The sequence below is a fragment of the Mesorhizobium sp. M0778 genome (assembly GCF_040320105.1).
Taxonomy (GTDB): domain Bacteria; phylum Pseudomonadota; class Alphaproteobacteria; order Rhizobiales; family Rhizobiaceae; genus Mesorhizobium.
In genome coordinates, this window is record NZ_JAMYPA010000001.1 from 277082 (window position 1) to 334752 (window position 57671).

Below are 57671 nucleotides of genomic sequence, written 5' to 3' on the forward strand. Positions count from 1 at the left end.
GCCTCCGACTTTACGCAATGTTCTGCCCAAACTCCGCTGCTCCGTCTGATTTCTTTCTGATTTGTACGTCGGCGGGACAGCGCCCCCCTCTGGCCTGCCGGCCATCTCCCCGCAAGGGACCCGCAAGGGGGGAGATCAGCAGCTTCGCCGCCGAGCGGTCCAGCCTTCCCGCTTGTTGATGTCAGAAAACCTTCATCGTTTCGAAATGTGCCTGAAACATTGAAGCTGGAGCTTGGCGGCGACGTTCAACGCCATCCAGGAGACAGCCATGGACAAGATTTCAATGACGCGGCGCGCTTTCGTCACGTCGGCCAGCGCCGTTGGCCTGGTCGGCGCCTCGGGTCTCGCCCTTCCCTATTACTCGCGCGCCAATCAGCGCCCGGCCTTCACCCATGGCATTCAGTCCGGCGATGTCGACGCGACCAGCGGCATGGTCTGGACGCGCACGGACCGGCCGTCGCGCGTCATGTTCGAAGTGTCGTCGACGGAAAATTTCGCCAATGCCGTCCGCCTGGCGCCGCTCGATACGTCGCCGGCCAGCGACTATACGGTGAAGCGGCTGCTTACCGATCTCGCCTCCGACCAGGACATTTTCTACCGCATGGTCGCGGCCGATCTTGCCGACATCAACGCCGTTTCGGAGCCGATCGTCGGCCGCTTCCGCACGGCACCTGCCTCGAAGCGCGACATTCGTTTCGCCTGGTCGGGCGACACCGCCGGCCAAGGCTGGGGCATCGACGAGACCGGCATGAAGACCTACGCCACGATCGCCAAGCACACGCCCGACTTCTTCCTGCATTCGGGCGATACGGTCTATGCCGATGGTGCGATGAAGGACGAGGTCGACCTGCCCAATGGCGACAAGTGGAAAAACACAGTGCTGATCGACGAAAAGCGCAAGGTTGCCGAGACGCTGGACGAATACCGGGCGCAGTGGAAATACAACATGATGGACAAGAACGTTCTTGCGCTCAGTGCCATCTGCCCGACTTTCTATCAGTGGGACGACCATGAGGTGCTTAACAACTGGTCGGACTCGAAGGACCTGACCGCCGACGACCGCTACACCGAAAAATCGATCCATGTGCTGGCGGCACGTGCTGCGCGCGCCTTCCACGAGATGACGACGATCCGCTACGAACTGTCGGAGCCGGGCCGCGTCTACCGCAAGATCGCTTATGGGCCGCTGCTCGATGTGTTCTTCCTCGACATGCGTTCCTACCGCGGCCCCAACGGCCCGGATATGCAGGAGACGATGACGCCGCAATCGCGCATCCTCGGCGAACAGCAGATTAAGTGGTTGAAGCGTGAGCTGGCAAATTCCAACGCGACGTGGAAAATCATCGCCGCCGACATGCCGCTCGGCCTCGTGGTCTGGAATGACGGTACCAAGAAGGTCGGGGCCGAGGCAGTCAGCAATGGCGACAATGGCCCGGCCAAGGGGCGCGAGCTGGAAATTGCCGACCTTCTTCGCTATATAAAGAACGCGGGCATCAGCAATACCGTTTGGCTCACCGCAGACGTGCATTACACGGCCGCGCATTACTACAATCCGGACAAGGCGCAGTTCCAGGACTTCAATGCGTTCTGGGAATTCGTTTCGGGTCCGATCCATTCAGGCACGTTCGGACCGAATGGTTTCGACATGACGTTCGGCCCGGAGCTGAAGTTCATCAAGGCACCGACTGCCGAGCAGGGTCAGAACCTGCCGCCGTTGGCCGGCCTGCAGTTCTTCGGACTTGTCGATATCGATGGCGCTACAGAGCAGCTGACGGTGCGGCTGATGGATCGCGACGACAGCGAACTCTACAAGGTCACGCTCGATCCGGTGCGGTCGGCGTGAGCGACTGCACCATTATCCTCGGGCCAGCCCGAGGGTAGGACGTGTATCAATCGGGATAGCAGACGACGGGAATGTTGGGCCAGACGGCGCCGTCGCATCCGGCATTTTGCTGCCTTTGCTTGAAGGCGGCGCTGACTGGCCCGGTCACCACCGGGTCGACGCCATCGGGAGCATCGGCAAAAAGCTGCTCCGCCGACCGCTTGTCGGACGGCAGCGCAGTCCGCGTCTCCTTGAACGACGCGGCCGACTGCGCCGCGCCTGCCGCGAGGAGGACGGCGAGTGCGCTACATGCCAAAATCGGCCGGAGTCTGCTGCCTGCGTCGATCATGAAATTCGAACTGCCCGGACCATGAAAGGTTCCGCCTTGGTTAATAATTCCACTTCACACCAAGACATTTAAGATTTGGTGACTTTATTTGGTGACTCGCCTCCTCTTTCGCAATTGCGAAAAACCCTGTATGAGCCGCCCAACCGAATGAGGCAGCGCCTTTTGGCCTGCTGCCTGCAACGCTCCCGAGACCAAAACATGAAAATCCGCAATATCGCGATCATCGCGCACGTCGACCATGGAAAAACCACCCTCGTCGATCAGCTCCTGAAACAGTCCGGCTCGTTCCGCGACAACCAGCGCGTCGCCGAGCGCGCCATGGATTCGAACGATCTCGAAAAGGAACGCGGCATCACCATCCTGGCCAAGGCGACCTCGGTCGACTGGAAGGGCACCCGCATCAACATCGTCGACACGCCCGGCCACGCCGACTTCGGCGGTGAGGTCGAGCGCATCCTGTCGATGGTGGATTCGGCCATCGTGCTGGTCGACGCCGCCGAGGGGCCGATGCCGCAGACCAAATTCGTCGTCGGCAAGGCGCTCAAGGTCGGACTGAAGCCGATCGTCGTCATCAACAAGATCGACCGGCCGGATGCTCGCCACGTCGAGGTGGTCAACGAGGTGTTCGACCTGTTTGCCGCGCTTGACGCGACCGACGAGCAGCTCGACTTCCCGATCCTTTACGGTTCGGGCCGTGACGGCTGGGTCTCCGAAAACCCCGAAGGTCCGAAGGACCAGGCTCTGGCGCCGCTGTTCGACCTCGTCATCAAGCACGTGCCGGCGCCGACCGTTCATCCTGGCCCGTTCCGCATGATCGGCACCATTCTGGAAGCCAATCCGTTCCTCGGCCGCATCATCACCGGCCGTATCGAATCCGGCACGCTGAAATCCAACCAGGCGGTCAAGGTGCTGCACCATGATGGCACCCAGGTCGAAACCGGCCGCATCTCGAAGATCCTTGCTTTTCGCGGGCTCGAGCGCCAGCCCATCGACGAAGCGCAGGCAGGCGACATCGTCGCCATCGCCGGCTTGTCGAAAGGCACCGTCGCCGACACGTTCTGCGACCTGTCGGTGACCGAGCCGCTGCACGCGCAGCCTATCGATCCGCCGACGGTGACGATGTCGTTCCTGGTCAACGATTCACCGCTGGCGGGCACCGAAGGCGACAAGGTGACCAGCCGCGTCATCCGGGACCGCCTGCTGCGCGAGGCCGAAGGCAATGTCGCGCTGAAGATCGAGGAATCGCCGGACAAGGATTCGTTCTTCGTCTCCGGACGCGGCGAATTGCAGCTGGCCGTGCTGATCGAGACGATGCGCCGCGAAGGTTTTGAGATCGCCGTGTCGCGGCCGCGCGTCGTCATGCAGAAGGGCGAGAACGGCGAATTGCTGGAGCCGGTCGAGGAAGTCGTCATCGACGTTGACGAGGAGCATGCCGGCGTCGTCGTGCAAAAAATGTCGGAGCGCAAGGCCGAGATGGTCGAGCTGCGCCCTTCGGGCGGCAATCGCCAGCGCATCGTCTTCCACGCGCCGACGCGCGGCCTGATCGGCTACCAGTCGGAACTGCTGACCGACACGCGCGGCACCGCCGTGATGAACCGGCTGTTCCATGCCTATGAGCCTTACAAGGGTGAGCTGCCGGGCCGCACCAACGGCGTGCTGATCTCCAACGAACAGGGGGAATCGGTGGCCTATGCCATGTGGAACCTGGAAGACCGCGGCCCGATGGTCATCGACCCAGGCGTCAAGGTCTATCAGGGCATGATCATCGGTATCCATTCCAGGGACAACGACCTCGAAGTCAATGTGCTCAAGGGCAAGAAGCTGACCAATATCCGCGCCGCCGGCAAGGACGAGGCGGTAAAACTGACGCCGCCGATCCGCATGACGCTGGAACGCGCGCTGGCCTGGATCCAGGACGACGAGCTGGTCGAGGTGACGCCGAAGACCATCCGCCTGCGCAAGCTCTATCTCGACCCGAACGAGCGCAAGCGTTTCGAGAAGTCGGCGAAAGTGGTCGGCGCGGCGTAAGCCACTTTTCTCAGCCACTATGAGGGAGGGAGCACGTGCGTGCTTCCTCCCTTTATCCTACCCGCCGGCCGCCGCGATAATGCCGTCCCGGTCTGGATCGCTAGACAGGTCGACGCGGATCGCCGTTCCCGCCCGGGCCGGCCTGCGCAAGGCTTTGGCCCCATCCGGACCAACCACCAGCAATCGCTTCTCTTCCCAAACCTGAAGCCGCGATCGCGAGACACCGAGTTCGTTGGCGAGCAACCGGTCGAGCCGCAGCGCTGTCGGCATTTCGAGCTCGAGCTGGAGTTCGAGGGCGGCGGTGTTTTCCGGCCTGTCCCCGAGCACCTGCTTATGAACGGCGGCTTCAGGAAACTCCTCGACGCGCCCGATCCTGCTTCGCAGTGCGGCAATATCGAAAGCATGGCGCCGCGCCAGGACCGGGTCGTTGCGTTCGAGCGCCTGCAATATTGCCGGTTCGATATCGCGGCGACTGCATCGCTCCAGAATGCCGAAATTCCAGGAATTGTCGCAATCGATGCAGCGGTAGATCAACCAGGCATCAATGCGTTTGCCATTGGCATTGACCCGGAATTTGCCGCTGCAGCGATAGGCTTTCAGACCGCCGCAGCGATTGCAGTTGAGGTGAGGTCGCGGTGCGGTCTTGGGCGCGATCGTCCAGCGGATACGCAGTATCGAAGGCATGCCGAAAAGCCCTTCCCGTCGGGAAGTTCGTCAGATCGGCGATGTCGAGATGCCCCTGCGGGCACGGCGTGGCGAGAGACTGCGGCAGTTGGAAATCAGGTGTCGCGGGTTATGCGCGACAGCGGTTCAGCAGTGCCAAACCGGTCTCGAACCGCCACCCTGAAGAACAGATGATGTGAAAACAGGCACCGCGACTGCGACGCCCTGCTCTGTGTCGGGGAGTTGGCGAGACCGGCGGTTACGCAGGCAAAGTGAAGCTCGGAAAGGATTTCGAGACGACACTTCTAGCCGCGAGGTGCCTGGCCGACAAGCCTTCTTTCGGTGGACGCTACCGTCGCCGGAACAGTTGGGTTATGTTGAAGCGTCCAAAAATTTCTAACGAGATCCGCGTCATGCATTTCACGTCGCTTCTGATTTTTGCCGGCGCCCTGCTTGTTGCCGCCGGCTCGCCGGGCCCGTCGATTGCCGCACTTGTGGCGCGGGTCATCGCAAAAGGGTTTCGCGACGTGTTTCCGTTCCTGCTTGCCATGTGGATCGGCGAAGCGATCTGGCTATCACTGGCGGTGTTTGGCCTCGCCGTGGTGGCGCAGACGTTCCACTTCGCCTTTGTCGTCGTGAAATGGGTTGGCGTCGTCTATCTCGCCTGGCTTGCCTGGAAGATGTGGACCGCACCGGTCGAGGCAAAAGAAGGTTCGCTGCCGCGCGAAGATTCGCCCGTCAGACTGTTCTTTGCCGGCATGGCGGTAACGCTCGGCAACCCCAAGATCATGATGTTCTATCTGGCGCTGCTGCCGACCATCATCGATCTCGGTTCAGTCAGCGTGATCGGCTGGGTCGAGCTGACGGCGACCATGGCCGTGGTGCTGGTCGCCATCGATTTGACCTGGGTGCTCGCCGCATCGCAGGCGCGCAAGCTCTTGAGGAGCAAACGGGCGATGAAGATCGCCAACCGCGTCAGCGCCGGCACCATGGCCGGCGCTGCGGCGGCGATCGCGGCGCGGTCTTGAGCCGCCGCGTCAACCCATTTCGATTATCGGTGCGATCTCGACGCTGAAACCCGGGTCCGTCAGGATAGGACAATCCTTGGCTTTGCGGACGGCATCGTCGATGTCTTTCGCTTCGATGATGGTGTAACCGGCGGTCGGATTGCTGCCGCCATTGTTCTCGACCTTGCCGCCGGGCAGCAGGGTCTTCGACATGCCGACTGGATTGCCACCGTCGACCACGGCTGAGCCAAGCTTGCCGTACCAGCCGTTCCAGGCATCCATCGCTGCCTTCCGTTCGGCCTCCTCGGTCGGCATCTTGCCCGAGCCGTGATAGACGTAGAGAAATTTCGCCATGTTCTCCTCCTTTGATCGGCGGCATCGAACCGGCATGCGGTCATGCCGCATGCCGATCATCGGACCAAACCGGCAAACAAGCAACGAGAATGCGATGCAGCTAATATATACGACCGCGGTGCCCTATCGCGCCATCGCGTGATATTCATCGTTCGGCCGCATATCGATCGCCGATGCCAGCCGGTTCGACATGTTGAAGAACGCGGCAGTCGAGGCGATATCCCAGATGTCGCGGTCGGAAAAGCCCACTTGCCGCAGCGCCGCCCGGTCGGCTGCGACGATCTTTGCCGGCTGCTCGGTCAGCTTCACCGCGAATTCGAGCATGGCGCGCTGCCTGTCTGACAGCTCGGCGGCGCGAAAATTCATCACCATCATCTCGCCGAAGGCCGGGTCGCCGGAAAGCTGGCGCACGGCCGCGCCATGTGCAACCAGGCAATAATAGCAATGGTTGACCGATGAGACGACCACCGCGATCATCTCTCGCTCCAGCTTCGACAGGCCGGATTCACCCAGCATCAAATCATTGTACATGTCGGTGAAAGCGCGCAGCTTCTTCTCGTCGAAGGCGTAGGCGAGCAGCACATTGGGAACGAGGCCGAGCTTCTCCCGGCATTTGGCGAAATAGGCGTTGGTCGCTTCGCTCAGCTCCGCCGGTGCGAGGTCAAGCGCGGTGATTTTGTCTGTCATAGGGGATTTCTCCTCGTTTTCCGCCAGGCTGCCGGTGAATTCCGACATTTCGTCGCAAGCCGTCAAACCTTTGTCGCCAAATACCCGTCATCTGCTACGATAGTTGTAAAAACATGACGGGAGGGAATTAGCTCATGGCCGGCCTGAAATCCGCAAGCCAGTTGAAAAAGATGAGTCCGGCCAAGGGCAGCGAAAAGCCCGGCAGGCTTGCCGACTACTTGCTGGCCCGAGCTCCGGCCGAAGATGTCGCCGCCTACGACGTCATCGATCTCGAACGCGCTGCCGAACTCGCCGGCCGCGCTGTCGCCCGGCACAAGAAGGACGACTGCGTCGTTGCCATAGACGTCGATTCCGGTGTCGTCCGCCAAGGCCGGCCGATGACGGTGATCACCGTCGTCAACGACAACATGCCGTTCCTGTTCGATTCCGTCCTCGGTGAGATTACAGAGAGCGCCGGCGAGCCGCTGCTGGTTACCCACCCGGTCATCGTGGTCAGGCACGGCAAGAACGGCGTCGAGGAAATCCTCGGCGATGGCGGTTATGCCAAGGGCGAGCACAGCCATGACCGGCTGAGCGTCATCCATGTCCATATCGGCCGCCTTTCGGCCGAGCAGGCCGAAGGCCTTTCCGCACGCCTGACGAAGCTGCTCGGTCAGGTGCGCGCCGCCGTCATCGACTGGAAGCCGATGCTTGCCCGCCTCGACCAGGCGATCTCGGAATTCCGCTACTCGCCGGTGCCGCTCGACAAGGCCCATGTCACCGAGGCGATCGCCTTCCTCGAATGGCTGCGCGACGACAATTTCACCTTTCTAGGCATGCGTGAATTCAAATACACCGGCGGCGAGAAGAGCGGCATGCTCGAGCGTGCCGAAAAGCCCGGCCTCGGCATCCTTTCCGATCCCGACGTGCTGGTGCTCAGGCGTGGCACCGAAGCGGTGAGCACGACGCCGGAAATCCGCGCCTTCCTGCATGGGCCGGAACCGCTGATCGTCACCAAGGCCAACGCCAAGTCATCGGTGCACCGCCGCATCTACCTCGACTACATCGGCGTCAAGACCTACACCGGCAAAGGCGTGCTTTCGGGCGAGCTGCGCATCGTCGGACTGTTCACCTCGACTGCTTATACGCGCTCGGTGATGAAAATCCCCTATCTGCGCTCGAAGGCCGAAACCGTCATTGCCAAATCCGGCTTCAATCCCGGCGACCACTCCGGCAAGGCATTGATCAACGTGCTGGAGAGCTATCCGCGCGACGAGTTGTTCCAGGTTCCGGTGCCGATCCTGCGCAAGCATGCCGAAGCCATACTGGGATTGATCGAGCGGCCGCGCGTCAGGGCATTGGTGCGTGTCGACCAGTTCGACCGCTTCGTCTCCGTGCTCGTCTTCGTGCCGCGCGACCGCTACGACAGCGTCGTGCGCGAGAAGATCGGCACCTATCTGAAGACCGTCTTCGAAGGCCGGCTGTCGGCCTATTATCCGGCCTTCCCGGAAGGCGGGCTGGCGCGCGTCCACTTCATCATCGGCCGCTCCGGCGGCAAGACGCCGAAGGTCGAGCAGGCGACGATCGAGGCGGCGATTCGCGACATCGTACGGACCTGGGACGATGCACTGCGCGAGACCGCGACCGAGACCGGGGCCGACGCGAAGCTAACGGCCATCGCCTCGCGCTTTTCGGAAAGTTATCGCGACAGTTTCCCGCCGGCCGTGGCGCTGGCCGATGCCGGGCGCATCGCCAGGCTCGATGCGTCAAATCCGATCGCCATCGACTATTACCGTCACGCCGACCAGAAGCCGCATCAGGCGGCGCTGAAAATCTATCACCATGGCAGCCCGGTGGCGCTGTCGCGGCGCGTGCCCGTGCTGGAAAACATCGGTTTCCGCGTCATCAGCGAGCGTACTTTCGAGGTCGGCGACAATCAATCCGGCATGGTCTTCATCCACGACATGGAACTTGAGAACAGCTACGGCAGGCCGATCGACCTCGGCAATGGCGGCGCGCTGTTCGAGGACGCGTTCCTTTCCGTCTGGCGCGGCAATGTCGACAATGACGGCTATAACGGCCTCGCCCAGACCGCAGGCCTGTGGTCGGGCGAGATCACCGTCCTGCGCGCCTATGGCCGCTATCTGCAGCAGGCCGGTATCCCGCAGAGCCAGGATTTCATCGCCGCCGCACTCAACCGCTATCCCGAGATCGCCCGCGGACTGCATGCGCTGTTCGTCGCCCGCCTCGGCCCGACGGATGAGACGGAAGGCGTCGTTCAGGCCAAACATCTGAAGGCCAAGATCACGGATGCGCTGGAAGACGTTCCCAACATCGACGACGACACCATCATCCGACGTTATCTGAACCTGATCGAAGCCTCGCTGCGCACCAATCATTTCGTTGCCGATACGAAAGAGAAGGGCCAATCACTGGCGATCAAGCTCGATTCGCAATCGGTCGACGGGCTGCCGGCGCCGCGGCCATGGCGCGAGATCTTCGTCTATGGCTCCGAGGTCGAGGGCGTGCATCTGCGCTTCGGCCCGGTCGCGCGCGGCGGCCTGCGCTGGTCGGACCGTGCGCAGGACTATCGCACCGAGGTGCTTGGCCTGGTCAAGGCACAGCAGGTCAAGAATGCGGTGATCGTGCCGGTTGGCGCCAAGGGCGGCTTCTACCCGAAAAAGCTGCCGATGAGCGCCGGGCGCGACGCCATTTTCGAGGCCGGCACGGCCGCCTACAAGAATTACGTTTCCAGCCTGTTGTCGATCACCGACAATATCGGCCTGGACGGCGTCATCCCGCCAGCCGGCGTGGTGCGGCGCGATCAGGATGATCCGTATTTCGTCGTCGCCGCGGACAAGGGAACGGCGACCTTCTCGGACACCGCCAACGCCATAAGCGAAAGGCACGGCTTCTGGCTCGACGACGCTTTCGCCAGCGGCGGTTCGGCCGGATACGACCACAAGAAGATGGGCATCACCGCGAAGGGCGCCTGGGAAGCAGTCAAGCGGCATTTCCGCGAGATGAACCGCGACATCCAAACCACGCCGTTCACTGTCGTCGGCGTCGGCGACATGTCGGGCGACGTGTTCGGCAACGGCATGCTGCTGTCGGAGCAGACCCGGCTGATCGCCGCCTTTGATCATCGCGACATCTTCATCGATCCCGATCCCGACATGGCGGCTTCGATGGCCGAGCGCCGGCGTATGTTCGCTCTCGCCCGTTCAAGCTGGCAGGATTACGACAAGACGAAGCTGTCGGAGGGCGGCATCATCGTCTCGCGCAGCCAGAAGTCGATCACCTTGCCGGCGCCCGCGGCTGCGGCGATCGGCCTCGGCAAGACAACGGCCACGCCAGTCGAGATCATGAGTGCCATTCTCAAGGCGCCGGCAGACCTTTTGTGGTTTGGCGGCATCGGCACCTATGTCAGGGCATCGGGCGAGACCAACCAGGACGTCGGCGACCGTGCCAATGACGCGATCCGCATCACCGCGCTCGACCTGCGTGCCAAGGTCATCGGTGAGGGGGCCAATCTCGGCGTCACGCAGCGGGCGCGCATCGAATTCGGATTGAATGGCGGCCGCTGCAACTCAGATGCGATCGACAATTCGGGCGGCGTGAATTGCTCCGACGTCGAGGTCAACATCAAGATCGCGCTGGCTTCCGCCATGCGCAAGGGATCGCTGACCCGGCCGGCGCGCAACAAATTGCTGGCCGAGATGACCGATGAGGTCAGCGCCCTGGTGCTGTCCAACAATTACCAGCAGACGCTGGCGCTGTCCCTTGCCCGTAAGCGCGGGCTCGCCGACATCGCCCATCAGAGCCGCTTCATGGCGGCGCTGGAGGCGCGCGGACTGCTCGACCGTGCCGTCGAGGCGCTGCCGTCGCCGGCGGCCTTTGCCGAGCGCGAGACGCGCGGTGAGCCGCTGACCCGGGCCGAGCTCGGCGTGCTGCTCGCCTATGCCAAGATCGTGCTGTTTTCCGATATCGTCGCCAGCGACGTGCCGGACGATCCGCATTTCGACCGTGATCTGATGGGCTATTTCCCCGATCGCATGGCGAAGAAATATGCGGGAGAAATCCACGGCCATCGGCTGCGCCGCGAGATCATCGCCCGTGTCGTCGCCAATGATCTGGTCAATCGCGGCGGCCCGTCCTTCGTCAACAGGCTGCAGGAAGCGACTGGCCGCAGTGCCGCCGATGTCGTGCGCACCTTCGCCGTGGTGCGGGATGGCTTTGCGCTGCCGGCGCTCTACCGGCAGATCGACGCGCTCGACAACCAGATCGACGGACAGATCCAGCTCGACCTCTATCAGGCGGTCAGCCGGCTGATCTATGTGACCAGCGGCTGGTACCTGAAGAACGATGCCGGCACCGCGCCGCTCGGGCAGCGGATCACCGAATTGCAGGATGCGCGCAAGGCGTTGGAGCCGAAGCTCGTGTCGCTGCTGCCGGCCTTCTCTCGCGAGCGGATCGAGGAGCGGCGGCACGGCCTGTCGAAGGGCGGCGCGCCGGAGAGTCTTGCCGAACAGCTGGCGCTGACCGACGTGGCGGAACTCATCCCCGACATCGCGCTGACGGCGCGGACGGCGAGTGCCGGCATCGTCGCTGCCGCCAAGGCGTTCTTTGCAGTCAGCGATGTCTTCCGCATCCCGCGCGTCGAGGACGCGGCGCGCTCGATCACGCCCTCGGATTATTACGATCAGCTGGCCCTTTCCCGCGCCACCGACACGATTGGGGCGGCCAGGCGCGGCATCGCCGTGGCGGCACTCACCGGCCATGCCGAGGCGGCGGATCCGGTGACTGGATGGTTGGAGTCCGGCGGCGAACGGGTCGGACGCATCCGCGAGCGGCTGCAGGCGCTGACCGAGGGCGGCGACATCACCGTGTCCCGGCTGTCGGTGGCGTCCGGCCTGATGAGTGATCTGACGGCGCTGTGAGAAGTCTTCCACATCGCGCGGGATTGCCGGGAAGAACTGCGCTATAGAGCGAACGGCGCGCGGCGTTGGGGCGCCCGGAGCATGATCGCGAACGTAACGATCGGCTTTTGGACAAGATCGTGCTCAACAAGAAGACGGAGCATCATGCCGATTCGATCGGCATGGAGAGCTCCAGCGGAGGGGACATGGCTGAGGTGGCAGTGCAGCGTGCGTCGGGACGCGGCATCTGGGGATGGATGCTGTTCGACTGGGCGGCCCAGCCGTTCTTCACGGTCGTCACCACCTTCATCTTCGGTCCTTATTTCGTCTCGCGAATGGCCAGCAATCCCGAGACGGGGCAAGCGGCCTGGGGCTACGGCATCGCCGCCGCCGGCCTCGTCATCGCCGTTTTGTCGCCGATCCTCGGCTCGATCGCCGATCAGACCGGACCACGCAAACCGTGGATAGCCTTCTTCGCCGCGGTCAAGATCACCAGCCTCACCTTGCTGTGGTTCGCCGCGCCCGGCTCCAACCTTTTTCTGGTCGTGGCGTTGTTCTCGCTGGCATCGGTCGCGGCTGAATTCTCGACCGTGTTCAATGACTCGATGATGCCGCGCCTGGTGCCGAAGAGCGACATCGGCAGGATCTCGAACATGGCTTGGGGGCTCGGCTATCTCGGTGGCATGATCGCGCTAATCTTCGTCGTTACCGTCATGGCCGGCTCGCCTGAAACCGGCAAGACCGTCGTCGGGCTCGACCCGATCTTCGGCCTTGACCCCAGGCTCGGCGAGGACGCGCGCGCCACCGGACCGTTGTCGGCGGCCTGGTATTTCCTGTTCATCCTGCCGATGTTCTTTTTCACGCCTGATGCGATCAAAGGCATTCCAATCGGGCCGGCGGTGCGCGAGGGCCTGTCGGAACTGAAGTCGACGCTAGCCGAAGTAAGCAAGCGCAGCGGTATTTTTCGCTTTCTCGTCGCCCGCATGATCTATCAGGACGGCGTCAACGCGCTGCTGGCGCTGGGCGGAACGTTTGCGGCGGCGATGTTCCATTGGTCGATCACCGAGATCGGCCTGTTCGGCATCATCCTCAACGTCGTTGCCATCGTCGGCTGCCTGGTTGCCGCACGCCTCGACACTGCACTGGGTTCCAAGACCATCGTGATGATTTCGCTGGTCATGCTGAGCATTGCCACGATCGGCATCGTCTCGACCGGCCCGGGCTATACGCTGTTCGGCGCCTGGGTGATGCCCGGACTGGACGGTGGCGGATTGTTCGGCACGGCGGCGGAAAAGGCCTACATTTTCTACGGCCTGCTGATCGGGCTTGCCTTCGGGCCGGTGCAGGCATCGTCGCGCTCCTACATGGCGCGCAGCGTCTCCGCAGCCGAATCCGGCCGCTATTTCGGCATCTATGCGCTGGCCGGTCGGGCAACAAGTTTTGCAGCGCCCTTCATGGTGGCCACGATCACCCTGGCCAGCGGCTCGGCGCGGCTCGGAATGGCGGCGATCGTGCTGTTCCTCGGCGCAGGCATGGCGATCCTGATCGGCACGCCCTATCCGGCGGATCGGCCGGCGGAGTGAGCTGCTCTTCCCTTCTCCCACAGGGGGAGGGAGTTCAATGCCGGAAGTGCCTCACTCCGGTGAAGACCATGGCAATGCCGTGAGCGTCGGCGGCGGCGATGACGTCGTCGTCGCGCATCGAGCCGCCGGGCTGGATGACGGCGGTGGCGCCGGCTTCGATTGCCGACAAAAGCCCATCCGCGAACGGGAAAAAGGCATCCGAGGCGACGACCGAGCCCTTGGTCAAAGGCTCCGTCAGACCGGCAGCGTCGGCCGCGTCGAGCGCCTTGCGCGCGGCGATGCGCGAGGAATCGACACGGCTCATCTGGCCGGCGCCGATGCCGACGGTGGCGCCGTCCCTGGCATAGACGATCGCGTTCGACTTGACGTGCTTTGCCACGCGAAAGGCGAATTTCAGATTGGCCATTTCGGCCGGCGTCGGAGCGCGCCGGGTCACCACCTTCAGCTCGAGGTCATCCACCACCGCATTGTCGCGGCCCTGGACGAGCAAGCCGCCAGCAACCGATTTCAAGCCAAGGCCCGCCGCGCGCGGGTCGGGCAGGCCGCCGGTGACCAGCAGGCGTAGATTCTTCTTGACGCCAATGATGCGGATTGCACCATCGGACGCCTCCGGTGCGATGATCACTTCGGTAAAGGTCTTGACGATCTCTTCGGCGGCTGCGGCATCGAGGATACGGTTCATGGCGACGATGCCGCCGTAGGCCGAGACCGGGTCGCAGGCCAGCGCCTTGGCATAGGCCGCTTGCAGCGAAGCGCCTTCGGCGACGCCGCACGGGTTGGCGTGCTTGATGATGGCTACCGCTGCGGAGCGGGTCGGATCGAACTCGCCGACCAGCTCGAAGGCGGCGTCGGTATCGTTGATGTTGTTGTAGGAAAGCTGCTTGCCCTGAAGCTGGCGTGCCGTGGCGACGCCCGGCCGCCTGTCGCCGTTGACATAGAAGCCGGCGCCCTGATGCGGGTTTTCGCCGTAGCGCATCACCGACTGCAGCCTGCCGCCGAAGGCGCGCCATGTCGGATGCTCGATCTCCAGCGCCTCGGCGAACCATCCCGAGATCGCCGCATCGTAGCTGGCGGTGCGGGCAAAGGCCTTGGCTGCCAACTTCTTGCGGAAATCCAGCGACAACGAGCCGAAATTCATCTCCAGCGCGTTGAGCACCGAGGCATAGTCGTCAGGGTCGGTGACGATGCCGACGTATGCGTGGTTCTTGGCCGAGGCACGGATCATCGCCGGGCCGCCGATGTCGATGTTTTCGACGATCGCGGCGTAGTCGGCGCCGGAGCGGCGCACCTCCTCGAATGGATAGAGATTGGAGACGACGAGATCGATCGGCTCGATGCCGTGGTCGCGCATCGCCGCGGCGTGCTCTGGATCGTCGCGAACGCCGAGCAGTGCACCATGCACCGACGGGTGCAGCGTCTTCACGCGCCCGTCCATGATCTCGGGAAAGCCGGTGAGCTCGGATACGTCGTGCACCGCCATGCCCGCATCGGCGAGGGCCTTTGCCGTGCCGCCGGTCGAGACCAGCTCGACGCCGGCCGAAGCCAGCGCCCTGGCGAAATCGATCAGGCCGGTCTTGTCGAAGACGGAGAGCAGCGCGCGACGGATGGGTACAAGGTCGGGCGCGGGAATATTCTTGGCGGCGACGGCCATGGGCTGGCGGCCTTTCCACGTGTGGTTGGAGAGCGTCCGCGGGCCGTAGCATATGAGGCCCGGAAATCAAGCCGCAAGGCTTGATCAGTGTCTGCCGTTGCCACCAGCTTCAGCTTTTTCCTGACGGCCGGCGATAATTGTCCGCGTCAGTTGCCAATGGACGTCGGGAATCTCCGAGGCCTTGAAGGCAAGCACGATCTGGCGGCTGCGGCGTGGGCCGCCAAGCCCGGCGAAATAGATCGATTCCTCGACCTCGGGTGCCACTTCGGTGGAGGTAAACACCCAGGTGTCGGCGTGGTCGGCGGTCAGCACCAGACGGTCATGCTCATCCTGGAGCACGTTTATGTCGGGATGGACATGGAAACGCACTGTAACGAAATCACGGCCATTGTTGCGGATAGAAGCGCCGCCCGGCCGCAGGAAGCGGTCCCTCCCGGCAAGCACATTGCCCTCGGTCGACAATTTCAGCTCGCGCTCATGCAGGAAGCCGAAGCGCGCCACATAGCCGTCATGGCGGGCGATGAAGCCCTGGCTGCCCTTCTGGTCGGTGCGCTTGCAAGGCACATGCTGCGGCCCGCCTATCAAAGGCGTGCCGAGCAGGTCGTTGACGCGCAAGGAGTGGTTGAAGCGTGCCGACGACGTGTCGTTGATGGTGGCGGTGGAGTGGGCGGCGGTGGCGCGGGCAAGCGGCCGGAACTCGGCGGCACCATAGGTGTCTATGCCCGCATTGACGATATAATGCTGGCGGCCCGACGACAATTCGAAGGCGAGGCATCCGGCGTGAGCGGCATTGGACACGTCGACGGGCGGCGGCGGGCCGGTATCGGCGATCACCGTGACACCACCCATCGACAGGCGCTCATAACCCGAATGCGGCGCGTGCAGCAGTGGTGCGCCGGCGGTGTCGTCGTGATGCAGGATGCTGGCGATGCGGTCGTGGATGGTGGCGCCCATGCCGTTGAAGCGGGCAAGGCTGCCATCCTGATGGCGAAAGAAGCGCAGTGCCGGCAGCATCCGGTCGATGGCGCCGATCAGGGCGGCCGGCGGTGTCTCGGCCTGATTGGCGTATGTCTGGCGCAATGGCAGAAGGTCGGCGAGGATTTCAAGCACGGTCATCGGATTACGCGAGATATGGCCGCCGTCAGGCAGGATCTGGCGGTCGAGCTCCTCGGCGAGATTGCGGGTGGCACCGCGCAGCGCCGAGGCCGGCGCCGGCAGCGACAAAGCGGCAAAGGCCAGCGCAATGCGCGCGCGCAGCCTGTCCTTGCCGTCCGGCATCTCGCGCGCCATGGCGCGCAAATAGCGGATCTGGACGGCGAGCGATTTCAGGAAGGCGCGGTAGAACGGAAATTCGGCGCCCTGCAACACGATCGAGGAATGCTGCAGCCAGGCAATGGCGCGCTTGGCCGTCGTGCCGGGCTCCCAGGCGACGCCGGAAATATGGCTGCCATGGATTGCAATCCAGTCGGAAACCAACGCCCGCGCGTTGGCGGCGGCGAGTTCCGTACCCGCGGCACGCATATGGCGCAGCCAGCGAAAGCCGTGCAGCGTCTTTTGCCAGCCGGGATTGGGCACGTCGATCTGGAAGGGCGATTTGCCGCCGGTCTCGACCAGATGCCCCGAAAGCGGATAGCGGCCGTAATAGATCTCGAGTGCGATCTGAGGATCGGCGAGTCGCAGGTCCGGCGGGGCAATCAGGACGCGCTCCGGCGTGCGGCCGGAGTAGCGCCAGCGATAGAGTGGCCCGGCACGCAAGCGCCGGCGCGTCTTGCGCCAGAACTCCCTCGCGACAAGCGTCCACAGACGCGTCGTGTTACCGGCAGCGATTGCCAAAACCCCTCCTGATCGTCCTCACCCAAGCACAAGTTTATATGATTCAAGAACTTGTGCGAAGGCGAATTCCGCGGCAGTGGGGCCGTTCAGCCTGTTTTCCATGCCTCCTCGCCCCAAGAAGTCGGATGGCGCTTCAAGATCGGCCCTTAGCCGGCTCTGCGCATGCGGGCGGCAAAGAAACCGTCCAGCCCGGAACGCGCCGGTGAGCCAAGCTCCAGATCGGCCGGCGTGGTGCGCAACGTGCCTTGCGGCGTCAGGAATGGGTCGATGCCGGCAATCTCGCCTGGCCGAAGCGGGTCGTCGATGATCTCCGCATTGCCGGCGAGAAAGTCGCGATAGAGCTCTTCGCCTTCCAGCGGATCGAGCGAACAGTTGGAAAAGATGATGCGACCGCCAGGCTTGACCAAGGTGATGGCGCGGGCAAGCAGCCGGCGTTGCAGGTCGGCCAGTTTTTCGACATCGGCCGCCGTCTTCGTCCAGGGAACGTCGGGATGCCGCCGCACCGTGCCGGTCGAAGAGCAAGGTGCGTCGAGCAGGACGGCGTCGAAGAGGTCCTTCGGCTCGTATTTGAGCAGATCTGCCTGGACGATCTCCGCGGAAAGGCCGAGCCGTTCGAGGTTCTGCGTGAGCCGCGCCAGCCGCGTTCTGGACATGTCGAGCGCGGTGACGTGAGCGCCGGCGAGGATCAGCTGGGCGGTCTTGCCGCCGGGGGCGGCACAGAGATCGGCGATTCGCAAACCATTGATGTCGCCCAACAGCCGGGCCGGCAGGCTGGCCGCTGCATCCTGAACCCACCAGGCGCCTTCCCCAAAGCCGGGCAGTTCGGTCACGGAAGCGCTGAGCTTTTCGACCCGCACCGTGCCGGTCGGCAAGACGAAGCCGCCGAGCCGTTCGCCCCACAGCGCCGGGTCCGACTTGACCGAGAAATCGACCGGCGCCTCATGGCGATGGGCGAGCAGTATCTGCCTGGCCTTGTCGGGGCCGTAGACCGTTTTCAAACGGTCGGAAAACCATTTCGGCGCCTCGTCGGTGGCGGCAAGTGCTGCCGCGAGCTCGTCCTGCTTGGACCGCGCCAGCGTACGCAGCACGCCGTTGACGAGGCCGGAAAAGCGCGCCGTGCGCGGATCGGACTTGGCGTGGGTGACGGCGAGGTCGACGGCGGCGCTGTCGGGAACATCGAGGAACAGGATCTGTGCCGCCGCTACATGCAAGATGTGCGAAAGCGCAGTGGCGTTGGGCGGCAGCGGCTTTTCCAGGCGGCGGGCCAAAAGGCCCGATATGGTCATGCGGTAGCGCAGGGCGGTGACCAGAATGGCGCGTACCAGGGCGCGGTCGCGCAGGTCGAGCGCCTTGTATTGCGGATGGCCGTTTTCATGGTCGGTCAGCCCGTCGAGCGGCGTCCTCGCGTCGATGACGGCGGCAAGCAGGCGCGCGGCTGCCTTGCGCGCGGCGAGACCGGCTACGGCCTCGCTGCCCGAATTGTGCTCGCGATCACCTGGAATTGCGTGCCGGCGTTGTGCTGCGCTCACGACCACGGACCTTTGGGTCCGGTCGGATTGCGTCCCCAGGGATTGGGTCTCGGCTTGGCCGGCTCAGGCGGCCTCTCGGGCCGGGCGGCCCTGTCCCACGGACCCGACGGCTGCTGCCCGGTCCCTTCCGGCGCCGGCTTTGGCGTCGCGGCCGCTTCGGGTGCGCCGGCCATCTCGCTCGCCATCCTCTGCAATGCGGCGATGCGGTTTTCTGTGCTCGGGTGAGTGGAAAACAAACTGTCCATGCGCTCGCCGGAAAGAGGATTGATGATGAAGAGATGGGCGGTTGCCGGATTGCGCTCGGCATCCGGGTTGCGGATGCGTTCGGCGCCCCGCGCGATCTTGTCAAGTGCCGAGGCGAGCCACAGCGGGTGTCCACAGATTTCGGCCCCGCGCCGGTCGGCCTCGTATTCGCGGGTGCGGCTCACCGCCATCTGCACGATCATGGCGGCCAGGGGCGCGACGATCATCGCCACCAGCACGCCGACGATGCCGAAGGAATTGTTGTTGTCGCGGTTGCCGCCGAAGAAGAAAGCGAAATTGCCGAGCATCGAAATTGCGCCGGCAAAGGTCGCGACGATCGTCATGGTCAGCGTGTCGCGGTGCTGCACATGGGCAAGCTCATGCGCCATCACCGCCGCGACTTCTTCATGTGAGAGCTGCTCGAGCAGGCCGGTGCTGGCGGCGACAGCGGCATTTTGCGGATTGCGGCCGGTGGCGAAGGCATTGGGCTGAGGATTGTCGATGAGATAGGTTCTCGGCATCGGCAGGCCGGCGCGTTGCGCGAGACCCTTCACGATGGCGTAATATTCGGGCGCGTTGCTTTCGTTGACCTCGATCGCACGGTGCATCGACAGCACCATCTTGTCGGCGTTCCAATAGCTGAACAAATTGGTGCCGGCGGCGATCAGCAAGGCGATCATCATGCCGCCGGATCCGCCGACCAGATAGCCGACACCCATGAACAGGGCCGTCATTGCGGCCAAAAGCATGGCGGTGCGAAGGGTGTTCATCGTCTGCTCCGTTCTGGCCCAACAAAGGGGTCGATCCTTGTGGGCCCATCGCTATATGATGGGAAACAGCGGTTCCCGTTTCAATCGGGGCCTGTTTCAATCTAGCGGAAGATCGCATGATCGACAAAACCAGCCAAACGCATGCTAACGGCTCGCCGCACAAGCCACTGACGCCGGCAGCCCGGCGCGCCTTGGCCGAGGCCGAGGCCCGGCGGGAGCAATATCGCGAGAAGGAAGCCACGCTGCCGAGGGAGATCGGTGGGCGCGGCGGCAAGGAACCCGGCCGCTACGGCGACTGGGAGGTCAAGGGCCTGACCAGCGACTTTTAGCCCAGGCAGGGTGCTGGCTAAGCAGGGTACCAGCTAAGCAGGCTGGGCGGCCCGCTCCGCTTCGATGGCAATCCAGCCGCTGGCATCGACGGCGACGCCGATCGCGTCATAGCCGGCGATGGCGGCATGCGGCGTCTCCAACGGATGCCGGTGCGTGGCGCTGATCACGACGACCGCGGCGCCCGCGGCCTCGGCTGCTGCTATGCCTGCCGGTGCGTCTTCGAAGACGAGGCAATCGCGCACGTCGACGCCGAGCCGTTCGGCCGCCAGCCGGAAGCAGTCGGGCGCCGGCTTGCCGCGGGAGACATCCTCTGCCGCAACGATCACGGCGGGAGCCGGAATGCCGGCGGCCTGCAGGCGCAGCAGAGCGAGTTCACGGGGCGCCGAAGTGGCGATCGCCCAGCTCCCGGGCGGCAGCGACGCCAGGAATGCCGCGGCGCCGGTAATCGGGTGGATGCCTTCGACGTCGGCTGCTTCGGCCTGCAAAAGCGCATCGGCTTCGCGGGCAGGATCGATCCCTGGGAGCGCCAGCCGGCCGATGGTCTCGATCGCCCGCACGCCGTGGATGGTCGGCAGGAATGCAGCGACGTCAAGACCTTGCCGGTGCGCCCAGGCTGCCCAGACCCTTTCCGCCGCGGCAATCGAATTGAGAATCGTGCCGTCCATATCGAACAGGAAGGCCGCGAATTTTCTGCCTGCAAACATCGGTTTTCCCGGGGTCATCTTGGAAGGATTATTTCGAAGGGAGCATATCGATCAACCGTAACGTTGCCGCGTCCGTATGGGAAGCCGCGAGACCTCGTTTTCGACGTTCGCAAGGAACCGCGCGCACTCTCCTGCGTTGACCAGCACTATCTTCCATGACGATCGCAGGGGAGGGCGATGCTGATTCGGCTCGGCTATGAAATTGGCATTGAATGCGTTGCACCAACGCCGGTCGTTTCATTGCTCGACATCCACGGGGATCGTCAGGCCGACATCAAGCGGCAGACGCGCGTACTGACGTCGCCATCCGTGCCGACCAGGGTCTACCACGATCTTTTCGGCAATAGCTGCCGCCGCTTCACGGCGCCGGCAGGAAGCTTTCGCATCCTCTATGACGCGGTGATCGAGGACGGTGGCGAGACGGATGAGGTCAACACGCTGGCCGGGGAAGTCCCGGTCGCGGAATTGCCGGACGAGGTGCTCGGCTATCTGCTTGGCAGCCGTTACTGCGAGACCGATCATCTCAGCGATCTCGCCTGGCAACTTTTCGGCCAGCTTCCGCCGGGTTGGGCGCGGGTGCAGGCGATCGTCGACTATGTCTACAACCGCCTGTCCTTTGGCTACGGCTATGCGCGCCCGACCCGCACGGCGGCGCAGGCGCATGAGGAGCGCGTCGGCGTCTGCCGCGACTTTGCCCATCTGGCGATCACGCTCTGCCGCTGCATGAATATCCCGGCCCGTTACGTGAACGGCTATCTTGGCGATATCGGCGTACCCGCCGATCCGGCGCCGATGGATTTCTCGGCGTGGGTGGAAGTGTTCCTCGACGGCAGATGGTACACGTTCGATCCTCGCCACAATGTGCCGAGGATCGGCCGCGTCGTCATAGCGCGCGGCCGTGACGCCACCGACGTGCCGCTGCTGCATAGTTTCGGCCCGCATCGACTCAGCCGGTTCAAGGTCTGGACGCACGAGCAGGAAGGCAATCTCTTCAAGCCGCCCTATCGCGGCGTCGACAAGACCGTCAGCGCACGGATGCTGGCATAGTCCTTTCACAGTCCAGATTTCCATCTCCCGCTACCGCGGTCGTGCTGAACCGGTTCGATACATCTCGTCTGTACCGGATTGGGACGCAGTCCAGTCGTCCTGAATTGCGAGCCTGATCATGGTAAGCGCTTTGTCAACAAAGCCGCGCTGACGCGACTTTCATTTACCGGCTGTTTACCTTGCCGTCGCTTGAAACCGTTTGGAAACAATGGCCTGAGCGAGAGCCGCTCGCTTTCTCGCGCCTGGCGGCGCGATCCGGCCGGATTCCTGCAATGCGCCTTCGGACAGCTGCAGGCTGTGGCGATGGAGGCGGAAGGAATGCAGCGTTTCGGGGGTCTTGTTCAGGCGATCGGCGGCCTTGCCGGGGATCGCAGCGGAAATTTCGCGGTGCTGTTTGGTATAATCAGCTCGGTGCTGGCGCTGAGTGTCGGCTTTGCCGTCAACGTGTCCCAACTCTACAATGTGAAATCGAGCCTGCAAGGCGTCGTCGACGCTGCGGTCACCTCGACGGCGCGCGACCTGACAACCGGCGTCATCAGCGAGGCCGACGCCAGCAAATCGGTGCAGGCCTTTCTCGATGCCAACAGCACGGCGGGTATCCTGCAGGACAACCAGATCGTTCTCGACAAGCTGACCGTCGACCGGACTGCAAACACGGTTCAGGCGGATGTCCATGTCAATGTCAGCTACTATTTCCCGCTTTTCGGCACGAGTGGCATGCAAAGCGTTCCCGCATCGACGATGGCGCTCTATTCGGACAAGCAGATCGAAGTCGCAATGATGCTCGATGTGACCGGGTCGATGGCCGGCCAGAAAATCATCGATCTGCGGACGGCTGCGGCGAATGCCGTCGACAGTTTCCTGGGCGGTCAGGACCCCTCCAAGCCACGAGTGCGGGTTGCCATCGTGCCTTACGCAAATTCGGTGAATGCGGGTACACTTGCGCCCAGCAGCGTCTATGTGGAAACCAGCACCAGCCAACGCAAACAGGCGCCGGCCAATGACGCCGTGCAATATATCTCGGGCTTCATCCGTCCGGACAATTGCGCCACCGAACGCAAGGGGATCTATCAATATTCGGACGCGGGCCCCGACGCCAGCATGGTCAACCGCGACTACCTGCTGTCGTCCTTCGCTTGGCAAACCGGCACCGCCGCCTGCCCGGCCGCCACGCTGATGCCGCTGACGGCGGATGCGACGGCGCTCAAGACGGTCATCAAGAATTTCGTCGCATCCGGCGGCACCGCCGGCCATATCGGCGTGCAGTGGACCTGGTACATGCTGTCGGAGAACTGGGGTAGCATCATGAGGACTTCGCAACGGCCGGCCAAGATGGATCCAAAAAAGGTCGCCAAAATCGCGATCCTGATGACCGACGGCGAATTCAACCTATCCTACTTCGATGCGAGCACGGTGAGCGACGTTTACAATGACGCCGGTAAGGAGCCGACCCGCACGGCCGCCAAGACACTCTGCGCTGCCATGCGCAACAAGGGCATTGAGATATTCACCATTGGGTTTGACCTAAACGAAACGAATGCCAAGGCGACGCTCCAGGATTGCGCCAGCCCGGACACCGCCAAGATCAAGCACTTTTATCAGGCGGCCAATGGAACCGAACTCAACCAGGCTTTCCAGGATATAGCGCGCAACGTCGAGATGTTGACCGTAACCAGATAGGGGACAACAGCCCAAAGGAAAAGGCCGCCGCTTCTTGCGAAGTCGGCGGCCTTCCGTGTTTCCGTCCATGACGCGGTTCCTGGCGGCGACACTGGTCGCCAGCCGCGCATCTCGCGCCTTAACGGGAAGACTGCTTCCCGAAAGTGCAATCCGCTGAGGCCACGTTCTGGAAAACGAAATCACTCGACATCGGATCACCTCCTTTCGATTTGTTGAACACTCCCCCATGATGGGGTGTCACCCGGGAAATGGCAAGGCGCGGCACCCGAAAATCCTGAACAAGCGTGCTTGCGCACCCAGGCGGCTTGCGGCCGGCCGATCTGGCAGGCAAGATCGAGCCGCTATTGTTCCGGACCGCTATTGTTCCGGACCGCTATTGTTCCGGGTCACTATTTTGCCGGGTAAGGGAGGACGGGGATGGAGGCAGCCGAGAGAGCGGCCCGGATTGTTCGGACGGTCATCGAGACGCTGAAGCCGGGTTTTGCGGTGAGGCTGTGGACGGGCGAGCGGATCGGCCCGGCTGCCGGCCCGGTGCTCACCATCAACGACCAGGACATCGTCTGGCAGATCGTACGTCGGCCCTCTTTATCGACGCTGATCGAGATGTGGATTGCCAAGGCGGTCGACGTCGAAGACGGATCGCTGTTCGATTTCTATGCCTTGCCCACGCACGGCAAGCTCAGGACGAAGCTCAAGACACTGCCGAAGCTGGCGATCCTGCGCGACCTGCCGGCGGTGCTGTTTTCGCGAAAACAGATGACGGCGCGAACCGATCTTTCCGGCCGCAATCCCTACGTCAGCGGTTCGAGCAAGGAGGCGATCCAGCATCACTACGACATTTCCAACGCATTCTACCGGCTCTTCCTCGACGAGCGCATGGTCTATAGCTGCGGCTACTTCAAGGACTTCGCCAACGATATCGATCAGGCGCAGAGAGACAAGCTCGACCATATCTGCCGCAAGCTTCGGCTGAAGCCCGGCGACAGATTGCTCGACATCGGCTGCGGCTGGGGAGCGATGCTCATCCATGCCGTGAAGAATTATGGCGTCGTCGGCCACGGCGTTTCGCTATCGGAGGCACAGACCGAGTTCGCCCGCGAACGCATCCGCGCTGAGGGGCTGGAGGATCGCATCACCATCGAGATAAAGTCCTATGCCGAGCTGTCCGGTTCCTTCGACAAGATCTCGTCGATCGGCATGTTCGAACATCTGGGGCTTGCCAACCATGCCGCCTATTTTTCGACCATCCATCGCCTGCTCAAACCCGGCGGCATCTATCTGCACCATGCCATCACCCGCCGCGACAAGGGCAGCATGAAGAAGACGCTGCGCAAGGGGCCGGAATTCAAAGCGCTGATCAAATACATTTTTCCGGGCGGCGAACTCGATACGATCGGCATGACGCTCGGCAATCTCGAGGCGCACGGCTTCCTCATCTATGACGTCGAAAACTTGCGCGAGCACTATGCGCGCACCTGCCGGCTATGGGCCGAGCGCCTCCACGCACGCTTTGACGAGGCCATCGCCGAGGTCGGCGAATCCAAGGCGCGGCTCTGGCTGCTTTATCTCACCGGCTGCTCGATTACCTTCGAACGCGCCTCGGCGCAGATTTTCCAGACCGTCGCCACCAGGCGCGCGCGCGGCCCAAGCGGCCTGCCGCCGACGCGGGCGGATTTATACCAATAGCTACAGGAGACGCATCGTGGCGCCGATCTCGACGCGGGCCGGTCGATCGACAGTGCAGTAGACGCCGAAATTATGGGCGTTGTGGCGGACCAGGCTGCGCAGGATTGCCGGGTCGTGGTCGAACCCGTCCTGGCCAATGATGGTGAAGCCGCAGCGGCGGCACGGCTCGGAGATGGTCAGGAGCAGGTCGCCGATCGCCAGCTTGCGCCCGATCCATTCGGTTTCGGGGAATGACCCCTCGATCTTCGGCATGTCGACGACGATGTTGGGGCGGAAGCGGCGCGGGTCGGCGGTGCCGTCTGGACGCAGCAACTTCAACTGCGCCAGCGAAGCGGTGGTCAGCAGATGAATGGGGGCTTTGACATAGCGTTCCGCCAGCAGGGGACCGGCGTATCCCGGTGTAGTATTCTCGCGGCGGAACGGCCGGATGGAGGCCGCAAAGCCGAGATAGGCGGAAATGGCGCGGTCGCTATCAGCGCCCGGTGCGGCTAGCCAGTCGCCATCCGGGACCGCAACCTCCAGTGCGCCGGCCGGCGACAGCCGGGTTCGGATGCGGGGCACCTTGTGCCATTTCACTTCGCGGTCCGGCCGTGCGATTTCATTGTTCGACGTGTCGATAAGACCAAACAGGCGGTCGCCTTCAACGGTATGCCGGGCGACCGAGATCGCCTGCTGGCGCTCGCCGGCGAGCGAGCTCGCGGGATAGCGCCAAAGCTCGGTGACGGCACCCAATATGGCTTGCATCAGCTCTTCTTGTTCTGCCGATTGGCGATCAGGTCGTCGACGACCGCCGGATCGGCCAGCGTCGAGGTGTCGCCGAGCGCGGCAAAATCGTCCTCGGCGATCTTGCGCAGAATGCGCCGCATGATCTTGCCGGAACGGGTCTTCGGCAGGCCGGGCGCGAACTGGATCTTGTCGGGCGAAGCGATGGCGCCGATCTCCTTGCGGACATGGGCGACGAGCTCCTGGCGCAATTCCTCGCTTGGCGTCTCGCCGGCCATCAGCGTGACATAGCAGTAGATGCCCTGGCCCTTGATATCGTGCGGGTAGCCGACGACGGCCGCTTCCGAGACCTTCTCATGCGAAACCAGCGCCGATTCGACCTCGGCGGTGCCCATGCGGTGGCCGGAGACGTTGATGACGTCGTCGACGCGGCCGGTGATCCAGTAGTAGCCGTCAGCATCGCGGCGGCAGCCGTCGCCGGTGAAGTACCTGCCCTTGTAGGTCGAGAAATAGGTCTGCACGAAGCGGTCGTGATCGCCATAGACGGTGCGCATCTGGCCCGGCCATGAGTCGGCAATACAAAGATTGCCGCTGGCTTCACCCTCCAGCACCTTGCCGTCACCATCAACCAGCTGCGGGTTGACGCCAAAGAAGGGCCGCGTCGCCGAGCCCGCCTTGAGGTGGGTGGCGCCCGGAACCGGCGTGATCATGATGCCGCCGGTCTCGGTCTGCCACCAGGTATCGACGATCGGCACCTTGCCGTTGCCGACAACGTTGAAATACCATTCCCAGGCTTCTGGATTGATTGGCTCGCCGACGGTGCCGAGCACGCGCAGCGACTTGCGCGACGTCTTGGTGACATGGGCGTCGCCGGCGCCCATCAGCGCGCGCAGCGCCGTCGGCGCGGTGTAAAAGATGTTGACCTTGTGCTTGTCGATCACGTCCCAGAAACGCGACTGCGACGGGTAATTCGGCACGCCTTCGAACATCAGCGTGGTGGCGCCGTTGGCGAGCGGCCCGTAGACGATGTAGCTGTGGCCGGTGACCCAGCCGACATCGGCGGTGCACCAGTAGACGTCCCCGTCGTGATAGTCGAAGACATATTGGTGGGTCATCGAGACATAGACGAGATAGCCGGCGGTGGTGTGCAGCACGCCTTTCGGCTTGCCGGTCGAGCCCGACGTGTAGAGGATGAACAGCGGATCCTCGGCGTTCATCTTCTCGGGCTTGCATTCGGCCTTAACCGTCGCGACCTCGTCATGGTACCAGACGTCGCGCCCGGCGGCCCAGCCGGTCTTGCCGCCGGTGCGGCGTACTACCAAGACCTTTTCGACTTTCGTTCCGGCCTTGGCGGCGATCTCGATCGCCTTGTCGGTGTTCTCCTTCAAGGGGATCGGCTTGCCGCCGCGCAGGCCTTCGTCGGCGGTGATGAGGAAGGTCGACTTGCAGTCGTCGATGCGTCCGGCCAGCGCGTCCGGCGAAAAGCCGCCGAAGACCACCGAATGAATGGCGCCGATGCGCGTGCAGGCGAGCATCGCATAGGCGGCCTCCGGGATCATCGGCATGTAGATGGTGACGCGGTCGCCCTTCTTGACGCCGTGCTTCTTCATCACATTGGCGAGGCGGCAGACATGTCCGTAAAGCTCGTTATAGGTGATCTTCCTGTCGTCGTAGGGATTGTCGCCTTCCCAGATGATGGCGGTCTGTTCGCCGCGCTTCTTCAGATGCCGGTCGATGCAGTTCCAGGAAACGTTGGTCTGGCCATCCTCGAACCATTTGATTGAGACCTTGCCGTCGAAGGACGTGTTCTTGACCTTGCTGTACGGCTTGAACCAGTCGATGCGCCTGCCGTGCTTGCCCCAGAACTTGTCCGGGCTCTTGACGCTGTCGGCGTACCATTTCAGGTAGGTGTCATTGTCGATCAGCGCGTTCTTCTTCCACGCCGGCTGGACGCGATGGACATGAACATCGGACATTTCTTCGCCTTCCTCCCGAAACCAAACCGCCGGCTTGACTGCCGGCAGGATCGCAGCGTTGCGGCCGCGAATTCGCGCGCATTATTAACAGTTCGGCGATGACGGCAACATTAGACGTTGGATTTGCGCGGCGGGATGCCGCAGGTCCCTTCCCGGGTGGTGTCAGCACTCTAGCGAGACGGCTGCTAACCGCATGTTTTTGCGGCAGAAATCTGGCTCGACCGCAGAAATATCAATAGACGATTAAGCAAATGGGGTGCACAATTTCAGGCTGGGAGGAAAGAGAATCAACCAGGGGACCGCAATGCGCGACCATTCCGAAATGGACCTGATGCTCAAGGGCTATGGCTTGACCACGGCCAAGATTCTTTATCACTTTCCCGATCATCCGCATCTGCTGCAGAGCTTCATCTGGCAGGATTACGACATCGCCCCGAAATTTCCGGTGCTTATCCGCTTCATCGAGTTCTGGCAGGCCAAGCTCGAAGGCCCGCTGCATTCAGTCAGCTACACGCACCAGAAGCTGATCGCGCCGAACGAATGGCGCAAGGTCGACGGCGAGTTCGTGCTGCATTAAAGCACGCGGGCGGCAGCCTGGGAGCCGCCGCACAGCTTTTGGAGCGTCAGACGGCGGGCGGGTTCAGCCGGGCAAAACCCTCCTGCCGGCGATAGGGAAAATACGGGTAGGGTGCGGTGACCTCGCTTGCCGTGTCCAAGATTTTCATCTGATCCGGGGTCAGTGACCATCCGACGGCGCCGAGATTCTGGCGCAACTGCTCCTCGTTGCGCGCGCCGATGATGACGGAGGCGACGGTCGGCCGCTGCAGCAGCCAATTGATGGCGATCTGCGGTATGGTCTTCCCGGTTTCCTCGGCGACAACATCAAGCGCGTCGACGACCCGATAGAGATGCTCGTCGTCGACGGGCGGTCCGAAGCTTGCCGTGTCGTGCAGCCGGCTTTTCTCGGGCAGCTTCTGGCCACGGCGGATCTTGCCGGTCAGGCGGCCCCAGCCGAGCGGGCTCCACACCAGCGCACCGACGCCCTGGTCGAGGCCGAGCGGCATCAACTCCCATTCATAATCGCGCCCGACCAGCGAGTAATAGACCTGGTGGGCGACGTATCGGGGATAGCCGTATCTGTCCGCCAGGCCGAGCGACTTCATCACTTGCCAGCCGGAAAAATTGGAAACGCCGACATAACGCAGCTTTCCGGCGCGCACGAGCCTATCCAGCGTCGATAGCACCTCCTCGATCGGTGTTGCGGCGTCGAACGCGTGCAGCTGCAGCAGGTCGATGTAGTCGGTGCCAAGACGCCTCAGTGCGTCCTCGACGGCCTTGATGAGGCGCGAGCGGGACGAGCCGGCGTCGTTGGGACCGTCGCCCATCGGCAGCGAGGTCTTTGTCGAGATCAGTACGGCATCGCGGCGGCCCTTCATCGCTTCGCCGAGCACCTGTTCGGAAGCGCCATTCGAATAGACGTCGGCGGTGTCGAACAGGTTGACGCCCGCCTCCAGGCAGATGTCGACCAGCCGCCGGGCTTCCGTCGCATCGCTGTTGCCCCAGGCGCCGAACAGCGGCCCTGACCCGCCGAAGGTTCCAGCGCCGAACGAGAGCGCCGGGACTTTCAGGCCCGATGCGCCAAGATTTCGATAATCCATCTGTTTCTCCTATGGTGTACAAGGGTTCTTCGAGTTGCTACGAGCGGGCGGGTGCCGGTTCACCGAGCGTTGGGCGATCGAGGCGTAGCGCCAGCGCTGCCACGGAAAGCGCCGAGAGCGGCAGCAGGGCCGCGACCCAGGTGACGGCGCCGAGGCCGGGGCCATGGGCGATGACCACGCCGCCGAGCCAGGCGCCGGCCGCATTGCCGAGATTGAAGGCGGCGATGTTGAAGGACGAGGCGAGGCTCTGGCCGGCGCCTTGTGCCTTTTCCAGTACCCACATCTGCAGCGGCGCCACGGTGGCGAAGGCGGCGGCGCCGAGCAGGCCGACATAGATGACGGCCATAACCTGGCTGTGCAGGGCGAAGGTCATGGTGCCGAGCACCAGCGCCAGCACGACGAGACTGCCGAGAACGGAAGGCACCAGCCAGCGGTCGGCGAACTTGCCGCCAGCGAGGTTGCCGGCGATGAGGCCGCCGCCGAAGACCAGCAGGATCGGCGACACCGCTGCTTCCTCAAAACCGGTGATCTCGGTCAGCAACGGGGCGATGTAGGTGAAGACGGCGAAGACGCCGGCATAGCCGAGCACGGTGGTGGCAAAGCCAAGCAGGACGGGCGTGCGGCCGAGCACGGCGAGATCGGCGCGCAAATTGCTTTGCTCAGGCGCTGTCTGGCTGCGCGGCACCAGCAGCAGGATGATGGCGAAAGCGACCATGCCGACCAGGGTCACCGCCCAGAAGGTCGCGCGCCAGCCGAAGGCCTGGCCGAGCCATGTTCCGAAGGGGACGCCGAGGATGTTGGCGATGGTCAGGCCGGTGAACATCAGGGCGATCGCCGATGCCTTCTTGTTGGGCGCCACCAGCCCGGTCGCCACGACCGAGCCGACGCCGAAGAAGGTGCCGTGGGCGAAGGCGGTGAGCACGCGCGCACCCATCAGCGTCCAGTAGTCTGGGGCCAGCGCGCACGCGAGGTTGCCTAGCGTGAAGATTGCCATCAGCGCCAGAAGCACGGTCTTGCGCGGCCACCGGCCGGTGGCGATCGTCAGCAGCGGCGCGCCGATGACGACGCCCAGCGCATAGCCGGAAATCAGTTGACCGGCAGCTGAGATCGAGACGCCGAGATCGGTGCTGACGTCGAGCAGCAGGCCCATGATGACGAATTCGGTGACGCCAATACCGAAGGCGCCGGCGGCAAGAGCGTAGAGAGCAAGAGGCATGGCGGTTCCCACTTCGATGACGGCCAGTTTCGACGACGGGCGCCGTGTCCTCTCACGCCCGGCCCGAAAGATCGTGATGCACCGAACTGTGAACCAGCCTTGCCTAGGGCACATTGCCTGTGAAATAGATTCACCAATGGCCAGGCCCGACATCAACCGCTCCGGCGAGATCGAAGTGTTCGTCCGCGTCGTCGAGGCCGGCAGCTTTTCGGCCGCTGCACGTGCGCTGCGCATGAGCCCGTCGGCGGTTAGCAAGCTGATCGCGCGGCTGGAGGGGCGTCTTGGCGCCCGGCTGGTCATCCGCTCGACGCGCAAGCTGCGACTGACCCCGGAAGGGGCGGCCTTCTTCGACAGCGGCGTGCGCATCCTGGCCGACATGGCGGTAGCCGAGCGCGAGGCAGCGGCGGGCGCCGCGCCGCGTGGCCGGCTGCGGATCAATAGCTACGTGCCTTTCGGGCAGCACCGGCTGATCCCGCTTTTGCCGCGTTTTCTAGAACGATACCCCGAAATCTCGGTCGATCTGGTGTTGACCGACAGTGTTATCGACCTGATGGAGGAGCGCGCCGACGTCGCCATACGTGCCGGCCCGCTCGGCGAATCACGGCTAGTGGCGCGCAAGCTCGGGCAGAGCCGGGTGGTCGTCGTTGCCGCGCCATCGTATCTCGAAGCGCGTGGCACACCCAAGACGCCCGCCGATCTCGATCGTCACAACCGGATGGGCTTCTGTTTCGTGCGCCACGTCGAGGGCTGGCCTTTTGTCGACGCGGCCGGCAAGCCGATCACCATATCGATCGTTGGAAACACGCTGGTCAGCGACGGCGAGGCGATGCGGTTGATGGCGCTCTCAGGGGCGGGCATCGCCCGGCTGGCACGCTGGCACGTGGAGGCCGACATTGCCGCCGGCCGGCTGCTGCCGCTGCTGGAAGAGTTCAACCCCGGCGACGAGGAACTGACCCATGCGGTTTATGTCGGCCAAGGCAAGCATTTGCCGGCGCGGGTACGGGCCATTTTAGATTTCCTGGCCGAAACCGCGCGGCTGGGCTGAAGCGGAAGGCATTCGGGAGCCACTTGGCTCCCGAATTTGGCTGCCGAAATGTCACGTCGACAAGGAACTACTTCTTTGGCGTGAACGGCGCCGGCCTGCGGCCCGCCGCCTGGCGTTCGAGCATCCAGCCCGGATATTCGGGCGGGAGCGCGCTGACTTCGTCGAGACGAGCAAGATCGTCGGCATCGAGCTTCAACTCGGTCGCCGCAAGGTTCTGTTCCAACTGGTCCATGCGGCTGGCGCCGATGATGACGCTCATCACGAACGGTTTGGCCAGGACAAAGCCGAGCGCCACCGTGGCGACGCTGACGCCGTGCTGGGCGGCGATCTCGCGCATGACGGCGACCGCTGCCCAGGCACGGTCCTCATTGACCGGCGGGAAATTGAAGCTGGCGCGGCGACCTTCGCCATTGCCGGGGGCACCGGGTCCGTACTTGCCCGAGAGCAGGCCGCCCGCCATCGGTGACCAGACCATCAGCCCGAGCTTCTCCTCGTTGAGCAGCGGCACGATCTCGCGCTCGAGATCGCGGCCAGCGATCGAGTAATACGATTGGACGGTTTCGAAACGGGCAAAGCCCTTGCGCTCGGCAATACCCAACGCCTTGGCGATGCGCCAGGCCTGCCAGTTCGAGACGCCGACATAGCGGACCTTGCCAGCGGCAACCAGGTCGTCGAGCGCCCGCAGCGTTTCGTCTATCGGCGTGACCGTGTCGGTGCCGTGCAGCTGATAGAGATCGATATGGTCCAGCTGCAGCCGTTCGAGGCTACCTTCGACCGAATCCATGATATGGCCGCGCGAAGAACCGCGCTGGTTCGGGCCGCCGCCCATGGCGCCGTGAACCTTGGTGGCGATGATCACGTCCTGCCGATTGACGCCGAGATTTCTCAGCGACTGGCCGAGAAGCCGTTCCGAGGCGCCGAAGGAATAAACATCGGCGGTGTCGAAGAAATTGACGCCGGCGGCGAGCGAGCGGGCGACGATCTCGTCGACGCCCTTCTGGTCGAGGCTGGCGATCAGGCCCCATTGGGCATTCTCGCCGGCCGCGCCGAATGTCATCGTACCGAGGCAAAGTTCGGAGACGAACATCCCCGTATTTCCAAGTTGATTGTAACGCATGGTGGCTCCAGAGGCTTTGGGATAACTCGAACCATATAGGAACGAAACGTTCCGTTTCCATTGCTGGCTTAGTCAGCGTCAGCCTGTGGCCTAAGGCCGGCTGCGCCTCATCTGGCGCCGAAAATCGCCGATCCAACCCTGACACTGGTCGCGCCGAAGGCGATCGCCGTTTCGTAGTCGCCGGACATGCCCATCGACAGCTTTCCGACGCCGGCTTCATCTGCGAACTTCTCCAGCAGCGCGAAATGCGGACCGGGATTCTCGTCGGACGGCGGGATGCACATCAGCCCCTCGACCACGAGGCCATGGACATCGCGGCAGCGGGCGACGAAGGCGACCGCCTCGCGCGGCTCGATGCCGGCCTTTTGCGGCTCGGAACCGGTGTTGACCTGGACATACAGCCTTGGTGACCGGCGCTGCCTGGCGATTTCCTTGGCGAGTTCGGCGGCGATCTTTTCACGGTCGACGGTTTCGATGACGTCGAACAATGCCACCGCTTCCTTGGCCTTGTTCGATTGCAACGGCCCGATCAGGTGCAGCTCGATGTCGGGGAAAGCTTCCTTCAGCGCCGGCCACTTGGCTTGCGCCTCCTGGACGCGGTTCTCGCCGAAGACGCGCTGGCCGGCCTCGATAACCGGACGGATATCGGTGGCATCGAAGGTTTTCGAGACCGCAACCAGCGTCACCGCCCCGGCCTCGCGTCCGGCCTCGCGCTCGGCAGTGGCGATCCTTGCCTTGACGGTGAAAAGCTGTTCGACGGCGCTCGCCATGCCTATATCCTGCCTGTGTTTGGCTTTTCGCCGGATCGCCGCAGTTGACGGGTCCGGTAATCCATGGTGAACACCGCGACGACATTTCCTGAGCCGCCCGGGCATTGTCCGGCGGCTCGCGCATGCTTTTAAGTGAAAAACACCCGATGGCAACCGAACGATACAATCCGCGCGCGTCAGAGCTCAAATGGCAGAAGGCCTGGGACGCCAAGAAGCTGTTCGAAGCCGACAACGATGACCCGCGCCCGAAATACTACGTGCTGGAGATGTTCCCCTATCCATCGGGGCGCATCCATATCGGCCATACCCGCAACTATACGATGGGCGACGTGGTGGCGCGCTACAAGCGGGCCAAGGGTTTCAACGTGCTGCACCCGATGGGCTGGGACGCCTTTGGCATGCCAGCCGAAAACGCAGCAATGCAGAACAAGGTCCATCCCAAGGACTGGACCTATCAGAACATCGCTGCCATGCGCGAGCAACTCAAGGTCATGGGCCTGTCGCTCGATTGGGCACGCGAGTTCGCTACCTGCGATGTCGATTATTACCACCGCCAGCAGATGCTGTTCCTCGATTTCGTCGAGAAGGGCCTGGTGACGCGCAAATCCTCCAAGGTCAACTGGGATCCGGAGGACATGACGGTGCTTGCCAACGAGCAGGTCATCGACGGGCGCGGCTGGCGCTCGGGCGCGCTGGTGGAACAGCGCGAGCTGACGCAATGGTTCTTCAAGATCACCGACTATGCGCAGGATCTGCTGGATTCGCTCGACCAGCTCGACGACTGGCCGGAAAAAGTGAAGCTGATGCAGGCGAACTGGATCGGCCGTTCTGAAGGCCTGCTGATCCGCTGGCCGCTGGCCAAGCCAGTCGCCGGCGAGCATGAGCTCGAAGTCTATACGACAAGGCCCGACACCATCTTCGGCGCCTCCTTCATGGCGATTGCGGCCGACCATCCGCTGGCCAAAAAGGCGGCCGAAGACAATCCGGCGCTGGCAAAGTTCATCGACGAGGTCCGCCACATGGGCACGTCGGTGGCGGCCCTGGAGACGGCCGAGAAGAAGGGCTTCGATACCGGCATCCGCGTCGTCCATCCGTTCGACGAGAAGTGGACGCTGCCCGTCTACGTCGCCAATTTCGTGCTGATGGACTACGGCACCGGCGCCGTTTTCGGCTGCCCGTCCGGTGACCAGCGCGACCTCGACTTCGCCAACAAATACGGCCTGCCGGTCATTCCAGTGGTGATGCCGGAAGGCGAGAATCAAGGAAGCTTCCAGATCATCGACGAGGCCTATGTCGGCGACGGCGTGATGATCAATTCGCGCTTCCTCGACGGCATGAAGCCGGATCAGGCATTCGACGAGGTGGCGAAGCTGCTCGAACAGAAGACCATCGGCAACCGGCCGATGGCCGAGCGCAAGGTGAATTTCCGCCTGCGCGACTGGGGCATTTCGCGCCAGCGCTATTGGGGCTGCCCGATCCCGATGATCCATTGCGAGGATTGCGGCGTTGTGCCGGTGCCGAAAGCCGACCTGCCGGTCAGGCTGCCTGACGATATCGAGTTCGACCGGCCGGGCAATCCGCTCGACCGTCATTCGACATGGCGGCACGTCAAATGCCCGCGTTGCGGCAAGGATGCGCGGCGCGAAACCGACACGATGGACACGTTCGTCGATTCGTCGTGGTATTTCGCGCGCTTCACCGCGCCCTGGGCCAACGATCCGACCGATCCCAAGGCCGCGACTGAATGGCTGCCGGTCGACCAGTATATTGGCGGCATCGAGCACGCCATTTTGCACCTGCTCTATTCGCGCTTCTTCACCCGCGCCATGCGCGAGACCGGCCATGTCGATCTCGCCGAGCCGTTCAGGGGCCTGTTCACGCAAGGCATGGTGGTGCACGAGACGTATCGGGTTGGCGGCGCCTCGAACGGCCGCTGGCTTGCGCCCAGCGAGGTCAGGCTGGAGGACGCCGACGGCAAGCGCCGCGCCTTCGAAATCGCCACTGGCGAAGAGGCGGTGATCGGTCCGCTCGAAAAAATGTCGAAGTCGAAGAAGAATACCGTTAGCCCGGAAGAGATCACCGACGGCTACGGCGCCGATACGGCGCGCTGGTTCATGCTGTCGGACTCGCCGCCCGAACGCGATGTCGAATGGACCGACGAGGGTGCGGCCGGCGCGCATCGCTTCATCCAGCGCATCTGGCGGCTGGTGTTGACGGCTGCCGATTCGCTCGCCGGAGTTCGGCCAGAGGCGGCGAAGGACGGCGAGGCCGGAACAGTGTCCAAGGCCGCGCACAAGATCCTCAAGTCTGTCGGCGAGGATATTGAAAAGCTCGCCTTCAACCGTGCCATCGCCCGTATCTATGAGCTCGCCAATGCCTTGACCGTACCGCTCAACGAGGCAGCCGAAGGCAAGGCCGGTCCGGCGCTCCAAGCGGCCTGCCGTGAAGCCGTCGAGATCCTGGTGCACCTGATCGCGCCGGTCATGCCGCATCTGGCCGAGGAGTGCTGGCAGACGCTCGGCGGCACCGACCTTGTCGCCGAACGGCCCTGGCCGGACTACGATCCCTCGCTTGTCGTCGACGCCGAGATCGTGCTGCCGGTCCAGGTCAACGGCAAGAAGCGCGGCGATTTGACAATTGCCCGCGACGCGGACCAAGGTGCGGTCGAAAAAGCGGTTCTGGCTCTCGACTTCGTGCAGAAAGCGCTCGAAGGTAAGGCACCGCGCAAGGTGATCATCGTGCCGCAGAGGATCGTCAATGTTGTTGCCTGATCCGAAAAAAGCGGAGCTGACGCCGCGCCGTATCATGCTCTACGGGCTGCTCGCTTCGGTGGCGCTGGTTTCCGCCTGCACGGTGCGGCCGCTCTATTCAAGCGCGCCGCTGATCGCCGGCTCTCAGGTCGGCGCTGCTGCCGAACTGGCATCGATCTCGGTCAAGCCGGTCAAGACCCGCTACGCCCAGCAGGTCCGCAACAATCTGATCTTCGCGCTCGGCCAGGGCGCCGGCGAGCCTGCTTCGCCGGTCTATTCGCTTGATCTCGGCGTCTCCGAACTCGTCGAATCGGCGGCAATCGAGCAGGTCACGACCGACGAGGACGAGCCGACCGCCGGCACAGTGACGCTGACCGCCAACTATGTGCTGAGCGATGCCAAGACCGGCACGGTCATAGCGAGGGGCAAGCGCTCTATCCCGTCCTCATACGATAGGCCGCGCCAGGAATTCGCGTCGTATCGGGCGCAGATCGACGCCGAGAACCGCGCGGCGCGCGAACTGGCGGATGTGCTGCGGCTGTCGATCGCCCAAGATCTGATCAAGCACGGCAAGCCGGCGGCAAGCTAGGTCTCTCCATCCTGGATTGAAGCGCTCCGTCTGTGGCGGATTGCGCTGTCAGCAAGAGGCCGATTGCTCGGCCTTTTTTGTTCGACGTAGGATATTTCGCTTCAGCCGATCTTCTGGCCGGTCTTTGCCCAGTCGGCGAGAAACTGCTCCAGGCCCTTGTCGGTCAGCGGGTGCTTGACCAGCGCCTTGAGCGTCGCCGGCGGGGCGGTGATGACGTCGGCGCCGATCAGTGCCGCCTGTTTGACATGGTTCACCGTGCGCACAGAAGCGGTCAGGATTTCGGTCTGGAAATCATAATTGTCGTAGATGGTGCGGATATCGGCAATCAGTTCCATGCCGTCCCAACCGCTGTCGTCGATGCGGCCGACGAAGGGCGAGATGAAGGAGGCGCCGGCCTTGGCGGCGAGCAGCGCCTGGGTGGCCGAGAAGCACAGCGTGACGTTGACCATGCGGCCGTCCGACCGGATGTCCTTGCAGGCTCTCAGGCCGTCGAGCGTCAGCGGCACCTTGATGCAGACATTGTCGGCGATCCTGGCCAGGATCATGGCCTCCGTCATCATATCCTTGTACTCGGTGGCAACGACTTCGGCTGAGACCGGTCCCTTGACGATCTCGCAGATCTCTCTGGTGACGTCGGCGATCTTGCCGCCCGATTTCAGGATCAGCGACGGATTGGTGGTTACGCCGTCGAGCAGCCCCAAATCGTTCAGCTCACGGATTTCCTTGACATCGGCGGTGTCGACAAAAAATTTCATGGCGGTCTCCTGAAGATTTTTCATGTGCAGGTCATGCACATTCGGGGTCGGACTTTGATCTAGACCAAAGTCGGGGCAAGGTCACGCCTCATGATCGAAGATTCGCCCTTTGTCGCGGCCGCACCGGTGCTGGTCCCAATGCCTGCTGAGCGCCCCTACACCTATGCTGTGCCGGCTGGCATGCGCGTGGTGCCGGGCTCGATCGTGCGCGTTCCGCTTGGGCCCCGCCAGGTCGCCGGCATCGTCTGGGACGGCGCCGTCGAAAAGGTCGACGCGAAGAAATTGCGGCCGATCGAGCAGGTTTTCGACTGCCCGCCGATCGACCGCGCGATGCGGCGTTTTGTCGATTGGGTGGCGCAGTACACGCTGTCGCCGCCCGGCATGGTGGCGCGCATGCTGCTCAGGGCGCCGGAGGCGTTCGATCCGGAGCCGTGGATCGAAGGGCTGCAGCGCACCTTCGCCAAGCCCGACCGGATGACGGAGGCGAGGACGCGCGTGCTGGAAACGGCCGAAGGTGGGCTCGCCTGGACGCGGTCGGGCCTGGCGCATGCGGCAGGCGTGTCGTCGACGGTGGTGGACGGGCTGAGGGCGCAGGGGGTATTCGAGACGGTGATGATCCCGCCGCGGCCGGTGGTCGCAGCACCCGATCCCGGCTACGCCGTGCCGGCACTGATGCCCGACCAGAGCGATGCCGCCGAGATGCTGCGCGCCAATGTCGCGGCCGGCATATTCGGCGTCACTCTGCTTGACGGTGTAACCGGATCCGGCAAGACGGAGGTCTATTTCGAGGCGGTTGCGGCCGCGCTCGATCGCGGCACGCAAGTGTTGATCCTGCTGCCGGAAATCGCGCTGACCCACGCCTTCCTCGAGCGCTTTCAGGAGCGGTTCGGCGCCAAGCCGGCTGAGTGGCACTCGGACCTGCCGCCAAGAATGCGCGAAAAGGTCTGGCGGCAGGTGGCGGAAGGCGGCGTGCGGGTGGTCGCAGGCGCGCGCTCGGCGCTGTTCCTGCCGTTCAGGGAGCTTGGGCTGATCGTCGTCGACGAAGAGCACGACCCCGCCTACAAGCAGGAGGATCGCGTCTTTTACAACGCGCGCGACATGGCCGTGGTGCGCGGCCATATCGGCGGGTTTCCGGTCGTGCTCGCCTCGGCGACACCGTCGGTCGAAAGCCGGGTCAATGCCAGCCAGGGCCGCTACAGCAGGGCGGTGCTTTCGGCGCGCTTTGCCGAGGCGGCACTTCCCGATCTCAAGACGATCGACATGCGCCGTGCGCCGCCTGCACGCGGCGGCTTCCTGTCGCCTGTACTGCTCGGCCATATACGGCAGACGCTGGAAAGAAAGGAACAGTCGCTGCTGTTTCTCAACCGGCGCGGCTATGCGCCGCTGACGCTCTGCCGGGTCTGTGGCCACCGCTTCGGCTGTCCGGTCTGCTCGGCCTGGCTGGTCGAGCACCGCTTTCGCGGTCAGCTCGTCTGCCACCATTGCGGGCACAATGAACGCCGGCCCGAGGCCTGCCCGGAATGTGGCACGCTCGATCATCTGGTCGCCTGCGGGCCGGGCGTAGAGCGCATCGCCGAGGAGGTCGTCGCGCATTTCCCTGATGCCCGCACCATCGTACTGTCGTCCGACCTGATGGGCGGCGTGCGGCGGCTGCGGCTCGAGCTCGAAGCCATAGCCAATGGCGAGGCCGACATCGTCATCGGCACGCAACTCGTCGCCAAGGGCCACAATTTCCCCAACATGACGCTCGTCGGTGTCGTCGATGCCGATCTCGGCCTGGCCAATGGCGACCCACGCGCCGCCGAGCGCACCTTCCAACTGCTCAGCCAGGTGACCGGCCGCGCCGGCCGCACCGGCAAGAAGAGCCTTGGCCTGCTGCAGACCTTCCAACCCGACCACCCGGTGATGCGGGCGATCGTCTCCGGCGATGCCGAGGCCTTCTACGAGCGCGAGATCGCCGAACGCGAGCGGGCGGGGCTGCCGCCCTTCGGCCGGCTCGCCGGCGTCATCGTCAGCGCGGCGACCCGGGCGGAAGCCGAAGGGCACGCCCGCGGCCTGCGCCGTGCCGCGCCGCAAGCCATCGACCTGTTCGTCCTCGGTCCGGCCGAGGCGCCGCTGTCATTGATCGGCGGCCGCCATCGCTTTCGCCTACTGATCCAGGGCGAGCGGCGCGCCGACATGCAAGGGTTCATCCGCACCATGCTGGCCGAGGGACCGAAGATAAGGGCCTCGGTGCGGGTCCAGGTCGATATCGACCCGCAAAGCTTTTTGTAAGGTGTCGATTACCCTTTCGAGACGCGTTCGGTGAATGGGTTCAGGTAAGGCACGTCGAGAATCGCAAAATGCCGGGTGTTGGCCGTCAAAACTGACAGGCCGTGCAAACGGGCGGTAGCTGCGATCAGAACGTCCGCCAGTCCCGGATTGGCGCCTCTGGCGATAGTGGCGTCTTCCAGTTTTCCGGCTTCTCGCGCGATTGCTAAATCGATGGGAAGGATGCGCTGGTTGAACTCTAGAAGCAACCTTTCGAACCACTCATTGATGCGCTCCGCCTTCATATGCCCGCCCGCCCGCTTCAGTTTCGCGATTCCTCGTTCCACCTCCAAGATGACGATCGACGAGAGCTGCCAAGAGCCGCGTTCTCCTTGTACAGCAACCCAGTTCTGCACGTGTGACGGAAGCAGAGGCCTACCAGGTGCAAATGCCGAGAGAAAAGACGTATCAAGCAGATAGCCGGTCAAAACTCCACTTCCCGCGACGGCGATTCGTTTCGCTCAAGCTCGATGCCGCCTGGATACCGAAGCAGGAAATCCACGAAGTCTTTTTGGCTGTTCTGCGGATAAAGTTTCCGTCCCTCACCGATTGGCACCACCATGACTGCGGGCTTGCCGTGCTTGGTGATAACCGTGGGCTCACCGTTCTCAGCGGCCTCCACGAGCGCGGAAAGGCTGGCCTTTGCCTCTCGCAGTTGCATCGTCTTCATGCGCGGAACCCCTTGTGGTCTCATGTAGTCACAATATAGGAATTGTGCAGAAAAAAACAGCCCATTGTTTAACGTCCTGTTAGCCCGGTCGAGACAACGGTCGCGCTCGCGTTGAGCTGACGCGCCCTGCAAATTGCCGACGGCCCATCTGGCGCATGTCAGTTGCTTCGCTAGAATGCCCGAAATTTTGAATATCCATTTACGAGGGGACAAGGATGGAATTTGCGTTTCCATGGCCGATGAGCCAGGGCGAGTGGCTGGCATGGTCGAGCGCGGTCGCGACTCTATTGCTCGGCCTGTTGCTATTCCTGGCTCCACAGCTGGCGTTCCGCATCCTGCGGCTGCAGGTCAGACCGGAGAAGGCAGCGGCGATCGCCGAGGGGCGCGGCCGGATGTCGGGCTTCTATCTCGGCGTCAGCCTGTGCTGCATCCTCTTGGCGCAGCCGCTGCTCTACATGGCGCTCGGCTTCTCCTGGCTATTCACCGCCTTCGGCCGGCTGCTGTCGATGATGTCGGACGGCGCCAATACGCCGTTCAACTGGGCATCCATCGTCGTCGAGCTGGTGCTGGCGGCGCTGCCGCTTGCGTTCGCCTTCGGCTTTTTGCCTTGAATCACAGAGCAATCCGGGGTTGGTTGCTGAACTCGGCGAGCGGATGCGACAATAGTGCCTGAAAACCATGCCGGACGACGCATTGCGGTCTGAAAATGCCTGTGCTAGACGGCAATCGACTTTCGACCGGGGATAGCGGAAGCCGCGCCTCCGTGCTTGGAAAAATGCAGTAAGGTCAAAGATTTAGCCAGAGTTTTTGCTCGCGCCAACAATCTGCGGCCTGTCAGACAAGAGAAAAGACGGTCCGTGGCCCAATCGTCATCGCCAATCTCAGGTGTCGCAGAACGCTATGCGGGTTCGCTGTTCGAACTCGCGCTGCAGGCCAATTCGGTGGCCAGCGTCGAGACCGACCTCAACAGTTTCGAAGCGATGCTCGAAGGCAGCGCTGACCTTTCGCGGCTGATCAGGAGCCCGGTTTTCTCCAGCGAAGACCAGGCCAAGGCGATCGCCGCGATCGCCGACAGAGCGGGGATCACGGGCCTCACTGGCAATTTCCTGCGCGTCGTTGCCCAGAACCGCCGGCTTTTCGCCGTGCCAGGAATGATCAAGGCGTTCCGCCAGATCGCCGCCGAACACCGCGGCGAGACCGCCGCCGAGGTCACCTCGGCGCATGCGCTGACGCCTGCCCAGGAAACCGAGCTGAAAGCGGCGCTGAAAAGCGTCGCCGGCAAGGATGTGGCGATCACCGTCACCGTCGATCCGTCGCTGCTCGGCGGGCTGGTGGTCAGGATCGGCTCGCGCCAGATCGATACGTCGCTCAAAACCAAACTCAATTCGCTCAAGCTTGCACTGAAAGAGGTCGGCTGATGGACATCCGCGCCGCGGAAATTTCCGCAATTCTGAAAGACCAGATCAAGAATTTCGGCAAGGAGGCCGAGGTCTCCGAAGTCGGCCAGGTGCTGTCCGTCGGTGACGGCATCGCCCGCGTCTATGGCCTCGACAATGTCCAGGCCGGCGAGATGGTCGAGTTCCCCGGCGGCATCCGCGGCATGGCCCTCAACCTCGAAGCCGACAATGTCGGCGTCGTTATCTTCGGCGCCGACCGTGACATCAAGGAAGGCGATACCGTCAAGCGCACCGGCGCCATCGTCGACGCGCCTGTCGGCATGGGCCTGCTCGGCCGCGTCGTCGATGCGCTCGGCAACCCGATCGACGGCAAGGGCCCGATCCAGGCCACCGAACGCAAGCGCGTCGACGTCAAGGCGCCCGGCATCATCCCGCGCAAATCGGTGAACGAGCCGATGTCGACCGGCCTCAAGGCCATCGACGCGCTGATCCCGGTCGGCCGCGGCCAGCGCGAGCTGGTCATCGGCGACCGCCAGACCGGCAAGACCGCGATCATCCTCGACACCATGCTCAACCAGAAATCGGTGCACGACAACGGCCCGGAGAAGGAAAAGCTGTACTGCGTCTATGTCGCCGTCGGCCAGAAGCGCTCGACCGTGGCGCAGTTCGTCAAGGTGCTGGAAGAGCGCGGCGCGCTCGACTATTCGATCATCATCGCTGCGACCGCATCTGATCCGGCGCCGATGCAGTTCCTGGCGCCGTTCACCGCCTGCACCATGGGCGAATATTTCCGCGACAACGGCATGCACGCGCTGATCAGCTATGACGATCTGTCGAAGCAGGCCGTCGCCTATCGCCAGATGTCGCTGCTGCTGCGCCGTCCTCCGGGCCGCGAGGCCTATCCGGGCGACGTTTTCTACCTGCACTCGCGCCTGCTCGAGCGCGCCGCCAAGCTCAACGACGACAATGGCGGCGGGTCGCTGACGGCGCTGCCGATCATCGAGACGCAGGCCAACGACGTGTCGGCCTATATCCCGACCAACGTCATCTCGATCACCGACGGCCAGATCTTCCTGGAAACCAATCTGTTCTTCCAGGGCGTCCGTCCTGCGGTCAATGTCGGTCTGTCGGTGTCGCGCGTCGGCTCTTCGGCGCAGATCAAGGCGATGAAGCAGGTTGCCGGGTCGATCAAGGGCGAGCTCGCGCAGTACCGCGAAATGGCTGCTTTCGCGCAGTTCGGCTCCGATCTCGACGCCGCCACGCAGCGCCTGCTCAATCGCGGCTCGCGCCTGACCGAGCTTTTGAAGCAGCCGCAATTCTCGCCGCTCAAGGTCGAGGAGCAGGTCGCGGTGATCTTCGCCGGCGTCAACGGCTATCTCGACAAGCTGGCGATCAACCAGGTCAGCAAGTTCGAGCAGGGGCTGTTGTCGCACATGCGCTCGGCCGGCAAGGACGTGCTCGACGGCATCCGCAAGGAGAAGGCGCTGTCCGACGATCTGCGCGCCAGGCTGAAGGCAGAGATCGACGCCTTCGCCAAGACCTTTGCTTGAGTGGACCGGACGGGATCAGGTTTGAAGCATGCCTTCGTTAAAAGACCTTCGTAACCGTATCGCCTCGGTCAAGGCGACGCAGAAGATCACCAAGGCGATGCAGATGGTCGCCGCGGCGAAGCTGCGCCGCGCGCAGGAAGCGGCTGAAGCGGCGCGTCCCTATTCGGAGCGCATGGGCGCGGTGCTGGCCAACATCACCCAGGCGATCGGCGGTGGCGGCGATGCCCCGGCGCTGATGACCGGCACCGGCAAGGACGACGTGCATCTGCTTGTCGTCTGCACGGCCGAACGCGGCCTGTGCGGTGGCTTCAATTCGCAGATCGCCCGCTTTGCCCGCGACCACATCCGCAAGCTTCTGGCCGACGGCAAGCAGGTCAAGATCATCTGCGTCGGCAAGAAGGGGTTCGACATATTGCGCCGCGACTACGGGGCGCTGATCATCGAGCGTGTCGATCTGCGCGAGGTCAAGACGCTGGGCTTCGTCAATGCCGATGCCATCGCCAAGAAGGTGATCCATCTGTTCAACGAAGGCGGCTTCGACATCTGCACGCTGTTCTATTCGCAGTTCAAGTCGGTGATCAGCCAGATCCCGACAGCGCAGCAAATTATCCCGGCGGGCGTGGTTTCGGATGCTGCTGAAGCGAAGGATGGTGGCAGCGCTGTCTACGAATACGAGCCGGAGCCGGGCGAAATCCTCTCCGATCTCATCCCGCGCAACATCTCCGTGCAGGTCTTCCGCGCGCTGCTCGAGAATGCGGCCGGCGAGATGGGCGCCAAGATGAGCGCCATGGACAATGCGACGCGCAATGCCGGCGACATGATCAACAAATTGTCGATCACCTACAACCGCCAGCGGCAGGCGCAGATCACCAAGGAATTGATCGAAATCATTTCGGGCGCCGAGGCGCTCTAGGCACGCTCCCAAGGAGGTCATCGACCTCAAGCGTGTGAGAAACAAAGAGACGAAAAGGGTAAAGACGATGGCGAAAGCAGCGACCCCGAAGACGGCAGCCCCTAAGGCCGCCGCACCAGCAAAGGCTCCGGCGGCAGCAAAGGCCGCTCCGGCCAAGAAGGCGGCAGCAATCAAGGCCGCCGCCGTGAATACGCCGGCCGCTACCATCAAGAAAACCGGCTTGGCGGGCAAGGTTCGCCAGGTCATCGGCGCTGTTGTCGACGTGCAGTTCGGCGAACATCTGCCGGCGATCCTGAACGCGATTGAGACGATCAATGTCGGCAATCGCCTGGTGCTCGAAGTGGCCCAGCATCTCGGCGAAAACACCGTACGCTGCATCGCCATGGACTCCACCGAAGGTCTGGTTCGCGGCCAGGACGTCTATGACACCGGCGCGCCGATCACCGTGCCGGTCGGCCCTGGCATGCTCGGTCGCATCATCAACGTCATCGGCGAGCCGGTCGACGAGGCAGGCCCGGTCGACGGCATCGAGATGCGCTCGATCCACCAGCCGGCGCCGACCTATGTCGAGCAGTCGACGGAAGCGCAGATCCTGGTCACCGGCATCAAGGTGCTCGACCTGCTGGCCCCCTATGCCCGCGGCGGCAAGATCGGCCTGTTCGGCGGCGCCGGCGTCGGCAAGACGGTGCTGATCCAGGAACTGATCAACAACGTCGCCAAGGCGCATGGCGGCTTCTCGGTGTTCGCCGGCGTCGGCGAGCGCACCCGCGAAGGCAACGACCTCTATCACGAGTTCATCGAGTCCGGCGTCAACAAGAAGGGCGGCGGCGAAGGCTCCAAGGCCGCGCTCGTCTATGGCCAGATGAACGAGCCGCCGGGCGCGCGCGCGCGCGTCGGCCTGACCGGCCTGACAGTTGCCGAATACTTCCGCGACCAGGGCCAGGACGTGCTGTTCTTCGTCGACAACATCTTCCGCTTCACGCAGGCGGGCTCGGAAGTGTCGGCGCTGCTCGGCCGCATTCCTTCGGCCGTGGGCTACCAGCCGACGCTGGCCACCGACATGGGCGCGCTGCAGGAGCGTATCACCACGACGACCAAGGGTTCGATCACCTCGGTGCAGGCGATCTATGTGCCGGCCGACGATTTGACCGACCCGGCACCGGCGACTTCATTCGCCCACCTCGACGCGACGACCGTGCTCAACCGCGCGATTTCGGAAAAGGGCATCTATCCGGCGGTCGATCCGCTCGATTCGACTTCGCGCATGCTCGACCCGATGGTTGTCGGCGAGGAGCACTACCAGGTCGCGCGCCAGGTGCAGTCGATCCTTCAGCGTTACAAGTCGCTGCAGGACATCATCGCCATCCTGGGCATGGACGAGCTGTCGGAAGAGGACAAGCAGACGGTTGCCCGCGCCCGCAAGATCGAGCGCTTCCTGTCGCAGCCCTTCTTCGTCGCCGAAGTGTTCACCGGCGCGCCGGGCAAGTTGGTCGACCTCGCCGACACCATCAAGGGCTTCAAGGGCCTTTGCAACGGCGATTATGACCACCTGCCGGAGGCCGCCTTCTACATGGTCGGCGGCATCGAGGAAGCGGTCGAGAAGGCACAGCGCCTGGCGGCTGAAGCGGCGTAAGCCAAAGCGAATAGCGAATAGGGAGTAGCGAATAGGGGTCTATGAGCCGGACGAGTTTCTTCACTACTCGCTACTCACTATTCCCTATTCGCTAAATTGATCATGCCTGAAGCTTTCAAGTTCGAACTGGTCTCGCCGGAGCGCCTCTTGGTTTCCGAGCAGGTCGAATCCGTCGTCATCCCAGGCGCCGAGGGCGAAATGACCGTGATGGCGCATCACGCACCGGTCATGACCACGATCAAGCCGGGCGTCGTCACGTTGAAGACCGCTTCCGGCAAGGAAGAACGCTACGTGGTGTTCGGCGGCTTTGCCGACATCGTTCCGGCCGGCTGCACGCTGCTGGCGGAATCGGCTGTGGCCGTCGGCGACATCGACCGCGCCGAGCTTGCCCGCCGCATCCAGGAGGCGAGGGAAGACGCCGCCGACGCCAAGGACGACCAGACCCGCAGCAAGGCCGAGCAGTTCCTTAACCAGCTCACCACGCTTGAAGGCGCCATCCTGCCGGCTTAACGCGAAGGATCAGTTCGGCGTCGAGAAAGCGAGGCTTGCCTCGCTTTTTTATTTGGTGAACAGTCAGGCTGCCTTGGCGTGGGGGGCCGATGACAGAACAAACAGTGCAACAAGAAACAGTCTCGCGATCCAGATGGTCGACGGCCCTGGTGTCGGCCCTTGGCGGCCCGTTTGGCGGATTTCTATGGATTGGCGCTGGCAAACTGGCTGTCATAAGCCTGTTTGTGATCAGTGCTGTCAGCATCGCGCTTTGCTACATCGGAATTCCGGTGGTGCCGGGCATGGATCTTGCGGCGGCGGGCAACTTTTCAGGTATCGGCTTGATGATCCTGTGGGCGACGCTCGTTGTTCCCTTTGCGCATCGGTTCAAGCCGGACAAATGGTATGCGCAAGGGGTGTCGGTGTTCGTGTTGGCGTTTTACGCCTCCATCGTGGCTGCGTTTGTAATCCGCTCGTTGGTGTTCCAATCGTTTTCGATCTCGTCTGGCAGCATGACGCCGACGTTGCGGGAGGGCGACTATCTCTTCGTGTCCAAATCCGCATACGGCTACAGTCGCTACAGCGTGCCCTTCAACGTGCTCTCATTTGACGGGCGCCTATTGGGCGCGGAACCCAAAAGGGGAGATGTGGTGGCATTCAAGTTCCCGCCCGATCCGAGCGTGAACTACATCCAGCGGATCGTCGGCTTTCCGGGCGAAAAGATCCAGATCATCGACGGGATGCTTTACATCAACGAGGTAGCGGTGGGGCTCGAGGATATCGGCTCTTTTTCGTCCGAAGAGTTCCCCGATCCAGTCAAACTTCAACGTGAAACTTTGCCAGAGGGCGTGTCCTACACCGTTCTCAACCTGACAGATTCATCCATCGGGGACAACACGAACTCGTGGATCGTGCCCGCAGGCCACTATTTTGCACTTGGCGACAATCGGGACAATTCCTCCGACAGCCGATTCAGCGTCGGGTTTATTCCCAGTGAAAATCTGGTCGGCAAGGCCGTGCGGCTGTTCTGGAATTCTAAAGGCGTCGACTATTCTTCCCGGCAAGTATTGGATCCGTCAGGCAAATAGCTCACACCGTCAGCGCTTCCACGGTGCGCATGACGCCGCGCAGTTCGGCGAGGCCCTTCAGGCGGCCGATGCAGGAATAGCCGGGGTTCACCTTCTTGCCGATGTCGTCGACAATGGCATGGCCATGGTCCGGACGCATCGGAATCTGCCAGTCCGCCCTGCCTGCCGCCTTGCGCCGCCGCTCCTCGCCAATCAGCGCCGACACGACCGCCACCATGTCGGTGTCGCCGTCGAGGTGCTCGGCTTCGTGGAAGGAGCCGTCGGGCTCCTTGGTGACATTGCGCAGATGGGCGAAATGGATGTTCTCGGCGAAAGCCTTCGCCATTGCCGGCAGATCGTTCTGCGCGCTCGCGCCGTAGGAGCCGGTACACAGTGTCAGTCCGTTAGCCGGCGAAGCGACGGCGTCGAGCAGCGCGCGGGCATCGGCTGCCTTGGAAACGATGCGCGGCAGGCCGAACAACGAAAAAGGCGGATCGTCGGGGTGGATCGCCATCCGGACGCCGGCCTCTTCGGCCACCGGCACGATCTCGCGCAGGAAGGCAAACAGGTTTTCGCGCAGGCCTTCGGTGGAGACGTCCTTGTAGAGGTCGAGGGCGCGGCGGAAGCTTGCCCGATCGAAGATGAATTCGCGCGCCGGCACCCAGCCGATCAGGTTGCGCTCCAGCCTTGCCTTGTCGCTGTCGCTCATCCCTTGCAGCCGCACACGCGCCGCCTCGACACGGGCCGGCGGGTGATCGGCCTCCGCCCCGTTTCGCTCGAGGATGAAGACGTCATAGGCGCAGAGCTCGACGACATCGAAGCGCAGCGCCGTGCCGCCATGCGGCATCGGATAGTCGAGGTCGGTGCGCGTCCAGTCGGTGATCGCCATGAAATTATAGCAGACGGTGTTGATGCCGGCGGCGGCGACGGCGGGGATCGAGGCCTTATAATTGTCGATCAGGGTGCGCCAGTCGCCGCTGCGGGTCTTGATGTCCTCATGGACGACGATGCTCTCGACCACGTCCCAGGTCAGGCCTGCTGCCTCGATCTCTGCCTTGCGCCTGGCAATCTCGTCCGCCGGCCAGGCGCGGCCGTCATTGAGGTGATGCAGCGCGCTGACGATGCCGACGGCGCCGGCCTGACGGACATGGGCAAGCGTCACCGGGTCGTCAGGCCCGAACCAGCGCCAGGTCTGTCTCATGGCTTCTCACTCCCTATGCCAAGCGCCGCGAAAGCAGCGGCAGGCCCGCCCCGCCGCAGGCGCTCGAGATGGGCTGCCGTCAGATCAATGAGTGTCATGCGCTGTGAATGGTCCCTGGCGAAGCCGGCGAGATCGAACATCGCTGTCACAGCTTCATCAGCCGGCCGGCTGCCGAGCGCCGTAAGCCGAGTGTCGATCGGGTCGGTGAAATGAGCTTGCGGCAAGGTCTTGCCGCGCGCCTCGCAAGCGGCGATCCAGGCGGCCACCACCAGCATCAGATGGGCTGGCGGGTCACCGGCACCCAGCCGCTCGACGGCCGAGGCGACGATGCGCTGTGGCAGTTTCTGGCTGCCGTCATTGGCGATCTGCGCCGTGCGATGGGCCAGCGCCGTGTTCGAGTAACGTTCGGCGAGCTGGGCCGTGTAGCCGGCCGTATCGAGCCCGGCGTCCGGCGGCAGCGTCGGGATCGCCTCGGCCCACAAGCCGTCGACGAATTGCCGGATCGCCGGATCGGCAAAGGCGCGGTCGACCGTGTCGTAGCCGCTGAGCAGGCCGAGATAGGCGATTGCCGAATGCGAGCCGTTGAGCAGCCGCAGCTTCATGTCCTCGAACGGCCCGACGTCGCCGACCATGGTGACGCCGAACTTTTCCCAGGCCGGCCTGCCCGCCGGAAAGTCGTCCTCGACCACCCATTGGCAGAACGGCTCGGTCATCACCGGCCAGGCATCCTCGACGCCGAGCTCGACGGCGATACGCGCCCGGTCGGCATCGGTGGTCGCCGGCACGATGCGGTCGACCATGCTCGACGGAAAGGCGACGCCGTCGGCGATGTGTGCGGCGAGCCTGGCATCGCCTGAAGTGGCGAGCCTGGCATCGCGCAGTGCGGCGAATTCGACCAGCAGGCGGTGCAGCGTGGCGCCATTGGCCGGAAGGTTGTCGCAGCAGAGCACGGTGAAAGGCTGGATGCCGGTGGCACGGCGGCGCGACAGCGCCTCCGTCAGGAAACCATGCGCCGTTCGTGGCATTTGCGGGTTAGCCAGATCATGGACGATGTCGGGGTGGGTATTGTCCAGTCCGCCGCCGGCTGCCCTCAGATAGGCCTTTTCGGTGATCGTCAGCGTGACGATACGGGTGAGCGGATCGGTCAGAGCGGCGAGCACCGCAGCCGGATCTTCCGGCGCCACCAGCAGCGACAGGATCGAACCGACGACGCGCAGCTCTTCTTCGACGCTGCTCCTGATCGCCAGTGTGTAGAGGCCATCCTGCGGCGCCAGTGCGTCGCGCGTGTCTGGACTGCGCAAGGACACGCCGACAATGCCCCAGCCTGTCTCTCCAGCCGCCAGACAGTCGTCGACATAGGCCGCCTGGTGGGCGCGGTGGAACGCGCCGACGCCGAGATGGACGATGCCTGGCGCAATAGCGCCGCGGTCGTAGCGGGGAACCGCGACCGAAGCCGGCAGTGCCTTCAGCGTGCTGTTGGAAAGGCGTCTATTGGTCATTGCGCGGCGTGTCTGATCGAGGTTGCTGGGTCACTGTTGGCAGGCGGCGTAACACCCGTTGCCGTCACGCACAATGGGCAATGGCCGACGAAAAGTCATCATACAACAACCCATTTTTTGTATGTTGACATTATTTCTTTCCAACCCTACCGATGTCCGGATTGGGAGGATTTACGTGGCCGCATTGACGGATCCGGACTTGCTGTTTGCCGCCGAGGCGCGCCCGCTTTCGCTGGCCCGCGATCTCTACGCCGCGGTCAAGGACCTGCCGATCGTCAGCCCGCACGGCCACACCGATCCCCGCTGGTATGCGCTCAACGAGGCGTTTCCCGATCCGGCGCAGTTGCTGATCGTACCGGACCACTACATTTTCCGCATGCTGTTCAGCCAGGGCGTTCGGCTTGAGGAGCTTGGCGTGCCGACACTTGACGGTTCGCCGGTGGAAACCGACGGCAGAACGATCTGGCGGCGCTTCGCCGAGCATTATTACCTGTTCCGCGGCACGCCGACCCGGCTGTGGTTCGACCATGTGCTTGCCCATCTGTTCGGCATCGACGAGCCGCTGAATGCCAAGACGGCCGACCGCCACTACGACACGATCGCGACGCTGCTGCAGTGGGAGAATTTTCGCCCGCGAGCGCTGTTCGAGCGCTTCAACATTGAGGTCATCGCGACGACCGAAGGCGCGCTCGACGATCTCAGATGGCACCAGATGATCCGCGACAGCGGCTGGGACGGCCGCGTCGTCACCGCCTATCGGCCGGATGCGATCGTCGATCCCGACTTCGAAGGCTTTTCGGCCAATCTCGACCGGCTTGGCGAGATCACCGGCTGCGACACCGGCAATTGGGCCGGCTATCTCGATGCGCATCGCCAGCGGCGCGCCTTCTTCAAGAGCTTTGGCGCGACTTCCTCCGATCACGGCCATCCGACGGCCGAAACCGCCAATCTCTCGGATGCCGCCGCCGAGGAGCTGTTCAACCGCATCCGCCGGGGCTCGAACGACGAGCGCGAGCGAAAGCTGTTTCGCGCCCAGATGCTGACCGAGATGGCCAAGATGAGCCGTGACGACGGGCTGGTCCTGCAAATCCATCCCGGCTCCTGGCGCAATCATTCGCCGGCTGTCTTTCAGAAGTTCGGCAGGGACAAAGGCTTCGATATCCCGACTCGAACCGATTATGTGACGGCGTTGAAGCCGCTGCTCGACTGTGTCGGGCTGGAGCGCGATCTCACCATCATCCTGTTCACCCTCGACGAGACCAGCTATGCGCGCGAGCTGGCGCCGCTCGCCGGTGTCTACCCGGCATTGAAGCTCGGGCCGGCCTGGTGGTTCCACGACAGCCCCGAAGGCATGCGCCGGTTCCGCGAGATGACCACCGAAACGGCCGGTTTCTACAACACCGTCGGTTTCAACGACGACACCCGCGCCTTTCCATCCATACCGGCCCGCCATGATGTGGCGCGCCGGGTCGATTGCGCATATCTGGCGCGTCTCGTCGCCGAGCATCGGCTCGGCGAGGACGAGGCGCACGAGCTGGCGCAGGAACTTGCCTATACGCTCGCGAAAAAGGCGTACCGGCTCTAACGGCGCTTGCCGCCATCGTTCAAACGGGAGGAAACCAATGCTGCATTTTTCAAGACGGGCGGGAGCTACGCTACTTGCCGCCGCACTGCTGGCCGGAACGGCAAGCGCCCAGACGGTCCTGCGCTCGTCTGACACACACCCGGACGGCTATCCGACGGTCGAGGCGGTCAAATATTTCGGCGAGCTCGTGAAAGAGCGCACGGCCGGCCGCTATGTGGTCGAACTCTATCCTTCCGCGCAACTCGGCGAGGAAAAGGACACGATCGAGCAGGTGCGCACCGGCGTGATCGATCTCAACCGCGTCTCGATGGCGCCGTTCAACGGGCTCATCCCGGAGACCACCGTACCCTCGCTGCCCTACATCTTCCGTTCGGAAGACCATATGCACAAGGTCATGGACGGGGCGATCGGCGACCAGATCGCGGCGGCGTTCGACCAGGTCGGGCTGGTGCTGCTCGCCTTTTACGATGGCGGCTCGCGCTCCTTCTACAATTCGAAGAAGCCGATCAACACTGTAGCCGACATGGCCGGCATGAAGTTCCGCGTCATCCAGTCCGACATCTTCGTCGATATGGTGGCGGCACTCGGCGCCAACGCGACGCCGATGCCGTATGGCGAGGTGTATTCGGCGATCGAGACCGGGGTGATCGACGGTGCGGAGAACAATTTTCCGAGCTACGACACCGCCAAGCACGCGGAAGTCGCCAAATACTATTCTCTCGACGAGCACACGATGGTGCCGGAAGCCTTCGTCATGGCGAAGTCGAGCTGGGACAAGCTGACGCCGGAAGACCAGGCGATCTTCAAAGCGGCCGCCAAGGAGAGCGTCGCCAAGCAGCGCGAGCTGTGGACCGCCAAGGTCAAGGAATCGCGCGCCAAGGTCGAGGCGGCCGGTTCGCAGATCACGACGCCGGATAAGCAGCCCTTCATCGACGCGATGGGCCCGGTCTACGAGAAGCACGTCAAGGACGACAAGCTGAAGGCCATGGTCGAAGCCATCAAGGCCGTGCAGTGATCAAGCGGCGGCGCGGACATCCCGCGCCGCCGTCCTCTTGCGGAGAAAACCGGTGACTTCCAGCCTAAAACCAAGACCGCTCCTGTCCGGCGTCGCGCAAGTGATGTCGCGCGTCAGCACGGCGGCGCTGTCGATCGCCGGCATCGGGCTGGTGCTGATGACCGCCTTCGTCGCCTGGCAAGTGTTCGGCCGCTATGTTCTGAATCGTTCGCCGAGCTGGACCGAGCCGGGCTCGGTGATGCTGATGAGCTGGTTCATTTTCCTCGGCGCTGCCGTCGGCGTGCGCGAGAACTATCATCTCGGCTTCGACGTCCTGCTCTACGTGCTGCCAAAAGGCGGCAAGCGCTGGCTGCGGATGATTTCGGACCTCGTCGCGCTCGCCTTCGGCATCGGCATGATCTGGTATGGCAGCCAGCTGGTCGCATTGACCTGGGGCTCTGTCTTGCCGTCACTCGGCATATCGGGGGGCTGGGACTATGTCCCGCTTGTCGCGGGAGGCGCGCTCATCGTGCTCTTCACGCTGGAGCGCATCGTGCTTCGCCTCTCCGGCGCGCCGATCGACGATGCCCTCGATGAATTGCCGCCGGCCGAAGTCGCAGCCGAACTCGACACCGCCAACGTGAAGGTCTGACGCCATGGAACTGTGGATTCTCTTCGGCGTCTTCACCCTGCTGATGCTTATCGGCACGCCGATCGCTTTCTGCCTCGGCGTCGCAAGCCTGGCCACCGTCCTCTATATGGGCCTGCCGCCGCTGATCGTCTTCCAGCGCCTGAATTCCGGCATGAGCGTCTTTTCGCTGCTGGCCATTCCGTTTTTCATCTACGCCGGCGACTTGATGGTGCGCGGCGGCATCGCCAGCAAGATCGTTGCCTTCGCCGGTTCGCTCGTCGGCCATTTGCGCGGCGGCCTCGGGCAGGTCAACATCGCGACCGCTACACTATTCGGCGGCATTTCGGGCTCCGCGGTGGCGGAGGCAGCCGCGGTGGGCGGCCTGATGATCCCGCAGATGAAGGCGCGTGGATATGGAGCGGACTACGCCGTCAACGTCACGTCGATGGCGGCGCTGATCGCGCTGCTGCTGCCGCCGTCGCACAACATGATCATCTACGCGATCTCGGCAGGCGGAAAGATCTCCATCGCCGATCTGTTCACGGCCGGCATCATCCCGGGCCTGCTGCTGGCCCTGTCACTGATGGTCACCGCTTATTTCGTGGCGCGCTCCCGCGGCTATCCGACCGAGCCGTTTCCGGGCTTCACCGCGGTCGCGCATCTTTTCGCCGTCGCGGTGCCCGGCCTGCTGCTGATCGCGATCATCTTCGGCGGCGTACGATCGGGCGTCTTCACGGCCACCGAGAGTTCCTGTATCGCCGTCATCTATGCGCTGCTCGTGACCGTCTTCGTTTACCGGCAGATGACCTGGGAAGGGTTCGTTCATGCCACCCATGGCGCCGTGCGCACCACGGCCATGGTGCTGCTTATCATCGGCATGGCGGCGGCATTCTCGTGGCTGATGGCCTTCCTGAAAGTACCGGCAGCGCTGATAGCCTCCATGAACGCGATCTCGGACGATCCGCTGGTCGTGCTTCTGCTGCTCAACCTCTTGATGCTGTTCCTCGGCACGTTCATGGACATGGGGCCGACGATCATCATTTGCACGCCGATCTTCCTGCCCGTGGCGCAGGCCTACGGCGTCGATCCGGTGCATTTCGGCGTCATCATGATCCTCAATTTCGGCATCGGGCTGAACACGCCGCCGGTGGGCGCAGTGCAGTTCGTGGCGTGTGCCGTGGGCAAGATATCCGTCTGGGAATCGATGCGCTCGATCTGGCCGTTCTATGGCGCAGGCCTCGTGGTGCTGGCGCTCGTCACTTACATTCCAGCCATTTCGCTATGGCTGCCGAGCGTCTTCAAATAGGGGTGCGACATGGCATCGGACACCGCAGTCGGGCTCCGCGTCGAACGAAGACCGAAGCTTTCGGAAACCGTCGTCGCGGCGATCCGCAAGCAGTTGCAGGCGGGCGAGATCCAGCCCGGGCAAAAGCTGCCGACCGAGGGCCAGTTGACTGAAACCTTCGGGGTCAGCCGCACCGTGATACGCGAGGCGCTGGCCAAGCTCGCCGCGGACGGCCTGGTCGAACCGCGCCAAGGCGCCGGCGTCTTCGTCACCGAGCATATCTCGACAGCGTTCGGTGCTCTGGCAGCAGAGATGGGCAGCAAGGATTCGATCGCCCTCAACGTGCTCGAAGTCAGGTTGGCCATCGAGATCGAATCCGCCGGGCTCGCTGCCCTCCGCCGTAACGCCGCACAGGAAGCGGCGATCCAGGAGGCCTTCTTCGAGTTCGAACGGCTGCTCCTCAACAGCGAGCCGACGGGACCGGCCGACCTCGCCTTCCACCGCGCAATCGCCAGCGCCACCAACAATCCGTTCTATGTCGAGATGCTCGATGTGCTCGGCCGGCGCGCTATCCCTTGCGATGTGACCTCGCCCTGGTCGACCGAATTCGCGCAGTCCGATGCCTACCAGCGCGGCCTGCAGCGCGAACACCTGATGATCCTCAATGCCATCTCGGCAGGCGATGCCGAGGCGGCACGGGAGGCGATGCGCGCGCATCTCGGTGCCAGCCAGCAGCGCTATCGCGAACGCCTGCACGCGCGTCAGGTGTTTTATGCCGACTCGGTCAAGGCCGCGGCAACTGAATAAGCAATTGAGGCAGCTCCATGGGACAGCAATGAATCACACTGACAATCATACGGATTTCACCTCGCGCTTTGCCATCGATCCTGTTTCTGCCGCGGCGATGGGCACGGACGAACTGCGTCACAATTTTCTGATCGAGGACTTGTTCCAGCCAGGCCGTATCGGCCTGACCTACACCCATTACGACCGCATGATCGTCGGCGGTGCCATGCCCGCCGGCGCGCCGCTGCCGCTGCAGGCGATCAAGCCAACCGGGACCAAGAATTTTCTCGACCGCCGCGAGATGATCATCGTCAACATCGCCGGTGCAGGCGTCGTGAAAGCCAGCGGCCAATCCTACGAGCTGCAGGCGCGCGACATGCTCTATCTAGGCATGGGCACCGATGAGGTGTCGTTCGCTGCCACCAATCCGGCTGAGCCGGCTAAGTTCTACCTGCTCAGCGCGCCGGCGCATCAGAGCCATCCCAACCGGCTGATCCGCATCGGCGATGCCAAGCGGCTCGATCTCGGCAGCCAGGCGACCTCCAACGAGCGCTCGATCTTTCAGTTCATCCATGCCGACGGCGTGAAGACCTGTCAGCTGGTCGTCGGCATGACCCAGCTTGCCCCCGGTTCGGTCTGGAACACCATGCCGTGCCATGTGCATGACCGGCGCATGGAGGCCTATCTCTATTTCGACCTGCCGGAGACGGCGCGGGTGTTTCACTTCATGGGCGAACCGGACGAAACGCGTCATCTCGTCGTGCGCAACGAGGAGGCGGTGCTGTCGCCGGGATGGTCGATCCATTCGGGCGCCGGCACCTCGAACTACGCCTTCATCTGGGCGATGGCCGGCGACAATCTCGACTATACCGATGTCGACCTGGTGGCGATGGAGGAGCTCAAGTGAGCGACCTCTCGGCCTTCAGCCTTGCCGGCAAGCGTATCCTCGTCACCGGCGCCAATACCGGCATCGGCCAGGGCATCGCCGTGTCGATCGCGCGTGCCGGCGGCGCGGTCGTCGGCGTCGGTCGCTCGGCGATGGACGAGACGGCGGAGAAGATTGCGGCGGCCGGCGGACGCTTCGAGGCGGTCCGCTGGGACCTTGGCGATGATGCCGCCGCCCAGGCGATGCTTGACCGCGTCTGGGACGATACGGGGCCGCTCGACGGCCTGGTCAACAATGCCGGCATCATCCGGCGTGCCGATGCGGTCGACTTGACCGAAGCCGACTGGGACGACGTCATCGGCGTCAACCTCAAGACGGTGTTCTTCCTCAGCCAGAGTTTTGCCAGGCGCGTGCTTGCCGACCCGGGACGGCGTGGCAAGATCGTCAACATCGCTTCGGTGCTGAGTTTTCAGGGTGGCATCCGCGTCGCCTCCTACACCGCCTCCAAACATGGCGTGCTCGGCATCACCCGACTGCTCGCCTGCGAATGGGCGGCAAAGGGCATCAACGTCAACGGCATTGCGCCAGGCTATATCGAGACCAACAACACCGAGGCGCTGCGTGCCGATCCCGACCGCAGCGCTTCGATCCTGGCGCGCATTCCGGCCGGGCGCTGGGGCGCGCCGGAAGACATCGGCGACGCAGCCGTCTTCCTGCTGGCGCCGGCGTCGAACTATATGCACGGCGCGGTGATGCCGGTGGACGGTGGCTGGCTGGCGCGATGAACAACAAAAGATGAGAGTTTGGCGATGACCGGAACCAAGATCTTCTCGCATGCCGGCGAGGGTGCGTGGACGCCGACGCCGGATGGCAACCGCAGGCGCGTGCTCCTGCACACGGACGAACTGATGATGGTCGAGTTCGCCTTCGACAAGGGCGGCGTCGGCGCGCTGCATTCGCATCCGCATGTCCAGGCGAGCTACGTCGCCGAAGGCCGCTTCGAGGTCACCATCGACGGCAGGACCGAGATCTTGGAAACCGGAAGCAGCTTCATCGTTCCTTCCAACCTGGTCCATGGCGTCAAGGCACTGGAGGCGGGACGACTGGTCGACAACTTTACGCCGCCCCGCGCCGATTTCCTCGACTGAGCTGCGGGCCCGAAGATCAGGCTGTCAGTTCTCGGAACGAAAAACCCGCGCCTCCGGAGAGACGCGGGCGTGTTGCCTGGGCGCTTGTGGCGCCGCGGTACTCAAAACATCACCGCAGAACCTGAACCTGCCGAATGATGGTGAAGATAGGATTAACCGCTCCG

Annotated in this window: 49 protein-coding genes; 29 read left to right on the plus strand and 20 right to left on the minus strand. The window is 63.4% G+C overall.

The genetic code is table 11. The annotated features are described in order from the left end of the window. The first annotated feature begins 268 nt into the window (after nt 1–268). A complete protein-coding gene (locus NKI22_RS01430) occupies nt 269–1843 on the plus strand; it encodes an alkaline phosphatase D family protein (protein ID WP_352850043.1) in 1575 nt (524 codons plus the stop codon). Nucleotides 1844–1889: 46 nt separating this feature from the next. Here the strand turns inward: NKI22_RS01430 and NKI22_RS01435 are convergent, their stop codons facing one another. Next, nucleotides 1890–2171, minus strand: a complete 282-nt coding sequence (locus NKI22_RS01435) for a hypothetical protein (protein WP_352480975.1) — start codon at nt 2169–2171, stop codon at nt 1890–1892. Between the two features lie 198 nt (nt 2172–2369). On the opposite strand from NKI22_RS01435, the gene typA reads away from it, so the two are divergent. Beyond that, complete coding sequence (gene typA / locus NKI22_RS01440) at nt 2370–4199, plus strand: translational GTPase TypA (RefSeq protein WP_023719738.1); 1830 nt, start codon at nt 2370–2372, stop codon at nt 4197–4199. Between the two features lie 57 nt (nt 4200–4256). Here the strand turns inward: typA and NKI22_RS01445 are convergent, their stop codons facing one another. Next, nucleotides 4257–4883, minus strand: a complete 627-nt coding sequence (locus NKI22_RS01445) for a DUF1062 domain-containing protein (protein ID WP_352814977.1) — start codon at nt 4881–4883, stop codon at nt 4257–4259. A 392-nt stretch (nt 4884–5275) separates the two neighbouring features. On the opposite strand from NKI22_RS01445, the gene NKI22_RS01450 reads away from it, so the two are divergent. Continuing rightward, complete coding sequence (locus NKI22_RS01450; protein ID WP_352480973.1) at nt 5276–5890, plus strand: LysE family translocator; 615 nt, start codon at nt 5276–5278, stop codon at nt 5888–5890. A gap of 9 nt (nt 5891–5899) precedes the next feature. Here the strand turns inward: NKI22_RS01450 and NKI22_RS01455 are convergent, their stop codons facing one another. Then, nucleotides 5900–6223, minus strand: coding sequence for a YciI family protein (locus NKI22_RS01455; RefSeq protein WP_352494112.1), 324 nt, complete (start codon nt 6221–6223; stop codon nt 5900–5902). 123 nt (nt 6224–6346) lie between these two features. Next, complete coding sequence (locus NKI22_RS01460) at nt 6347–6910, minus strand: peroxidase-related enzyme (RefSeq protein ID WP_023719735.1); 564 nt, start codon at nt 6908–6910, stop codon at nt 6347–6349. Nucleotides 6911–7044: 134 nt separating this feature from the next. Between NKI22_RS01460 and NKI22_RS01465 the strand changes: the two genes are divergently transcribed. Both NKI22_RS01465 and NKI22_RS01470 read left to right on the plus strand, forming a co-directional pair. Next, nucleotides 7045–11829, plus strand: coding sequence for an NAD-glutamate dehydrogenase (locus NKI22_RS01465; protein ID WP_352814979.1), 4785 nt, complete (start codon nt 7045–7047; stop codon nt 11827–11829). Nucleotides 11830–12014: 185 nt separating this feature from the next. Then, on the plus strand, nt 12015–13391 hold the full coding sequence (locus NKI22_RS01470) for an MFS transporter (RefSeq protein WP_352494236.1): 1377 nt from the start codon (nt 12015–12017) through the stop codon (nt 13389–13391). A gap of 34 nt (nt 13392–13425) precedes the next feature. Here NKI22_RS01470 and purH read toward each other — a convergent pair whose 3' ends face one another. The 4 genes from purH to htpX all read right to left on the minus strand — a co-directional run bounded on the left by purH (nt 13426) and on the right by htpX (nt 19417). Continuing rightward, a complete protein-coding gene (gene purH, locus NKI22_RS01475; protein ID WP_352814980.1) occupies nt 13426–15042 on the minus strand; it encodes a bifunctional phosphoribosylaminoimidazolecarboxamide formyltransferase/IMP cyclohydrolase in 1617 nt (538 codons plus the stop codon). 84 nt (nt 15043–15126) lie between these two features. Next, nucleotides 15127–16875: a heparinase II/III family protein gene (locus NKI22_RS01480; protein WP_352814982.1), complete on the minus strand. Its 1749-nt coding sequence runs from the start codon at nt 16873–16875 to the stop codon at nt 15127–15129. 146 nt (nt 16876–17021) lie between these two features. Next, nucleotides 17022–18410, minus strand: coding sequence for an RsmB/NOP family class I SAM-dependent RNA methyltransferase (locus NKI22_RS01485; protein ID WP_352814984.1), 1389 nt, complete (start codon nt 18408–18410; stop codon nt 17022–17024). After that, nucleotides 18401–19417, minus strand: coding sequence for a zinc metalloprotease HtpX (gene htpX, locus NKI22_RS01490; protein ID WP_352814986.1), 1017 nt, complete (start codon nt 19415–19417; stop codon nt 18401–18403). Before htpX ends, NKI22_RS01485 begins: the two co-directional genes overlap by 10 nt. A gap of 116 nt (nt 19418–19533) precedes the next feature. Here htpX and NKI22_RS01495 point away from each other — a divergent pair, with 116 nt between their 5' ends. Next, nucleotides 19534–19746, plus strand: a complete 213-nt coding sequence (locus NKI22_RS01495; RefSeq protein ID WP_023719727.1) for a DUF1674 domain-containing protein — start codon at nt 19534–19536, stop codon at nt 19744–19746. 33 nt (nt 19747–19779) lie between these two features. On the opposite strand, the gene NKI22_RS01500 is transcribed toward NKI22_RS01495, so the two are convergent. Next, a complete protein-coding gene (locus NKI22_RS01500) occupies nt 19780–20451 on the minus strand; it encodes an HAD-IA family hydrolase (protein WP_023719726.1) in 672 nt (223 codons plus the stop codon). A 177-nt stretch (nt 20452–20628) separates the two neighbouring features. Here NKI22_RS01500 and NKI22_RS01505 point away from each other — a divergent pair, with 177 nt between their 5' ends. From NKI22_RS01505 to NKI22_RS01515, 3 genes are all read left to right on the plus strand, one after another. Continuing rightward, a complete protein-coding gene (locus NKI22_RS01505; RefSeq protein ID WP_023719725.1) occupies nt 20629–21498 on the plus strand; it encodes a transglutaminase-like domain-containing protein in 870 nt (289 codons plus the stop codon). Nucleotides 21499–21816: 318 nt separating this feature from the next. Further along, nucleotides 21817–23178: a pilus assembly protein TadG-related protein gene (locus NKI22_RS01510; protein WP_352958159.1), complete on the plus strand. Its 1362-nt coding sequence runs from the start codon at nt 21817–21819 to the stop codon at nt 23176–23178. A 417-nt stretch (nt 23179–23595) separates the two neighbouring features. Then, nucleotides 23596–24864: a class I SAM-dependent methyltransferase gene (locus tag NKI22_RS01515; protein ID WP_352937319.1), complete on the plus strand. Its 1269-nt coding sequence runs from the start codon at nt 23596–23598 to the stop codon at nt 24862–24864. On the opposite strand, the gene NKI22_RS01520 is transcribed toward NKI22_RS01515, so the two are convergent. Then, the gene (locus tag NKI22_RS01520; protein ID WP_352937321.1) at nt 24865–25608 is read right to left on the minus strand and encodes an MOSC domain-containing protein; all 744 of its coding nucleotides are present in this window, start codon (nt 25606–25608) and stop codon (nt 24865–24867) included. Further along, nucleotides 25608–27563, minus strand: coding sequence for an acetate--CoA ligase (gene acs / locus NKI22_RS01525; RefSeq protein WP_023719721.1), 1956 nt, complete (start codon nt 27561–27563; stop codon nt 25608–25610). Before acs ends, NKI22_RS01520 begins: the two co-directional genes overlap by 1 nt. Nucleotides 27564–27867: 304 nt before the next feature. On the opposite strand from acs, the gene NKI22_RS01530 reads away from it, so the two are divergent. Further along, on the plus strand, nt 27868–28140 hold the full coding sequence (locus NKI22_RS01530) for an usg protein (protein ID WP_023719720.1): 273 nt from the start codon (nt 27868–27870) through the stop codon (nt 28138–28140). A 46-nt stretch (nt 28141–28186) separates the two neighbouring features. Here the strand turns inward: NKI22_RS01530 and NKI22_RS01535 are convergent, their stop codons facing one another. Continuing rightward, nucleotides 28187–29221 carry an aldo/keto reductase gene (locus NKI22_RS01535; protein WP_023719719.1) on the minus strand — a complete coding sequence of 345 codons (1035 nt, stop codon included), beginning with the start codon at nt 29219–29221 and terminating at the stop codon, nt 28187–28189. Nucleotides 29222–29258: 37 nt separating this feature from the next. Continuing rightward, the gene (locus NKI22_RS01540; protein WP_352480967.1) at nt 29259–30437 is read right to left on the minus strand and encodes an MFS transporter; all 1179 of its coding nucleotides are present in this window, start codon (nt 30435–30437) and stop codon (nt 29259–29261) included. Between the two features lie 136 nt (nt 30438–30573). On the opposite strand from NKI22_RS01540, the gene NKI22_RS01545 reads away from it, so the two are divergent. Next, entirely contained in the window at nt 30574–31482 is a 909-nt protein-coding gene (locus tag NKI22_RS01545; protein ID WP_023719717.1) for a LysR family transcriptional regulator, read from the plus strand. A gap of 67 nt (nt 31483–31549) precedes the next feature. Here NKI22_RS01545 and NKI22_RS01550 read toward each other — a convergent pair whose 3' ends face one another. Together NKI22_RS01550 and NKI22_RS01555 are read right to left on the minus strand one after the other, a co-directional pair. Beyond that, on the minus strand, nt 31550–32599 hold the full coding sequence (locus tag NKI22_RS01550; RefSeq protein WP_023719716.1) for an aldo/keto reductase: 1050 nt from the start codon (nt 32597–32599) through the stop codon (nt 31550–31552). 107 nt (nt 32600–32706) lie between these two features. Continuing rightward, entirely contained in the window at nt 32707–33369 is a 663-nt protein-coding gene (locus NKI22_RS01555) for a YggS family pyridoxal phosphate-dependent enzyme (protein ID WP_352814989.1), read from the minus strand. A gap of 146 nt (nt 33370–33515) precedes the next feature. Here NKI22_RS01555 and leuS point away from each other — a divergent pair, with 146 nt between their 5' ends. After that, nucleotides 33516–36140 carry a leucine--tRNA ligase gene (leuS, locus tag NKI22_RS01560; protein ID WP_352814991.1) on the plus strand — a complete coding sequence of 875 codons (2625 nt, stop codon included), beginning with the start codon at nt 33516–33518 and terminating at the stop codon, nt 36138–36140. Continuing rightward, complete coding sequence (locus NKI22_RS01565; protein ID WP_023719713.1) at nt 36127–36708, plus strand: LPS assembly lipoprotein LptE; 582 nt, start codon at nt 36127–36129, stop codon at nt 36706–36708. The genes leuS and NKI22_RS01565 overlap by 14 nt, the downstream gene beginning before the upstream one ends. A gap of 101 nt (nt 36709–36809) precedes the next feature. Here NKI22_RS01565 and fsa read toward each other — a convergent pair whose 3' ends face one another. Then, nucleotides 36810–37463, minus strand: coding sequence for a fructose-6-phosphate aldolase (fsa, locus tag NKI22_RS01570; protein ID WP_352958162.1), 654 nt, complete (start codon nt 37461–37463; stop codon nt 36810–36812). Between the two features lie 90 nt (nt 37464–37553). On the opposite strand from fsa, the gene NKI22_RS01575 reads away from it, so the two are divergent. Beyond that, nucleotides 37554–39737, plus strand: coding sequence for a primosomal protein N' (locus tag NKI22_RS01575; protein ID WP_352480965.1), 2184 nt, complete (start codon nt 37554–37556; stop codon nt 39735–39737). 8 nt (nt 39738–39745) lie between these two features. Here the strand turns inward: NKI22_RS01575 and NKI22_RS01580 are convergent, their stop codons facing one another. Together NKI22_RS01580 and NKI22_RS01585 are read right to left on the minus strand one after the other, a co-directional pair. After that, entirely contained in the window at nt 39746–40201 is a 456-nt protein-coding gene (locus NKI22_RS01580; protein WP_352640107.1) for a type II toxin-antitoxin system VapC family toxin, read from the minus strand. After that, on the minus strand, nt 40198–40443 hold the full coding sequence (locus NKI22_RS01585; protein ID WP_023719709.1) for a type II toxin-antitoxin system Phd/YefM family antitoxin: 246 nt from the start codon (nt 40441–40443) through the stop codon (nt 40198–40200). The genes NKI22_RS01580 and NKI22_RS01585 overlap by 4 nt, the downstream gene beginning before the upstream one ends. Before the next feature lie 215 nt (nt 40444–40658). Between NKI22_RS01585 and NKI22_RS01590 the strand changes: the two genes are divergently transcribed. From NKI22_RS01590 to lepB, 7 genes are all read left to right on the plus strand, one after another. After that, nucleotides 40659–41054: an AGROH133_08824 family phage infection protein gene (locus tag NKI22_RS01590; RefSeq protein WP_023719708.1), complete on the plus strand. Its 396-nt coding sequence runs from the start codon at nt 40659–40661 to the stop codon at nt 41052–41054. Nucleotides 41055–41300: 246 nt separating this feature from the next. After that, nucleotides 41301–41861: a F0F1 ATP synthase subunit delta gene (locus tag NKI22_RS01595; RefSeq protein ID WP_023719707.1), complete on the plus strand. Its 561-nt coding sequence runs from the start codon at nt 41301–41303 to the stop codon at nt 41859–41861. Then, nucleotides 41861–43390, plus strand: a complete 1530-nt coding sequence (gene atpA, locus NKI22_RS01600) for a F0F1 ATP synthase subunit alpha (RefSeq protein ID WP_352814993.1) — start codon at nt 41861–41863, stop codon at nt 43388–43390. The genes NKI22_RS01595 and atpA overlap by 1 nt, the downstream gene beginning before the upstream one ends. A gap of 28 nt (nt 43391–43418) precedes the next feature. Next, nucleotides 43419–44303: a F0F1 ATP synthase subunit gamma gene (locus tag NKI22_RS01605; protein WP_023719705.1), complete on the plus strand. Its 885-nt coding sequence runs from the start codon at nt 43419–43421 to the stop codon at nt 44301–44303. A gap of 67 nt (nt 44304–44370) precedes the next feature. Further along, nucleotides 44371–45936, plus strand: coding sequence for a F0F1 ATP synthase subunit beta (gene atpD, locus NKI22_RS01610; protein ID WP_023719704.1), 1566 nt, complete (start codon nt 44371–44373; stop codon nt 45934–45936). Between the two features lie 102 nt (nt 45937–46038). Further along, the gene (locus tag NKI22_RS01615; RefSeq protein ID WP_023719703.1) at nt 46039–46446 is read left to right on the plus strand and encodes a F0F1 ATP synthase subunit epsilon; all 408 of its coding nucleotides are present in this window, start codon (nt 46039–46041) and stop codon (nt 46444–46446) included. An 89-nt stretch (nt 46447–46535) separates the two neighbouring features. Then, nucleotides 46536–47513, plus strand: a complete 978-nt coding sequence (gene lepB / locus NKI22_RS01620) for a signal peptidase I (RefSeq protein WP_502895829.1) — start codon at nt 46536–46538, stop codon at nt 47511–47513. Between the two features lies 1 nt (nt 47514). On the opposite strand, the gene uxuA is transcribed toward lepB, so the two are convergent. Together uxuA and NKI22_RS01630 are read right to left on the minus strand one after the other, a co-directional pair. Then, complete coding sequence (gene uxuA, locus NKI22_RS01625; protein ID WP_352814995.1) at nt 47515–48693, minus strand: mannonate dehydratase; 1179 nt, start codon at nt 48691–48693, stop codon at nt 47515–47517. Further along, a complete protein-coding gene (locus tag NKI22_RS01630; RefSeq protein WP_352814997.1) occupies nt 48690–50192 on the minus strand; it encodes a mannitol dehydrogenase family protein in 1503 nt (500 codons plus the stop codon). Before NKI22_RS01630 ends, uxuA begins: the two co-directional genes overlap by 4 nt. A gap of 175 nt (nt 50193–50367) precedes the next feature. Between NKI22_RS01630 and uxaC the strand changes: the two genes are divergently transcribed. The 8 genes from uxaC (at nt 50368) to NKI22_RS01670 (ending at nt 57507) form a co-directional block, all read left to right on the plus strand. Beyond that, the gene (uxaC, locus tag NKI22_RS01635) at nt 50368–51777 is read left to right on the plus strand and encodes a glucuronate isomerase (protein WP_023719699.1); all 1410 of its coding nucleotides are present in this window, start codon (nt 50368–50370) and stop codon (nt 51775–51777) included. A 37-nt stretch (nt 51778–51814) separates the two neighbouring features. Then, nucleotides 51815–52792, plus strand: coding sequence for a TRAP transporter substrate-binding protein (locus NKI22_RS01640; protein ID WP_023719698.1), 978 nt, complete (start codon nt 51815–51817; stop codon nt 52790–52792). A 103-nt stretch (nt 52793–52895) separates the two neighbouring features. After that, nucleotides 52896–53423: a TRAP transporter small permease gene (locus tag NKI22_RS01645; protein ID WP_023719697.1), complete on the plus strand. Its 528-nt coding sequence runs from the start codon at nt 52896–52898 to the stop codon at nt 53421–53423. A gap of 4 nt (nt 53424–53427) precedes the next feature. Continuing rightward, on the plus strand, nt 53428–54708 hold the full coding sequence (locus NKI22_RS01650; protein ID WP_023719696.1) for a TRAP transporter large permease: 1281 nt from the start codon (nt 53428–53430) through the stop codon (nt 54706–54708). Nucleotides 54709–54717: 9 nt separating this feature from the next. Beyond that, complete coding sequence (locus NKI22_RS01655; RefSeq protein WP_352480962.1) at nt 54718–55494, plus strand: FadR/GntR family transcriptional regulator; 777 nt, start codon at nt 54718–54720, stop codon at nt 55492–55494. A gap of 28 nt (nt 55495–55522) precedes the next feature. Then, on the plus strand, nt 55523–56380 hold the full coding sequence (gene kduI / locus NKI22_RS01660; protein WP_352814999.1) for a 5-dehydro-4-deoxy-D-glucuronate isomerase: 858 nt from the start codon (nt 55523–55525) through the stop codon (nt 56378–56380). Further along, entirely contained in the window at nt 56377–57144 is a 768-nt protein-coding gene (kduD, locus tag NKI22_RS01665; protein ID WP_352815001.1) for a 2-dehydro-3-deoxy-D-gluconate 5-dehydrogenase KduD, read from the plus strand. Before kduI ends, kduD begins: the two co-directional genes overlap by 4 nt. A gap of 24 nt (nt 57145–57168) precedes the next feature. Then, a complete protein-coding gene (locus NKI22_RS01670) occupies nt 57169–57507 on the plus strand; it encodes a cupin domain-containing protein (RefSeq protein ID WP_023719692.1) in 339 nt (112 codons plus the stop codon). Nucleotides 57508–57671: the final 164 nt, after the last annotated feature.

Coding starts and splice junctions, on each gene's coding strand:
- NKI22_RS01430 (WP_352850043.1), top strand. CDS start 269: ATGGACAAGATTTCAATGACGCGGCGCGCTTTCGTCACGTCGGCCAGC.
- NKI22_RS01435 (WP_352480975.1), bottom strand. CDS start 2,171: ATGATCGACGCAGGCAGCAGACTCCGGCCGATTTTGGCATGTAGCGCA.
- typA (WP_023719738.1), top strand. CDS start 2,370: ATGAAAATCCGCAATATCGCGATCATCGCGCACGTCGACCATGGAAAA.
- NKI22_RS01445 (WP_352814977.1), bottom strand. CDS start 4,883: ATGCCTTCGATACTGCGTATCCGCTGGACGATCGCGCCCAAGACCGCA.
- NKI22_RS01450 (WP_352480973.1), top strand. CDS start 5,276: ATGCATTTCACGTCGCTTCTGATTTTTGCCGGCGCCCTGCTTGTTGCC.
- NKI22_RS01455 (WP_352494112.1), bottom strand. CDS start 6,223: ATGGCGAAATTTCTCTACGTCTATCACGGCTCGGGCAAGATGCCGACC.
- NKI22_RS01460 (WP_023719735.1), bottom strand. CDS start 6,910: ATGACAGACAAAATCACCGCGCTTGACCTCGCACCGGCGGAGCTGAGC.
- NKI22_RS01465 (WP_352814979.1), top strand. CDS start 7,045: ATGGCCGGCCTGAAATCCGCAAGCCAGTTGAAAAAGATGAGTCCGGCC.
- NKI22_RS01470 (WP_352494236.1), top strand. CDS start 12,015: ATGGCTGAGGTGGCAGTGCAGCGTGCGTCGGGACGCGGCATCTGGGGA.
- purH (WP_352814980.1), bottom strand. CDS start 15,042: ATGGCCGTCGCCGCCAAGAATATTCCCGCGCCCGACCTTGTACCCATC.
- htpX (WP_352814986.1), bottom strand. CDS start 19,417: ATGAACACCCTTCGCACCGCCATGCTTTTGGCCGCAATGACGGCCCTG.
- NKI22_RS01495 (WP_023719727.1), top strand. CDS start 19,534: ATGATCGACAAAACCAGCCAAACGCATGCTAACGGCTCGCCGCACAAG.
- NKI22_RS01500 (WP_023719726.1), bottom strand. CDS start 20,451: ATGTTTGCAGGCAGAAAATTCGCGGCCTTCCTGTTCGATATGGACGGC.
- NKI22_RS01505 (WP_023719725.1), top strand. CDS start 20,629: ATGCTGATTCGGCTCGGCTATGAAATTGGCATTGAATGCGTTGCACCA.
- NKI22_RS01510 (WP_352958159.1), top strand. CDS start 21,817: ATGCAGCGTTTCGGGGGTCTTGTTCAGGCGATCGGCGGCCTTGCCGGG.
- NKI22_RS01515 (WP_352937319.1), top strand. CDS start 23,596: ATGGAGGCAGCCGAGAGAGCGGCCCGGATTGTTCGGACGGTCATCGAG.
- NKI22_RS01520 (WP_352937321.1), bottom strand. CDS start 25,608: ATGCAAGCCATATTGGGTGCCGTCACCGAGCTTTGGCGCTATCCCGCG.
- acs (WP_023719721.1), bottom strand. CDS start 27,563: ATGTCCGATGTTCATGTCCATCGCGTCCAGCCGGCGTGGAAGAAGAAC.
- NKI22_RS01530 (WP_023719720.1), top strand. CDS start 27,868: ATGCGCGACCATTCCGAAATGGACCTGATGCTCAAGGGCTATGGCTTG.
- NKI22_RS01535 (WP_023719719.1), bottom strand. CDS start 29,221: ATGGATTATCGAAATCTTGGCGCATCGGGCCTGAAAGTCCCGGCGCTC.
- NKI22_RS01540 (WP_352480967.1), bottom strand. CDS start 30,437: ATGCCTCTTGCTCTCTACGCTCTTGCCGCCGGCGCCTTCGGTATTGGC.
- NKI22_RS01545 (WP_023719717.1), top strand. CDS start 30,574: ATGGCCAGGCCCGACATCAACCGCTCCGGCGAGATCGAAGTGTTCGTC.
- NKI22_RS01550 (WP_023719716.1), bottom strand. CDS start 32,599: ATGCGTTACAATCAACTTGGAAATACGGGGATGTTCGTCTCCGAACTT.
- NKI22_RS01555 (WP_352814989.1), bottom strand. CDS start 33,369: ATGGCGAGCGCCGTCGAACAGCTTTTCACCGTCAAGGCAAGGATCGCC.
- leuS (WP_352814991.1), top strand. CDS start 33,516: ATGGCAACCGAACGATACAATCCGCGCGCGTCAGAGCTCAAATGGCAG.
- NKI22_RS01565 (WP_023719713.1), top strand. CDS start 36,127: ATGTTGTTGCCTGATCCGAAAAAAGCGGAGCTGACGCCGCGCCGTATC.
- fsa (WP_352958162.1), bottom strand. CDS start 37,463: ATGAAATTTTTTGTCGACACCGCCGATGTCAAGGAAATCCGTGAGCTG.
- NKI22_RS01575 (WP_352480965.1), top strand. CDS start 37,554: ATGATCGAAGATTCGCCCTTTGTCGCGGCCGCACCGGTGCTGGTCCCA.
- NKI22_RS01585 (WP_023719709.1), bottom strand. CDS start 40,443: ATGAAGACGATGCAACTGCGAGAGGCAAAGGCCAGCCTTTCCGCGCTC.
- NKI22_RS01590 (WP_023719708.1), top strand. CDS start 40,659: ATGGAATTTGCGTTTCCATGGCCGATGAGCCAGGGCGAGTGGCTGGCA.
- atpA (WP_352814993.1), top strand. CDS start 41,861: ATGGACATCCGCGCCGCGGAAATTTCCGCAATTCTGAAAGACCAGATC.
- NKI22_RS01605 (WP_023719705.1), top strand. CDS start 43,419: ATGCCTTCGTTAAAAGACCTTCGTAACCGTATCGCCTCGGTCAAGGCG.
- atpD (WP_023719704.1), top strand. CDS start 44,371: ATGGCGAAAGCAGCGACCCCGAAGACGGCAGCCCCTAAGGCCGCCGCA.
- NKI22_RS01615 (WP_023719703.1), top strand. CDS start 46,039: ATGCCTGAAGCTTTCAAGTTCGAACTGGTCTCGCCGGAGCGCCTCTTG.
- lepB (WP_502895829.1), top strand. CDS start 46,536: ATGACAGAACAAACAGTGCAACAAGAAACAGTCTCGCGATCCAGATGG.
- uxuA (WP_352814995.1), bottom strand. CDS start 48,693: ATGAGACAGACCTGGCGCTGGTTCGGGCCTGACGACCCGGTGACGCTT.
- NKI22_RS01630 (WP_352814997.1), bottom strand. CDS start 50,192: ATGACCAATAGACGCCTTTCCAACAGCACGCTGAAGGCACTGCCGGCT.
- NKI22_RS01640 (WP_023719698.1), top strand. CDS start 51,815: ATGCTGCATTTTTCAAGACGGGCGGGAGCTACGCTACTTGCCGCCGCA.
- NKI22_RS01645 (WP_023719697.1), top strand. CDS start 52,896: ATGTCGCGCGTCAGCACGGCGGCGCTGTCGATCGCCGGCATCGGGCTG.
- NKI22_RS01650 (WP_023719696.1), top strand. CDS start 53,428: ATGGAACTGTGGATTCTCTTCGGCGTCTTCACCCTGCTGATGCTTATC.
- NKI22_RS01655 (WP_352480962.1), top strand. CDS start 54,718: ATGGCATCGGACACCGCAGTCGGGCTCCGCGTCGAACGAAGACCGAAG.
- kduI (WP_352814999.1), top strand. CDS start 55,523: ATGAATCACACTGACAATCATACGGATTTCACCTCGCGCTTTGCCATC.
- NKI22_RS01670 (WP_023719692.1), top strand. CDS start 57,169: ATGACCGGAACCAAGATCTTCTCGCATGCCGGCGAGGGTGCGTGGACG.